Source organism: Actinophytocola sp., from assembly GCF_036002505.1.
Taxonomy (GTDB): Bacteria; Actinomycetota; Actinomycetes; order Mycobacteriales; family Pseudonocardiaceae; genus DASYTH01.
Window position 1 is genome coordinate 1 of sequence record NZ_DASYTH010000240.1, and the last position, 43,320, is coordinate 43,320.

The following is a 43,320-nucleotide window of genomic DNA, read 5'->3' on the forward strand; positions in this document are numbered from 1 at the left end:
GGTGCTGCTGTTCGACGAGCCGGTCAACGGCCTCGACCCCGAAGGCATCCTCTGGATCCGCAAGTTCATGCACCGGCTGGCCGACGAGGGCCGCACCGTGTTCGTCTCCAGCCACCTGCTCTCCGAGATGGCGCTCACCGCTCAGGAGCTGATCGTGATCGGCCGCGGGCGGCTGATCGCGCAGAGCAGCACCGAGGAGTTCGTGGCACAGGCCACCGAGAGCTCGGTGCTGGTGCGCAGCCCGCAGCTGGGCCAGCTCCGCTCGGCGCTCGGCCGGCACGGCGTGCACGTCCGCGACGACGGCGACAGCCTGGTCGTGTCCGGAATGGACATTGCCGAGATCGGCGAGCTGGCCGCGGCCACCGGCGCCGTGCTGCACGAGCTGAGCCCGCAGCGCGGCTCGCTCGAGGAAGCCTTCATCCAGCTCACGGGTGACTCCGTCGAGTACCACGCCGCCGGCGTCAGCTCCGGCAACGGCCACCAGCCCGACCTCGTCACCTCTGGGAAGTGAACGACATGACTCTGCTTGCCGTTGAACGAATCAAGCTGTTCACCACGCGCTCGCCGCTGTGGTGCACGCTGGTCGCCCTGGGCGTCACCATCGGGTTCGCCGCGCTGATCGCCGGCGTGGACAACGAGAACCCGGTGACCATCGCCAGCACCCAGTTCGGTTACAACTTCGGGCTGGTCGTGGTCATGGTGATGGCGGCGCTGGCGATCACCACCGAGTACCGGTTCAGCACCATCCGGGCCACCTTCCAGGCCATCCCGAACCGGAACTCCGTGCTGCTGGCCAAAACCAGCGTGGTGGCGCTGTTCGCCGGGATGATCGGGCTGGTCGCCTCGTTCGGCTCGGTGGCCATCTCCAAGCTGATCCGGCCGAACGCGGACCTGGCGATCAACACCGCGTTCGAGTGGCGCGAGGTGGCCGGCGTCGGGCTGGTCTACGCCATCGCGGCGGTGATCGCGGTCTCGGTCGGGTCGCTGGTCCGGCACTCCGCCGGCGCGATCTCGCTGCTGCTGATCTACACCCAGCTGGTGGAGAGCCTCGTCTCGCTGATCCCCAAGGTCGGCGACGACATCCAGAAGTGGATGCCGTTCTACGTGGCGAACCGGTTCCTCACCGGCAACCCGGACATCACCGGCCGGCCCATCGAGGAGGGGCCGGTGCCGTCGGCCTCGTCGCTGAGCCCCTGGTGGGCGCTGGCCTACTTCGCCGGTATCGCGCTGGTCTTCCTGATCACCGCGATGGTCGCGGCCAACAAGCGCGACGCGTAACTCACCACAGGAAAACCCGGGGGTCGGTGCGTACGGGGCGCCGGCTGGACGGGACCGAGGGGAAAACGGACCCGGGCCACCGATCGGGGGGTGGCCCGGGTCCGGCCCGTTTGTGAGCAAACCCTCCGCGGGATCGTGTTTTGTACAGCAGACCAGGGGGTAAAGACCACGTTAAGTTAGTGTGAGCTTTGCCACACCATGCGGACATGCGAGCTCACCAGGCTGTCAGATCGAGGTGACCGTCGGCGAACTCGCCTTGGAGGTTGACCCTTGACGGTGGCTGACACCAGCCCGCCCGCAGACATCGCCTCCCCGGAGGAAACGCATCCGAGCGTGAAGGAGTTGCGCGTCGAACCCACGATCGGCCTGGAGTGGTCGCAGGCCATCGAGCAGTGGGGCGGCGAACGCGCGACGAGCCCGGCGGACGCCCGTGCGGCCTGGGTGCACCGTGCGCCCGAGCAGCACGTGCTGGCGTTCTACCTGGCCGCCCGGGAGCAGGACCCGGACCTGCCCGCGCCCTGGTGGTTACGGGCCCTCGCGGCCAGCTCCATCCGCTCACGGGCCGAGGGCTTCTCCGTCGAGGACCGGGTGGCGAAACTGCTGGCCAGCCGGCCGGGCTGGGTGTTCGTGCCGTGGGCGGCCGTGGGCGACTCGGGCTTCTGGGAGTACATGCCCTCCGAGCGTGCGCTGAAGGTGCCCGGCGTGCCGACCACCCTGATGCTGACCGACCGGCACCCGGGCTGGATCGACATCGTGGCCGTGCACGCCGGCGACGCCGCGCCGCAGCCGATCACCGTGGCAGGCCTGGCCGACCTGCGGGCGAACCTGGCCAGGTTCGAGTCGCTGCGCCCGGGTTGATTTGCTCGGTCGCTGCGCGACCTGCGCCTGGCTGGGCACCGGGGTCTGTCTGGTCGCCTTAGCATCACGGGGTGACTGTGACCGAACACCAGACGTTCCCGCACGTGCCGAGCTTCGTGCACCGTGGCCGCCGGATGACCGCCGGGCAGGCGCGGGCGTGGGCCCGTGGCTGGGGTCGGCTCGGCCGCGAGCTGGGCGACCTGCCGCCCGGGCCGGCGGACCTGGACGCCTGGTTCGGCCGGCCCGCACCGGTGGTGCTGGAGATCGGCTCCGGGATGGGGGAGACCACCGCCCGGCTGGCCGCGGCCGCACCCGAGGTCAACTATCTGGCCGTGGAGGTGTACCAGCCGGGCCTGGCCCAGCTCCTGATGCGGGCCGAGGAGCTGGAGCTGGCGAACCTCCGACTTCTGCGCGGGGATGCCGTCGCGTTGCTGGACCAGCACATCGCGCCCGGGTCGCTGGCCGAGGTGCGGATCTTCTTCCCGGACCCGTGGCCGAAGACCCGGCACCACAAGCGGCGGCTGATCCAGCCCGGTTTCGTGGCGCTGGTGGCGAGCCGGCTGGCGGCCGGCGGGCTGCTCCGGCTGGCCACCGACTGGGAGCACTACGCCGAGCAGATGCTGGCCGTGTGTCAAGCCGAGCCGGCGCTGCGCAACCGGTACCCGGAATGGGCGCCGCGGCCCGAATGGCGTTCCGTCACCAAGTTCGAGGGGCGCGCTGAGCAGGCTGGGCGAACCAGCCGGGACCTGGTCTTCGAACGGCGTGACTCTGAGTAGACATACCCAGCGACACGCCACACGACCAGGTAGTTGAGGTCAACCGGCCCGGTACCGATATCTGTCACGTGACCGCACTGCGCGATGACGTCCTGCCGCTTTCCACCAGAACGGGCTCACCGGTTCCGGCGATCTTTGCCGAGGCGGAGAAGTTCATCCGGATGTTCCACCAGGCCCGACCGCGGGCCGGGCAGGTGGAGGCGAGGCTGGCCAAGGTGCGCGCGGAGGTGGCCGCCACCGGCACCTACCGGCACACCCCGGCGGAGCTCGCGTTCGGCGCCCGGATGGCGTTGCGGGAGAGCGGCTGGTGCCCGGCCGACGTGTCCTGGCGCGAGCTGCTGGTGCGCGACCTGCGGGACGTGCGGGACGCCGCGGCGGTGGCCGCCGAGTGCGCGCACCACCTGCGGGTGGCCACCGGGGACGGCCGGGTCAGCCCGATGGTGAGCGTGTTCGCGCCGGACACGCCGTGGCGGCCGGGTCCGCGCATCCGCAACGACCAGCTGGTGCGCTACGCCGGCTACCGCGAGCCGGAGGAGGCCGGAGGTTGGGGGCGGGCCCCTCGCCACGGCCGCCTACAGGGCGGCGGGGGCGGGGTGGAGTCGGTGCTCGGCGACCGGCGCTACGTCGACTTCACCATCGGGGTGTGCCGGCTGGGCTGGCGGCCGCCGAACGGCCGCGGCATGTTCGACGTGCTGCCGCTCGTGGTGGAGACCCCGGACGACGGGATCACGCTGCACCCGCTGCCCCGGGACGCGGTGCTGGAGGTCCCGCTCGCCCACCCGGAGCTGCCCTGGTTCGCCGGCCTCGGGCTGCGCTGGCACGCCGTACCGGTGATCAGCAACTGGCGGCTGTCCATCGGCGGCATCCACTATCCGGCCGCGCCGTTCAACGGGGTCTACATCTGCCGCGCCATCGGCGAGGACGTGCTGGCCGACGAGAACGCCTACGGGCTGGCCCGGATGATCGCCACCCAGCTCGGCCTGGACACCTCCTCCGAGCGCACGCTCTGGTTCGACCGCGCGGTGGTCGAGCTGAACCGGGCCGTGCTGCACTCGTTCGACGCCGCGGCCGTGCGGGTCGAGCACGCCGCCGAGGACTACGTGCCGGCCGCCGAGGACGCCAGCCGGCCGGTGTTCCGCAGCTGACCGGGTCGCTGGCAGGATCGGCGCATGCGGTCGCCGTTTCGCTTGCGTGCTCCGGTGGTTCTGCCCTGCGACCCGGCCTGCCCGGTGCTCCGCGACGCGGTGGTCGACGTCGACGTGCACGGCCGGATCTCCTACTGCGGTCCGGCTTCGGACGCCCCGGAGAGCCCCGGCCGGGTCGTCGACCGCACCGGGATCCTGTTGCCGGGCTTGGTGAACGCGCACGCGCACAGCCCGATGACGGTGCTCCGCGGGATGGGTGGCGACCTGCCGCTGCTGCGCTGGCTGCACGAGGTGATCTGGCCGGCGGAGGCGCGGCTGACCCCGGCGGACATCGAGGCCGGCATGCTGCTCGGCTCGGTGGAGATGCTCCGCGCCGGTGTGACCACCAGCACCGAGATGTACTTCCACGGCGAGCAGCTCGAGGCCGCGGTGCTGGCCTCCGGTGCCCGGTTGGTGGCCACCATGGCGGTCATCGACGCGCCCGGCTGGGACTGGCGCGCCATGATCGAGGGCATCAACGCCTGGATCGACACGGACGGGCTGCGGCACGGGCCGGACGACCGGATCGAGGTCGGTTACGGCCCGCACTCGGCGTACACGCTTCCGCCCGAAGCGCTGACCCTGGTCGGTGAGGCGGCCCGGGCCCGGGACGCGCTGGTGCACATCCACGTCGCCGAGGCCGCCGGCGAGGACGCCACGCAGCGCGAGCGGTACGGCTCGGTGCCGGCCATGCTCGAGGAGGTCGGCCTGCTGGGCGGCCGGGTGCTGGCCGCGCACGCGATCCACCTGTCCGATGCGGACATTCAGACGTTCGCCCGGGCCGGGGTGAGCGTGGCGCACTGCCCGGGCTCCAACGCGAAGCTGGCCTCGGGCACGGCTCGCCTGGTCGACCTGCGCACGGCCGGTGTCCGGGTGGGGCTGGGCACCGACGGTCCGGCCAGCAACGACGACCTCGACCTCTGGGAGGACATGCGGCTGGCCGCCCTGCTCGCCCGGCTGTCCACAATGGACTCAACTGCTCTCGGCGCCGCCGACGTTTTGCTGATGGCCACCCGCGGAAGCGCGGAATCGTTGGGGCGCAACGACATCGGCGCGCTCGAGCCCGGGCGCTGGGCCGACCTGGTGCACGTCGACGTGGACGACCCGGCGTTCGTCGGCGGAGTGGACGTACCGGACGAGCAGTTGCTGGCGAACCTGGTCTGGGCGGCCGGTTCCCGGACGGTGCGCGACGTCTGGGTGGCCGGCGAGCAGGTCGTCGCGGACGGCGAGCCGACGAAGGTGGAGCGGGCGAAGGTGCAGGCGGCGGCGAGCGCGGTCACCCGCCGCCTGCTTGCGTCCTAGTCACTCGCCGATCAGACCGGGGCCCCACCGGGTGGGCCGGAAGACCGCGAGCACCGCCGGCCGTGGCTGGTTGGTGCCACCGTCCGGCCAGTGCGAGGTCGGCGCCGCGATCGTGCCGCCCTCGCCCGGGTGCTGCACCGAGACCAGCACGAACCGGTCCTCGATCACCGGTCCGCAGGTCTCCGCGGCGAACGGCACGGTGAGGAACTGCTTGACGTGCCCGCGCTCGGTGCCTTCTAGCGGCACCGCGAACAGCCCGTCATTGGACCGCAGCGCGTTGCCGTCGGTGGCGATCCACAGGTTGCCCCAACGGTCGAAGGCCACATTGTCCGGGCAGGAGATGGGGCTGACCTTCGTCTTGTCGAACCCGCCGAAGTAGGTGTCGGCCGCGGCCGGGTCACCGCAGACCAGCAGCAGGCGCCAGGCGAACGTGGTGCCGGTGTGGTCGCCGCGGCTCTCCTCCAGCTCGAGGATGTGCCCGTGCCGGTTGACGTTGCGCGGGTTGGCCTCGTCGGCCGGCGGGTTCGTGCCGGCGCCGCGGTTGGTGTTGTTGGTCAGCGCCGCGTAGATGCGCCCGGTCTTCGGGTTGGGCTGGACGTCCTCAGGGCGGTCCATCTTGGTGGCGCCGACCGCGTCCGCGGCGAGCCGGGTGAACACGTACACGTCGGTCGCGCTGAACCCCGGCACGAACGAGGTGTTGTTGTGCGCCAACGGAATCCACTGCCCGGTGCCGTCGAACCCACCGTCCGACGGGAGCGCGCCGGTGCCGGTGATCTCGCTCGCGGGACTGTCCCCGGTGAACGTGGCGACGTAGAGCGTGCCCGAGTCGAGCAGCCGCTTGTTGTGCTCGCGCGCCCGCCGCCCGTCGCCGTGCCGCATGCGCTCGTCGGAGACGAACTTGTACATGTAGTCGAACCGCTCGTCATCGCCCAGATACGCGACCACCCGGCCGTCCCGCGCCACCTGGATGGTGGCGGCCTCGTGCTTGAACCGGCCGAGCGCCGTGTGCTTCACCGGCGCCTCGTCCGGGGTGTACGGGTCGAGCTCGACGACCCAGCCGAACCGGTTGGTCTCGTTCGGCTCGAGCGAGACGTCGAAGCGGCGGTCGAACCGCTCCCACTTGCGCTCGCTGCCCGCGCCGGTGATGCCGTAGCGGGTCAGCCGCGCCTTCAGCACCGGATCGGTGACCAACCCGGCGTTGCCGAAGTACTGGTTGAAGTTCTCCTCGCCGGACAGGATCGTGCCCCACGGCGTGACGCTGCCGGAACAGTTGTTCAGCGTGCCGAGGACGGTCCGCCCGGTCGGGTCGGCCGAGGTCTTCAGCAGGTCGGTGCCGGCGGCCGGGCCACGCACGGTGAACGGTGAGGTCACGGTGATCCGGCGGTTGTAGTGCCGGTCGACGACCGGGCGCAGGCCGCCGCGGCGTTCCTGCTCGACCACCACGACCGACATGCCATGCGCCGCCCAGGCGATCCGGACCTGGTCCTCGGTCGGGTTGGCCGGGTCGTAGCCGGCGAACAGCATCGGCTCGGTGGTGTACTCGTGGTTGCTGATCATCAGCATCCGCCCGCCGCGCAGCGGAACCATGCCGCAGTAGTCGTTGTTGAAGCCGAACTGCTTGGCCTGGGCCGCGGCGGTCTGGTTGGCGAAGTCGAACGCGGGTGCGCCGGGCAGCACCGGGTCACCCCAGCGGATCACCACGCTCTGCTCGTAGCCCTCCGGGATGACCACCCGGTCCTCGACGTTTGGTGCGACCGGGGTGAAGTTCACGCCGCGCGGGCCGCGCTGGTGACCGGGCCCGGCGCCGTCGGGCTCGGCGGCCGCGACCGTGCCGCCCAGCGCCGCGGCACCGGCCCCCGCGACGGCCAGCACCGCTCCGGTCCGGAGAATGCCCCGGCGGCTGATGATGCCGCTGACCACATCCCCGAAGTAGACGTTGTCCGACGTGTTCGGTGCGTCGTGGGCGCAGGCATTGCCGCAGCGGTACCGGCACGTCATGGGTGAACGGCCGTTCGGGTGGGCGGGGATCAGCGGTAACAACCGGCCGGGCTGGTCAGCGGTGGACACCGGGCGCCTCCTGGAGTCTGGGGGAACGCGCCGACGTTAAGAGAAGCCAAGCCAGGCGAAGACGACATCGGGGTGAACGGATGACGAATTCCGACTCGGCGGCGCCTAGAACCCGATCGGCTCGCGCACCAGGACCACCGTGCCGCGGCCGGGGAACGCTTCGCGCTCGATGATCAGGATCTTGCCGATGAAGGACGCGAACCCCTGCGGCCGGATCCGCTCGTACTCGCGCGGCAGGCTGTAGGTCCGGATCCGCCGCAGTGCCGTGTCCAGGTCCGGCACCACCTTCTGGCTCCCCACGACCCAGATCGCCTGGCCCGCCCCCGCGGCATACGAGGCGAGCTGGCTGCCGCTGGCCGACGCCGCGAGCATCAATCCGTCCTCGGTCACCGCGTGCACGCTCCCCACCACCACGTCCGGCGCCGCGCCGGCCCTGATCTGGGCCTGGAAGTCGTGGGCGAGGTCGGGCAGACCCTTGCGGACCGAGCGGAACTCGCCGGACCCGTTGACGTCCTCGGCGATTCCGGACAGCCGCAGCGTCTCGCCGTTCGCGGTGAAGATCTCCTTGTCCCGCGGCAACAGCTCACGCACCAGGTGCCGGGCGTCGGCAACCGTGTCCACGATGTGCGGGGTGAGGTTGCGGTCGGCGAGCGCGGCGGCGGCCCGGCGCAGCCGCTCCACACCTGCCGGCACGGCAAAGGTTTCGTCAGCGACCAGCTCCTGGGTGGTCATCGGTTCCCCTCCATGGTTCCCATTGGTAACTGACCCCATCATCTGTAACCATGGACGGGTGCGGAAGAAGGCACCTTTTCCTGCCTCGGTAACCCTCGAGGAACCAATGAGGCACAAGGCCTGCAAGGCCCGGCAGATTCTCGACCGGGTCGGCGACAAGTGGTCGATCGCCGTCATCCACCAGCTCGGCACCGGAACCAAGCGGTTCACCGAGCTCCGCAACGGCATCGACGGCATCAGCCAGCGCATGCTCACCGCCACCCTGCGCGCCCTCGAACGCGACGGCCTGGTGCGGCGAACCGTCCACCCGGTCGTCCCGCCCCGCGTCGACTACGAGCTCACCCCGATGGGCCGAACCCTGCTCGGCACCATCTGCCAGCTCCTGTCCTGGGCCTTCGAGCACAGCGACGAGATCGACCAGGCGCGCGCCGACTACGACGCCCGAGTGGCCGCCTCATGATCGCGCGGTTGGAATGCATCGTCCTGGACTGCCCCGACGTCCACGTGCTCGCCCGGTTCTACCAGGCACTGCTCGGCGGCGAGATCGACCGGCCAGACCGGCGCTGGTCGGTCGACGACGACTGGTCGACCCTGCACACCGACGCCGGCCTGGTGCTCGCCTTCCAGCGCGCCAAAGACCACCAGCCGCCACGCTGGCCGGACCCCGAACACCCGCAACAGTTCCACCTCGACCTGAAGGTGCCGGACCTCGACGCAGCGCAGCGCCAAGTACTCGACCTCGGCGCCACGCTGCTGGACGACACGCGCGGCTGGCGGATCTTCGCCGACCCCGCCGGCCACCCCTTCTGCCTGCTGCGTGGTTAGCCCGAAGTTGCTGTGGCTCTGCGTAGATCTTCGGTGGTTCACCTGTGAAAACGTGTCGATCAAGCCGGTTGCTGTAGCCAGGAGCGATGGTGCTGCTGGCTACAGGACGCGCCTGTTCGTCGGCCGTGGGCCGAGCGTGGCGAACGCGTCCTTCCTCACGCCCAGGGTGACCAAGGACGCTTTCCCCGCGCCGCCCGAGATCGCCTGCCCAGCTCAAACCTGATGCGCAAACAGTTGATCATTCGCAACTTCGGGTTAGCGTTCGGCGTCGCCGCGGATGAACTTCTCCACGGCTTCGTGGGCTGTGGGGTCGGAGTACTGCTCGGGTGGGGACTTCATGAAGTAGGAGGACGCCGACAGGAGGGGGCCGCCGATGCCGCGGTCGAGGGCGATCTTGGCGGCGCGGACGGCATCGATGATCACGCCGGCGGAGTTGGGGGAGTCCCAGACCTCGAGTTTGTATTCGAGGTTGAGGGGGACGTCGCCGAAGGTCCTGCCTTCGAGGCGGACGTAGGCCCATTTGCGGTCGTCGAGCCAGGGGACGTGGTCGGACGGTCCGATGTGGATGGACGCGCGCTCCATCTCGTGCGAGATCTGGGAGGTGACCGACTGGGTTTTGGAGATCTTCTTGGACTGGAGCCGTTTGCGCTCCAGCATGTTCATGAAGTCCATGTTGCCGCCGAAGTTGAGCTGGTAGGTGCGCAGCAGTTCGACACCGCGGTCCTCGAAGAGCTTGGCCAGCACCCGGTGCGTGATGGTGGCGCCGACCTGGGACTTGATGTCGTCGCCGACGATCGGCACGCCGGCCTCGGTGAACTTGGCCGCCCACACCGGATCGGAGGCGATGAACACCGGCAGCGCGTTGACGAACGCCACCCCGGCGTCGATGGCGCACTGCGCGTAGAACCGGTCCGCGTCCTCCGAGCCCACCGGGAGGTAGGACACCAGCACGTGCGCGCCGGACTCACGCAGGGCGGCGACCACGTCGACGGGTTCGTCGTCGGACTCGTCGATCATTTCGCGGTAGTACTCGCCGAGCCCGTCGAACGTGGGCCCGCGCTGCACGGTCACCCCGAGCGGCGGCACGTCACAGATCTTGATCGTGTTGTTCTCGCTGGCCACGATGGCCTCGGACAGATCCCGGCCGACCTTCTTGGCGTCCACGTCGAACGCCGCGACGAACTCGATGTCCCCCACGTGGTACTGGCCGAACCGCACGTGCATGAGGCCGGGGACGCGGGCGGCGGGATCGGCGTCACGGTAGTAGTGCACACCCTGCACGAGCGACGCCGCGCAGTTCCCGACCCCGACGACGGCTACCCGAACAGTCTCGCCCATCCGCTTTCTCCTTAACTCGATGCTCCGCGGCCCCGGGCCGCGGTTCTCAGTTGGGGGTGCCGCCTCGTTGCTGGCGCTGTTCCTCCGCGATCAGCTCGTTGAGCCATCGCACCTCCCGCTCGCTGGTCTCCAGCCCGAGCCGGTGCAGCTCCCGGGTGTAGCGGTCGATCTGCTCGCCGGCCCGCGCCATCGCCGCGCGCAGACCCTCCCGGCGTTCCTCGACCCGGCGCCGGCGGCCTTCCAGGATCCGCATCCTGATCTCGGCCGGTGTCCGGGAGAAGAACGCCATGTGGACGCCGAACCCCTCGTCGTCCCACGTCTGCGGGCCGGTGTCGGCCAGGAGCGCGGCGAACCGCTCCTTACCCTCCGCAGTCAGCTTGTAGACCCTTTTCGCCCGGCGGCCCCAACTGCGCGCCGAACGGTCGTCGGTGTCGGCCTCTGGAAGTTCCTCGACGATGAGGCCCGCGCGCAGCAGCCGGCGCAGCGTCGGATACAGCGAGCCGTAGGAGAACGCGCGCAGCGTGCCGAGCATCTCGTAGAGCCGTTTGCGCAGCTCATAGCCATGCATCGGGGCCTCGTGCAGGAGCCCGAGGATCGCGAACTCGAGCATCGGCACCCCCGTCCATGGGTATCTATGATCTACCGGCTCACTATATCGCTCCGATACATCCACGGCACCCACAGTGGCGTTGATCACTTCGACCGGCGTGTCCTGTCGGCCGAACGGTGTCTCGACGTGGTAACGGCGCCGCGTAGTCTGTCTCTCGTGCAAACCCAGCGGCAGGTAGTCGACTACGCGCTGCAGCGCCGTGCGCTGCTCGCGGACGTCTACGCGGGCCGCGTCGGCACCATGGAGGTGTGCGACGCCGGGCCGTACCTGCTGCGTGCCGCCAAATTCCACGGTCAGCCGAGCGACGTGACCTGCCCGGTGTGCCGCAAGGAACCGCTCACCCGGGTGTCCTGGGTGTACGGGGACGAGCTCAAGCACTCCGCCGGGTCCGCGCGGGCGCCGGAGGAGCTGGTCCGCATGGCGGCGCAGTACGAGGAGTTCACCGTCTACGTCGTCGAGGTATGCCGCACCTGCAGCTGGAACCACCTGGTGCAGTCATACGTCCTGGGGACGGGTGGACTGGACACCCGGAAGCCACGTAGGAGGACGGCCGCGGAGTGAGCCTGACGCACGTCATCGCCCAGCTCCGTACGCCGCACCCGTTGCCGTTGCACTGGAAGGCCTGTTTGTGAACGACCACCGCGATACGCGGCATCGCCGGGGCGAGCCCGCCTGGCCGACCGGGGACGACCCGGACGGCGCCAGGTGGCCGCGCTCCGAGGAGTCGCAGGAGCGCACCGGTTTCTGGAGCCCGCTCTGGGATGAGGACGACGAGGCGCCGGCCCCGCGGCCGGCCGCCCGGGCCAACGGCAGATCCGGCAACGGCGGCGGCGCCGCCCGGACCCAGCACGTCCCGCAGCCCACCCAGGCGATCCGCCGGCCGGGCGGGCCGAACGCGCCCACCGTGGCGCTGCCGGGCCGCGGCCCGGGATACCCGCGGGTGCCGCGGGACAACTCCAACGACCCGACCGAGCTGCTGCCGGCGACCCCGGGGGGGACCCGCCGGGAGCCGGACCTGCTCACCCACCGCGACCCGGACTACGACGAGGACGGCGACCTCCTCGAGGACGAGGACCGGCCGCTCACCGAGGAGGAGCGCCGGCGCCGCCGGAAGAAGATCTGGCGTCGGGTCCGGCGCACCATGTACGTGTTCCTGGTCCTGATGATCGTCGGGCCGGTGCTCGCCTTCCTCATCACTTACCAGTTCGTCGCCGTGCCGTCGCCGGAGGACGTCCGGACCGGCGCGGACCAGGTCGTGACCATGAAGTACGCCAACGGGGACGAGCTGACCAAGATCGTCCCCGAGGGGGCCAACCGGACGTTCGTGACCTGGGAGGAGCTCCGGGCGGCGCCCAAGGTGCTCAACGCGGTGTTCGCGGCCGAGGACAACACGTTCATGACCAACGCCGGGTTCGACATCAGCGGCGTCATGCGGGCCGGCTGGAACCAGCTCTCCGGCGGCTCCGGCGGCGGCTCCACGATCACCCAGCAGTACATCAAGGTGGCCACCGGCAACGACCAGAAGTCGCCCATCCGCAAGGCGGTCGAGGTGGTCAAGGCCTACAAGATGAACCGCACCTTCTCCAAGGAGCAGATCATCACGGCCTACCTGAACACGATCTACCTCGGGCGCAGCGCCTACGGCATCGCCGCGGCGTCCAAGGCCTATTTCGGCGCGGAGTTCAAGAACCTCAACCAGTCGCAGGCGGCGCTGCTGGCCGGCATGATCCAGGGGCCGGGCAAGTTCAAGGACCTCACCTACATGCAGCGGCGCTGGAACTACGTGATGGACCAGCTGGTCTCCAACGGCTGGCTGCCGGCCGCCGAGCGCAAGGCCGAGCAGTTCCCCGCGCCGGTGCCCTACGAGCAGACCAAGACCAAGGCGCTGACCGGCCCGCGCGGCCAGATCCAGCGAGCGGTGTTCAACGAGCTCCAGGAGAAGGCCGGGCTGTCCGACGACGACGTCCAGCGCGGCGGGTTCACCATCCAGACCACGATCGACCCGCAGGCCCAGTCGCTCGCCGAGGACGCGGTCAACCAGGTGATGAAGGGCCAGCCGCAGAACCTCCGCCCGGCACTGGTCGCGGTGGACCCCAAGACCGGCGAGATCAAGGCGTACTACGGCGGCGCGGACGGCGTCGGCACGAACTGGGCGGACGCTCCGCAGGAGCCGGGCTCGTCGTTCAAACCGTTCGACCTCGTGGCGCTGCTCAAGACCGGCAAGGGCCTGGGCGAGGAGTACGACGTCTCGGTGAACACGTTCCCCGGCCGGTCCAAGCCGGTGGCCAACGCCAGCAATCCGACCTGCAAGATGTGCACCGTCGCGGATGCCATGAAGCAGTCCCTGAACACCATCTTCTACAACATCGTGACGAACACGCTGCGCCCCGGCGGCCCGCAGAAGGTGGCCGACGCGGCGAAGGAGGCGGGCATCACCGAACCGCTCGCCCCGGCCGCGCAGGATTCCAACATCTCCATCGGTGGTGGCCAGACCCAGGTGAGCACCGTCGACATGGCCTCGGCCTACGCCACGTTCGCCGCCCGCGGCATGTACCGCTCGCCGCACCTGGTGGCCAAGGTGCTCAACCCGGACGGCTCGGTGTACTGGCAGGCGTCGGCCGACGAGAAGCAGGCCTTCGACAGCGACGCGAAGCAGAACGAGAAGATCGCCCGGAACGTCACCGAGGCGCTGCTTCCGGTACCCGGCTACTCGAAGATCCCGTGCGCGGACGGGCGGCTGTGCGCCGGCAAGACCGGAACCCACCAGCTCGGCGACACCGGGAACAACGCGAAGGCCTGGATGGTCGGCTACACCCCGCAGCTCTCCACCGCGGTGTCACTGAGCGGGGCGAACGGCGAGGCGATCAACGACGCCAAGGGCGGCGACATCTTCGGTGCCAAGGTGCCCGGCAAGATCTGGCAGACGTTCATGAACAACTACCACAAGACGTTCAAGCTGCCGAAGGAGAACTTCGGCCTGTACGAGGCGATCGGCAAGGAGGGATCGCAGTTCTCCACCTCGGCCAGCTCGCCGCCGTCCGGACCCGGCCAGCCGACGACCACCACGACGACCAGGGACCGCGGCCGGCCCACCGACCCGCCGACGCCGACCACCACGACCACCACGCAACGGTTCCCGCGACCGACGGTCCCCACCGTCACCGGTGGCTTCGGCCCAGGCGGCACCGGCGGCTAGTGGCGGGTCTGAAATCATCGCGGCACAGCACGCGCCGACCAGCCAACCGCACCTCAGGGGACCGTGACGGCACCCAGCCACGGTCCACCCGGCAACCGCACCGCCGGCTGGAACGCGCCCACCGCATCGAAATTCCGGGGAGGCGGGCTAGTGCCAGACGAGACGCCCGCGGCGCGCGAGGAGAACCCCGAGCGGGTCGAGGAAGCCGGCTCGCCGCCAACCAGCGGGATCGAGGACACCGACTCGCTGACGGCGGCGGATCGGGTGGTGCCGACGTGGACCGAGCCGCTGGCGGCCGGGGCGAGCGCGCCGTTCGGCGGGCCTCTCGGGCGGCACGCGGTGATCGGCCGGCACTGGTTCTGGACGCCGCTGCGGGTGTGCCTCCTGCTGGCGGTGGCGATGCTGGCGCTGGGCTGGTTCGGCAAGGCGGCCTGCGCCCAGCAGTACTACAACCAGGATGCCAAGGTCCTGGAGCTGGACTGGCGGTCAAACCGGGCGTTCAGCGCGATGTGCTACTCGGACATCATCCCGCTGTACTCGGCAGAGCGGCTGAACCAGGGCGGTTTCCCGTACCGCACCAAGTGGATCGACGACGAGGGCAAGCCCACCGCGCACGACCGGTACATGGAGTACCCGGTGCTGACCGGGATGTTCCAGTGGGTCAACGCCAAGCTGGCGCAGGGCTGGGTGCGGCTGGCCGACGGCTCGTCGTGGATGCCGACCGCGCTGCCGGTGGTGATGTACTTCGACATCTCCGCGTTCTGGCTGGCGCTGGCCTGGCTCGTCACGGTGTGGGCGGTGGCCAGGACGGCGCGCCGCCGGATGTGGGATGCGGCGCTGGTGGCGGTCTCCCCGCTGGTGGCGGTGCACGCGTTCACCAACTTCGACACCCTGGCCACGGCCTGCGCGGCGGCCGGCATCCTGGCCTGGGCGCGACGGCGGCCGGCACTCGCCGGGGTGCTGCTGGGCATCGGCGGGGCGGCCAAGCTGTACCCGCTGTTCCTGCTGTTTCCGTTGCTGCTGCTGTGTTTCCGGGCGGGTCGGTTGGCGGCCTGGCGGTCCGCGACGATCAGCGCGGCGCTCACGTGGGTGGCGGTGAACCTGCCGATCTGGTGGACCTACCGCGAAGGCTGGTGGGAGTTCTTCCGCCGCAACAGCTTGCGCGGGGTCGACCCGGACACGATCTACAACGCGATCAGCCAGTGGACCGGCTGGCAGGGGTTCGACGGACCACTGGACTTCCAGCAGACGCCGACCACGCTGAACGCGGTGACCGCGGCGCTGTTCATCGCCTGCTGCCTGGGAATCGGTTTCGTGGCGCTGCACGCGCCGATGCGGCCACGCCTGGCGCAGCTCAGTTTCCTTGTGGTGGCGGCGTTCCTGCTGACGAACAAGGTGTGGAGCCCGCAGTACTCGCTGTGGCTGGTGCCGCTGGCGGTGCTGGCCGTGCCGCGGTGGAAACCGCTGCTGGCCTGGATGACCATCGACGCGCTGCTGTGGGCGCCGCGGATGATGTTCTACCTGGGTGTCGATCCGGCCAACGCGAAGAAGGGCTTGCCGATCGACTGGTTCCTCGGCGCCGTGGTGGTCCGCGACCTGGCCGTGCTCGCGCTGTGCGCGCTGGTGATCTACGAGATCTACCGCCCGGCGCGGGACCGGGTCCGGGTGGCCGGCGACGACGACCCGGCCGGCGGGGTGCTCGACGGCGCTGAGGATGCCCGCCCCCGCCCCCCTGCGGGAGGCAAGGGGGCGCGGGCCCACCCCCCACCTGTCGTTTCACGTTGAACACGGAAAAACAGCGGCGCTCAGCGGTCGGCGAGCCGGCGGACGAGCTTCAGACCTGACCAGATCGTGTCCACCGCGACCACCTTCACGTCCACCAGCCCGTTCGCCAGCGCGTGCGCGCGCACGACATCCTCGGTCAGATCGGTGCGCACCCCGGAGGACTTCTTCGGCCAGGCGATCCACAGCGCCCCGTTGACCACGGTCCGCTCCACCGCTTTCGCCCAGCCGCGGCGCAGATCCGCCAGCGTTGGGCAGAACATGAGCACCACGTCGTAGGGCTCCCGCCCGGCCCGCGTCTGATGTGGACAGTCGAGAATGAACCCGGCCGGCGCGCCGGCGAGCAGCACCCGCGAGCTCTGCTTGATGCCCAGCTTGACGGTCAGCGGCTTGCCCGAATAGCCGGCCGTGGTCATGTGCCCGACCGCAGCGGGTCCGGTTCGGGCGCGGCGAGCTCATCGTCCACGGTGGACCGCGCATGGAGGAATGCGAAGAACAGCGCGGCCAGCAGCGCCGCCCGGCCCCACACGCCGACCATCACGGCCTGCGCGGCGAGCCCGTCGAAGATGCCGCCGTGCTTGCCCCAGCCGATCTCGTAGTACCAGCGGAAGATCCCGATGCCCATGGCCGCGTCGGCGATGAAGTAGGCCGCGATCCAGCCCCACCGGATCCGCAGCAGCACGAACATCGGCACCAGCCACAGCGTGTACTGCGGCGAGTGAACCTTGTGCAGCAACAGGAAGCCGCACAGCATCGCCGCGGACACGGCGACCCAGGGGTAGGTCCGCTCCCGCTGGTAGCGCGCCCAGCCGAGCATGCAGGCGATCATGAACGAGGCCAGGATCGAGGTCATCGACAGCAGGCTGATCCATTGCTGCACCGCGGGGTTGTCCGGGTTGGAGTCCGGCCGCAGCCCCCAGAACCAGATGGAGTTCGTGGTGATGTCCGCCTTGCGCTCCCATTGGAACAGGAAGGACGCCTTCCACCCCTGGAACCCGGCCACCGCGAACGGCACGTTGATCAGGACCGCGGTCAGCAGCGCCGAGCCGGCCACCTGCACCACCCCGACGACCCGGGGCCGGCCGCGGGGCAGCTCCTGCCCGCCGCGGCCGCCGGTGCCCACGTACAGCATCAGCGGCAGCACGAAGATCGCCGGGTAGAGCTTGAACGCGAAGCCCACGCCGAGCAGCACCGCGGCCATCGTGGCCCGCTCGAGCAGCGGCCGGTCCGCGCCGAGCCGGCCCCACCCGCGGTGCACCACGTACACCGCGGCGACCGCGCAGGCCACCACCGGCAGCTCCCAGTTGTGGAACGCGTAGAGCACCAGTGGCGGGCCGATCGCCCAGATCAGCGCGCGCCAGCGGGAGAGCTTGCCCAGCAGCCACGCGGTGAACAGGCCGAACGGCGCCAGCAGGATGGCCGAGGCGAGCAGGAACTGCGCGTCGTTGCCGGCGAACAGGGCGGCGAACCACATCAGCACGCCGGTGAGCACCGGGTACTCGACCACGCCGCCGACCAGGCTGCCGTCCGCGGCCATCCGCCCGTGGATGTAGGGGAAGACGTGCTTGTCGATGTCCCGGCCGAGCCACAGGTACTGGATGTCGGAGTAGCAGACGTCCTTCTTGTTGCGGACCTCGAAGTCCAGCCCGCTGACGCTGCGGCCCCGGTCGTCGAAGCCGGGCCCGGCGCACCGGTCCTTGTTGATGAACCCGAGCACCATGGTCACGCCGCAGAGCAGCACCAGCACGGCGAGGGCGGTGCGGCCCAGCCGCGCGGCCCGGCCGGCGGTGCGCTCGGGACGGGGCGCGGCGGCCGGTTCGGGCAAGGCGCTCTCCGTCCTGTCCGCCGTCCCTGACTGGCTGATCCTGGGCACCGCCGAGTCGGCCATCACCGCCCCAGCGCCGCTCTCAGGAACGCGATGTCCCCGGCCTGCCCCCCGGCCGGGGTCTCCACCACGACCGGTGCGCCCGCGGCCTCGACCACGGCCACCAGCTGCTCGGCGGCGATGGTGCCGGCCTCGATGTTGGCGTGCCGGTCGCGCCAGGAGCCGAACTCGTCCCGGGAGCTGTTCAGGTGCACCAGGTCGATCCGCCCGGTGATGGCCATGATCCGGTCCACGATGCCGTCCAGGTCCTCGCCCGCGGCGAACGCGTGGCAGGTGTCCAGGCAGAAGCCCGCGCCGAACTCGGCCACCTCGTCCCAGAGCCGCGCCAGCATGTCGAAGGCGCGGGCCATGGCGTTGTCCCCGCCCGCGGTGTTCTCGATCAGGATCGGTAACGGGAAGCCGCCCTCGGTGGCCTGCCGCTCGAAGAACTTGCGCCAGTTGACCAGGCCCTCGGCCGGATCCTCGCCCCTGGTCACGTGGCCGCCGTGGACGATCAGCCCGGCGGCCCCGATCTTCGCGGCCACCTCGGCGTGCTGGGTCACCGTCTTGCGGGACGGGATCCGGATCCGGTTGTTGGTGGAGGCGATGTTGACCGGGTAGGGGGAGTGCACGTAGACGGTCAGGCCGGCCTCCTGCAGCGCGTCGGCCTGCGGGTGCGGTTTGGGCGCCTTCCAGCTCTGCGGGTCGCCCAGGAAGAACTGCACCACGTCGGCCTTACGCTCGAGGGCGCCGCCGAGAACGTCCTCGGCGTGGATGTGGGCGCCGATGCTCATAGGAAACCAGCGTAGTCGGTGGTGGTTCGGTTCCGCTCCGCTCGTCGATTGCTAGTCCGAACGGGTCAATAAGCCTGGCCAGCGTCACCGTATCGAGCTACCGTCGTTTTTCACACGGGACCTACTGGTCAGTACCTACCCGGAGGGATGAGCATGCGACGGCGCGTGAGGGTGTCCGCGGGCGCGGTGGCACTCACCTTCGCCCTGTCCGCCACCCTGTGGCTCTCCGGAAGCGCCGCCGCCGCACCGGCACCCATCGTCATCGGCAGCTGCGCCACCTCCGTGCAGGGCGCGCCGGGCCAGCCGGTGTCGCTGAGCCCCAGCGCCGTGCTCTCCCCGGTGGTCTCCGCGGTCAAGGCGGTGGACCCATTGGGGCTGATTTGGCCCGGAGTGAAGAGCGCCCTCTCGGCATTGCCACCGATCCCGATCGGTGTGTTGCCCACCGGCACCGGCTTCATCTCAGGTGCTGCCATTGCCACCAGCGTCATCGCCAAGCTGCCCCTACTCGGTCTCCTGTTCGCTGACGCCATCCGCTCGAGCTTGACGTCGCTCTGTGGGGTGACCGTGACGGGGGTGAACGCGGTGGCGGCTCCCGTGCAGAGCGGTGCGGAGCAGCTCGCCGACGCCGCGAACCAGGCCGAGAGCCAGCTGGTGCCCGGTGCCGGCGGCGGTGGCACCCAGCCGGGGACCAGCAAGCCCGGCGGCGGCAGCGGTGGTTCGAGCCCCGGTGGCGGCTCCAGCTCCGGCGGCTCCTCTCCGCTGCTGCCCAACCAGCCCGTGCTCGGCGGCATGTCCGCCGACGACCTCAGCCAGTTCCTCTGGCCCGGCGGCCGCTCACCGATGACCGACTACAGCGGCATCCCGTACGCCCGGGCGGGCCTGTTCGCCCCGTCGCCCGGGGTCCGCTACGGCGGCGCGGTGTCCGGCTACACCCCGCAGTTCGGCATCCTCGGCAGCGCGGGCCAGGACGGCGTCCAGGTGGCCGGCAACGCCGAGGCGTTGCGCCCGCCGAGCGGCACGAAGATCGCGCTGCCGGTGCTGCTGGCGGTGTTCGCCCTGGCCGGAGTGACCGCGGCGCTGGTCCGCACCTGGGTGCTGCGCCGGGCGCCGGCGGCCTGAGCTAGACTCGCCGCGAACGACCCCTCCTGCCACGGAGAGTCCGTGGCCGCCGAGTCCACAGGAGGTGAGTGGTCTTCATGCGTCATTACGAGGTCATGGTCATCCTCGATCCCACTCTCGATGAGCGTACGGTCGCGCCGTCACTGGAGACCTTCCTGAACGTCATCCGGACCTCCGGGGGCAACGTGGAGAAGGTCGACGTGTGGGGCAAGCGCCGGCTCGCGTTCGAGATCAACAAGCACGCCGAGGGCATCTACGCGGTGCTCGACGTCAACGCCGACCCGGACGCGGTCAAGGAGCTCGACCGCCAGCTCTCGCTACAGGAGTCGGTGCTGCGGACTAAGGTCCTGCGGCGCGACCCTGCCGGAGCCTGAACCAAGGAGGCACCCCGATGGCTGGTGACACCACCGTGACCGTGATCGGCAACCTGACCGCCGATCCCGAGCTGCGCTTCACCCCGTCCGGAGCGGCGGTGGCGAGCTTCACCGTCGCCTCGACCCCCCGCACCTTCGACCGCGCCAGCGGCGAGTGGAAGGACGGCGAGGCGCTGTTCCTGCGCTGCAACATCTGGCGGCAGGCCGCGGAGAACGTGGCCGAGTCGCTCACCCGGGGCGCCCGCGTGATCGTGAACGGCCGGCTCAAGCAGCGCTCCTTCGAGACCCGCGAGGGCGAGAAGCGCACCGTCGTCGAGCTCGACGTGGATGAGATTGGCCCCTCGCTGCGGTACGCCACCGCCAAGGTCAACAAGGTCAGCCGCGGCAGCGGCAGCGGCGGGTACGGCGCCGGCGGTCCGTCCGCGCCGGCGGACGACCCGTGGGGTTCCGCGCCGCCGGCCGGCTCCGGCGGGTACGCCGACGAGCCCCCGTTCTGATCTTCCCACTGACATTTCACAGGAGTTGTCACCGTGGCCAAGCCACCCATTCGCAAGCCGAAGAAGAAGATCTGCGTGTTCTGCAAGGGCAAGGACGCGCAGCTGATCGACTACAAGGACACCACGCTGCTCCGGAAGTACATCTCCGACCGCGGCAAGATCCGGGCCCGCCGGGTGACCGGCAATTGCAGCCAGCACCAGCGCGACGTCGCCGTCGCGGTGAAGAACGCGCGTGAGATGGCGCTGCTGCCGTACACCTCGACCGCCCGCTGAGCCCGACAGGAGCGAGAACGTGAAGCTCATCCTCACCGCTGACGTGAGCGGTCTCGGCGGTCCCGGCGACGTCGTCGAGGTCAAGGACGGCTACGGCCGCAACTACCTGCTGCCTCGCGGCCTGGCGATCAAGGCGTCCAAGGGCGCGGAGAAGCAGGTGCAGACGATCCGGCGGGCGCAGGACGCCCGGCGGGTCCGCGACCTCGACCACGCCAAGGAGATCAAGGGCATGCTCGAGGGTCTCAAGGTGACGCTGAAGGCCAAGGCGGCGCCCGGCTCCGGCAAGCTGTTCGGCTCGGTCACCACCGCCGACGTGGTGCAGGCCGTGCGTTCGGCCGGCGGCCCGGCGCTGGACAAGCGGGTGGTGGAGCTGCCCGGCCATATCAAGGCGGTGGGCAGCCACGAGATCACCGTGCGGCTGCACCCCGACGTCACCGCCGCTTTCAAACTCACCGTCGCTCCCGCCGGATAGTTCCAGGGTTTGAGTTGCCCGGGCCGATGATTTCGGTCCGGGCTACTTTCGTTTGTCCCCACGCTCTGTGGACAACCTGGGCCATATCAGTTCGCGACACGCCGACGAAGTATTTCCCGCGACACGCCGGAGTGATTTTTCCACGAACTTGTCCACAGTCTGTACACATGTTCTGACCTGCTGATTTGGAGTTGGAGGCACGCTCTGTCCCCAGGTTGTCCACAGGTTCGGGGGCGCCTGTGACCAAATGCGGCCAGGCATCCCCAACCTGTCCCCATATTCGTCCACAACGCCATTTGCTCCGACCCCGGCCGAGGCTCTAGCTTTCCCCACGGCGAATGAGACGGCGCCGCGACGTATCGGGCGGACACGCCGAGGAACCCCAGGTCCTTGGCCGCACCCCCACGGTTTGAGTATTGTTGTGATCGAACGTCTGTTCGACAGCCGGCGAGGGGAGGTGCGGCATGGCTCTGACCGATGACCGGCCGATGGCGTCCGCCCCGCCCCCGGCCGCCCTCGACCGGCAACCCCCGCAGGACCAGGCCGCCGAGCAGAGCGTGCTCGGCGGCATGCTGCTGTCCAAGGACGCCATCGCCGACGTGGTCGAGGTGCTCCGCTCCGCCGACTTCTACCGGCCGGCGCACCAGATCATCTTCGACGCCGTGCTCGACCTGTACGGCCGCGGCGAGCCGGCCGACGCGGTCACCGTGGCCGCCGAGCTGGAGAAGCGCGGGGAGGGCCGGCGCACCGGCGGCGCACCGTACATCCACACCCTGATCGCCACCGTGCCCACCGCCGCCAACGCCGGCTACTACGCCGAGATCGTGGCGGAGAAGGCGATCCTGCGCCGGCTGGTCGAAGCCGGCACCCGCATCGTCCAGCTCGGCTACGCCGGCGCCGACGGGGCCGACATCAACGAGGTCGTCGACCGCGCCCAGTCGGCCATCTACGACGTCACCGAGCGGCGCCTGTCCGAGGACTACGTCGCCCTCGAAGAGCTCCTCCAGCCCACCATGGACGAGATCGACGCCATCGCCTCCCGCGGCGGCTCGGCCCTCGGCGTCCCCACCGGCTTCGTCGACCTCGACGAGGTCACCAACGGCCTGCACCCCGGCCAGATGATCATCATCGCGGCCCGTCCCGGGATCGGGAAGGCCCTCGCCCTCGACACCCCGCTGCCCACTCCGGACGGTTGGACGACCATGGGCGACGTCCAGGTGGGCGAGCATCTTCTTGGTGCGGACGGCCGTCCGACCCGTGTCGTCGCGGCCACCGAGGTCATGTCCGGCCGGCCCTGCTTCGAGGTCACCTTCTCCGACGGCACGACTGTCGTCGCGGATGGGGACCACCAATGGCTGACCGAGACACGCGCGTCGCGTCGCTCCGCTCGACAAGCGGCGTCCGGCTACAAACGCTACAAGAATCAGCGGACGTTCGCCTCGGTGCGGACGACCACCGAGATTGCCGCGACGCTGAGATGCGATACCGCAGACCGGCGACTCAATCACTCGATTACCAATGCGCGGGCACTGGTTCTCCCCGAGCAACCGCTGATGCTGCCGCCATACACGCTCGGTGTGTGGCTGGGCGACGGTGATGCGGCCAGCTCCCGGTTCACCACAGCGGACCCGGAGATCGTCTGGCACGTCGAAAGCGAAGGACTCGTCGTCGTACCACGCGGTGACCTGTGGTTCAGTGATCCGGTGCAGCACGGCACCGTAGGGGCCATCCTGCGCACCCTCGGTGTACTCGGCGACAAGCACATACCGGAGCCGTACCTGCGCGCATCGGAATCACAGCGTCGCGCGCTGCTGGCCGGCTTGCTCGATACGGATGGGACAGTGGCCTCGGCCGGGTCTGTCCAGTTCTCGGTCACCAATCAGAGACTTGCCGAGGACACCTATGAGCTCATCGTCAGCCTTGGGTACCGCTGTTCCATGACACACAAGGCCGTGCGGGGCAGATCCGAGCAGTCACCGGTGGCCTTCACGATCAACTTCAGCGCCTCGGATGACGTTTTCTGGCTCGAGCGCAAGCGGTTGCTGCACAAGGAGCGGCGCAGGACCACCGATCGGGTGCGCACCGGCTCGCGATTCATCGTCGACGTGCGACCGGTGCCGAGCCGTCCGGTTCGCTGCGTTCAGGTCGATGCGACCGATCACCTCTACCTGGCCACTCACGCCATGATCCCCACCCACAACTCGACGCTCGGCCTGGACCTCGCCCGGTCGTGCTCGGTGCGGCACGGGATGTCGAGCGTGATCTTCTCGCTGGAGATGAGCCGGACCGAGATCGTGATGCGCATGCTGTCCGCCGAGGCGAAGATCCGGCTGCAGGACATGCGCGGCGGCCGGATGAGCGACGACGACTGGACCCGCCTCGCCCGCCGCATGAGCGAGATCAGCGAGGCGCCGCTGTTCATCGACGACTCGCCGAACATGACCATGATGGAGATCCGCGCCAAGGCCCGGCGGCTCAAGCAGCGCAACGACCTCAAGCTCATCGTCGTCGACTACATGCAGCTGATGACCTCCGGCAAACGCGTCGAGTCCCGCCAGCAGGAGGTCTCCGAGTTCTCCCGCCAGCTCAAGCTCCTCGCCAAGGAGCTCGAAGTCCCCGTCGTCGCCATCAGCCAGCTCAACCGCGGCCCCGAGCAACGCACCGACAAACGCCCCATGCTCGCCGACCTCCGCGAAAGTGGATCTTTGGAGCAGGACGCCGACATGGTGGTGCTGATCCATCGCCCCGACGCCTGGGAGCGGGATGATCCGCGGGCGGGGGAGGCGGATCTGATTCTGGCCAAGCATCGGGCCGGGCCGACTGCGACGGTGACCGTGGCGCACCAGTTGCACTACAGCCGGTTTGCCGATCTGGCTCAGGGTTAACTTCATGACGTGTTGGCGTCTCACGTCGGTGTGTTGGCGCGCTGTGTCGCTGTGTTGGCGTCTCGCGTCGGTGTGTTGGCCGGTTACGAGGACAGCATGGTGATGCCCTGACACTCGCGAAACCAGAAACCGTCCGGCATTCCCGCCAGAGGCCAACACATCAACGCCAGCGGCCAACATGGCGCCGCCAGCGGCCAACATGCCGCGGGTGTTGGTCGTCGTTCAGTGCTGGTCGGTGTGGCGTGGGGTGTCCGCATCATCGGTCGCGAGTTCGGTGTAGGAGTCGACGAAGCGGGTCAGTAGGCGGGCGAAGGTGGCGGTCTGCCGGGGTGACCAGCCGGCCAGGGCTTCGGCGAAGAGGGTGCGGCGGAAGTGGTGCACGGCCTCGGCGTGCTGGGTGCCGGTGCGGGTCAGGGTGAGCAGGGTGCGGCGGGCGTCGAGCTGGTCGGCGGTCCGGGTGACCAGGCCGGCTTCGACGGCGCGGGCGACGAGGCGGCTGGCGCGGGGTTGGTCGACGCCCAGTGCGGTGGCGATGGTGGACACCGTGCAGGGGGTGCCGGTGTGCGACTCGAGGGCGTCGACGACGGCGGTGAGGGTGGGGTCGACGCGGGCTTCTGAGCGCTGTGTGCTGATCCGGGCGAGGGTGCGGCGGGTCTGCAGGCGGCGGATCTCGACCATGGCGCGTTCGATCGCGGCCACGTCCTTCGCTTCGGGGTCCATGCATGCTACATTACATGTAATTGTACTTTTACATGTAATGGAGATGGCGGTGTCCAACGAGTTTCGGCCGATCGGGTACTGGATCAAGGAGGTTGACCGGCTGGTCGAGGAGGGCTTCGCCGGTTTGCTGGCCGGGGAGGGGTTGACCCGCCGGCACTGGCAGGTCCTCAACACGCTTGCCGGCGGGACAACGAGTCAGGACGGGCTCGACCGGGCGCTCGCGCCGTTTCTGGACGGGGCGGGCAACGCGCCCGTCGTGGCGGATCTCGAGGGCCGGGGCTGGGTCCGGCGGGAGGGCGGGATCGCCCTTACCGCAACGGGTTCACGAGCACACGCGGCGCTGAGTGAGCGGGTCGGGACGCACCGGCGGCGGATGACCGAGGGAATCACCGCCGAGGAGTACGCGAGCGTGGTCGGGGTGCTGGAGCGGATGGCGGCCAATCTGGCCGTGCGCCAACTGGGAATAAGATCACCGCTAAGGGTGGTGCCCGGTCTTTGACTGACGCTACGCCATCGAGCCAATCTAGAAGACACTGTCCAGGGTGGACGCGTAAGGCTTCGATCCAGCCATTTCAAGGAGACCGGAGAGCACATGAGCACCGCCGTGCCTGGGTCGGACACCGTGGCCCCGGCTGGAACCGTCTGGGACGAGTTGGTCTCCGGGCTCGGCGTGGGGGTACTGCTGCACGACCGGCAGGGTGGCGTGCTGGCCGCGAACCGGCGGGCCGGCGAGCTGCTCGGCGTCGACCGCACCGAGCTGCTGAGCGGAGCATGGCCGGACGGTTGGGCCGTGTGCGACGACTTCGGCGCGCCGCTGCCGCGGGTCGCCGAGATCTCCACGCAGATCCTCGACGCCGGCACGCCGGCCACCGGACCGTTCGTGATCACCAGGCACGGCGTGCCGTACCGCCGGCTGTGGGCCGAGGTCTACCCGGCGCCACTGCGCGGCGAGTGGCTCATGGTCACCGTGCTCCGTCCCGTGCAGACGGATCTGTGGCGGTGCAAGGGATTGCTCGATCCGCTGACCGGGCTGCCGAACCGCGCCCTGCTGGCCGACCGGCTCGAGCAGGCCCTCACCCGGGCCCGCACGCACGGCACAGTGGCCAGCGTCGTGCTCGCGGACCTGCGCGGGCTGGCGGGCATCAACCGGGACTGGGGGTTCACCGCCGGCGACCGGCTGCTCACCCTGATCTCTCAACGGTTGCGTGCGGAGCTGCGGGCGGACCACACCGTCGCCCGGTACGCGGGCGGCACCTTCGCCGTGGTCGCCGACCACCCGCGGGGGACGGCCGAGCCGATCGCCGAACGGATCAAGGCGATCGCCGAGCGCCGGGCCGACCTCGGCGACGGCCTGCTGCACCCGTCGGTGCGCACCAGCTGGGCGAGCAGCGACGGCGACCACACCGGGCACGAGCTGATTCACCTCGCCGAATCCCGGCTTCGGCTCGGCCCCGCCAAACGGGCCCGGGAGCGGTGTGCTCCCGGGCCCGGCTGGTGACGCGGTCGGCTCAGACGACCGGGGACTCGATCTCGCCGAGCAGCCAGGCGAGCCGCGCCCGGGTGTCGCTGAACGAACCACCCGGCACGGAGTTGTCCACAACGGACACCACCGGTCCGGCCAGCTCGCCGGCATCCGGCACGTCCAGGAGCTGGGCGTCGGTCAGGTCCGGCACCTGCGGCACGCCCCGGGTAGTGGGCAGGTTCGGCACCTGGGGCGCTCCCGGCAGGCCGGGCAGACCGGCCGGCCCGGGCAGGCCCGGCGTGGGGTTCATGCCGGGGACCTCAGGCAGGCCCGGCAGCGCGCCGGCCGCCGGCAGCCCGCCGTCGAACAGCGTCCCCACCAGGGTGGTGATCTCGTCCAGCGTGCCGGACCCGGTCAGCTGGTCCAGTGCGGGAAGGTCGGTCAGCTCGTCCAGCCCGGGCACCGGGTGCACCGGCATGGCGGTCCGCGGCGCCGGCACCGGCAGCGCGTGCGTGGCACCGGCCAGGCCGGACGGGGCACCCGGCACACCCGGAATCCGGCCGAAGCCACCACTCACCAACGAGGGCGTGGCGCTCAGCATGCCGACGCCGGGCACCGCACTGGTCAGATCTCCGCCGCCACCGGACAAGCCGCCCGTGAGACCGTTCACGACCGGAAGGTCCGCATCCACCGGCACGCCACCGGCACCGCCAGGCAGGCCACCTGTCAGGCCGCCGACCGGCAGACCACCCGTGAGGCCGCCGACCGGCAAGCCACCGGCACCACCCGTCAAACCACCGACCGGCAGACCACCCGTCAAACCACCGACCGGCAGACCACCGGTGAGGCCGCCGACCGGCAGACCACCGGCACCACCGGGCAATCCACCCGTCAGGCCGCCAACCGGCAGACCACCCGCACCACCGGGCAGCCCGCCCGGCAGACCGCCGAGCAGCCGGAACAGGCCCATCAGCCCACCGAGGTTGCCCAGGCCGCCGAGGCCCGGCACCGGTGCGGCGGTGCGCGCGTTCCCGGACGGCGACAGCAGCTTCGGCATCTGGGTGATGCCCAGCCCGTCCACCGAGTCACCGCTCAGCGCCGTGTTGATCGTCGGGTCGGCGTCGCCGACGGTGAAGTCGCTGGCGTTGGTGCCCTCGGCGAGCGCCTCGGCCACCACCTCGACGGGCAGCTTGTAGACCGGCACGTCAGCGCCGAGCGGGAGGGTGGCATCGAGTCCGGACAGGAACCCGCCGCCGCCCCCGGTGGTCGAGGAGCCGCCCACCTCACCGGTCGAGCTGTTGTCGCCCAGCCCGGTGGCGTCGCTGCCGACGGCGGACACCGCGTCGGCGAACGCCTGGAGGATGACCGCCAGCGGCGCGTCCACCAGGTTGCCGGAGATCGTGCCCGCGGTGCCGTCGGTCGCGACGTCGCCGCCGGAGTCGACGTCGGTCACGTTGGCGCCGTTGGCGCCGTTGACCCCGCCGACCCCGGCGACCGCGGCGCCGAAGCCCTGAGCGACCGGCAAGGCCTGGCCCGTGATCACGTTGCCGGCCACGGTGCCCGCGGTGCCGTCGGTGGCGGTGTCGCCGCCGGCGGTGCTGTCCGTGACGCTGTTCGCGGTCGCGTTGCTCAGCCCGAGCGCGGCCGCCGAGTCACCGAACCCCTGCGCCGCCGAGCCGACCGGCGCGTTCACCACGTTGCCGGTGCCGAGGCCGCCGGCACCGTCGGTCAGGATCACGCCGCCGGCGGTGGACTCGGTGCTCATCCCGCCCTCGGCCGTGCCGACCCCGCCGCCGGTGACGTTGTTGGCGAACAGCTGGCCCGGCAGCGACACCGCAGCCTGCCCGACGTTGCCGGCCAGCGTGCCCGCCTTGCCGGTCGCCTTGTTGTCACCGCCCGCGGTCACCGTGTTGTCGGCGTCGATCAGCGACGTGGTGTTGCCGAGTACCCCGCCGCCATTGCCGGCCACCTGCACCGGCCCGGACGCCGCGCCCTGCACCAGGTTGGCCGCTCCCAGCCCGCCGTCGTCGTTGGTGCTGGTGGTGCCGCCCGAGGAGGACACCTTCGTCTCCGTGGCGGTCGAGGTGGCGGTGCCTGCCGCACCGGCCACGTTCCCGATTCCCTCGGTGGGCAAGGTGACCGGCACCACCGCCGTGTTGCCGCCAGCGGTGGAGCCCGGGCCGCTGGTGCCGGAGAACCCGCCGGACTTGGTGGTGGTGTCGTTGGTGGCGCCGGCCGTCGCGGACCCGGCCCCGGCCCCGGCGTTGGTGAACACGTCGGCCGGGCCGCTCGCGGTCGGACCGACGACCGTGCCGCCCACGGTGCTGTCGGCGCCGTGCGTGAAGTTGTCGCCGCCAGCGCTGGAATCGGTCGTGTTGGCGTCGATCGCGGTCGCCTCGCCGCCCACCGCGGCCGGGTTGGCGAACGCGTCGATGGGCAGCGCGACCGCCGGGTTCAGGATGCTTCCGGAGACCAGTGAGCGGGTGCCGTCGGTCTGCGTGGTGCCGCCGGCCGTGGTCGGGCTGCTGGTAGCGCATTCGGACTCGGTCACGGCAAGTCCCGCGCCCGAGTTGCAGTTCACCGTCGCCGGCCCGGCCGCCGCGCCCTGCGCCACGTTGCCGGAGAGCGTGCCGGTCTTGCCATTGGTCTGGATGTAGGTCGGCCGGTCCCAGGCTCCGGTCATGGTGTCGCCCGCGGTGGCGGTGGCCTGCTCGACCGAGTCGGCGTCGGCCGCGGCCGCCGCGCCCACCGAGTTGTCGTTGACCTCGACCGGGAAGGCCAGCGGGACCGCACCGGCGTTGCCGGCGACCGTGCCGGACTCACCGCACGTGGCGATCCAGCCGCCGGCCGTGCCGCTGGTCGTGGCGCCGGAGACGTCCCCCGCCTCCGCGGTGGGGGCGCCGACGGTGGACTGCGCCGTGCCTGCGCCGGCGATCGCGTTGCCGTTGACCTGCACCGGGGTCGCGCCCTGCGGAGCCACGACGTTGCCGGCCAGCGTGCCCGCGCAGCCGTCGGTCCTGATGTCACCGGTGGCCGCGGCCTCCTGGGTGGACGTGCTGGTCGCCGCCGCGTTGCCGACCACGCTGCCGGCGTTGCCGGTGATCTGCACCGGCAGCGCGTAGTCGAGGTCGACCACGTTGCCGCCCAGGGTGTCCCTGGCGCCACTGGTCAGCTGCGGGCGGGTCACCGTGGCGGACCGCGCCGAAGTGTTCTCCACCTTGGCGGTGCCGCCGGCGGCGATCGCGTTGCCGGAGATGTCCACCGGGGCGGCCAGGTCGCCGGCGATCCGGTTGCCGCGGAACGGGTCGTCGCCGAAGCCCGTCACCGGCGCGAACGCGTCGGTGGCCACGCCGGGGGTGTTGCCGGTGACGTCGGACAGGTTGACGGTGACGCCGTTGGTGACGCTCGGCGCGTCCATCTGTCCCAGCGGTGTGCCGATGGCGTTGTTGTCGATGTTGAACGGGACGCTCACCGAACCGTCCAGCGGCGACGCCGGCCGGTCGGGGTTCACGTCCTCGTCGGCAGATGCGATGCCGGTGCCCAGCATCAGCAGACCACCCGTGACAAGCGCGGTCTGGATTCCACGCTTCGCCCAGGTTTGCATTGAAGGTGCTCCTTCCGTTTTCCCTCTCGGGGGTTGGGTCGGGTGGCCGGACGCATGGGACGTCGGGGCAAACGGCCACCCGAGATCAGGGGATGTGGGAAACGCGATTTCCCTGGCGGTGGCGCGGAAAGGTCACGTGTGGACGTGACGGGACGCGGGAGCTACCCGGCCGCGCCGGTGCGGATCAGTCGGGGGTGACGCCCGGCTGCGTGCCCGGCTCGTCGGCCGGGAGCAGCTCGGCGGCGGGCAGCGCCCGCGCGTTGACCAGGCCGGCATGGCCGGCGGAGAAAGGCACAGCGGCGAACGCGGGAGAGTCCGCGCCACCGGCGCCCGGCCCGGACGAGCCGGTGCCCGGCGCGGACGCGGGCGCGGCCGGCAGCGGTGCCCACGGGGTGCGGGGCGCCGGCTCGGGCGACCCGCGGCGGGTCATGCCGTCACCCAGCGCCCGTTCGGTGGCGTTCCGGGAAGCCAGGGTGTCCACATTGGACTTGGGCGGGTTCTCGAGGGTCGGAGCGGCGGCTGGCAGCTCGCCGGCGGGCCGCGCCACGGATGAAGGCTCGTGGGTGCCACCGCCGGACGCGACCTGCGGGCCCGGGCGGTCGCTCCGGCCGGGCCCGCCGAGGTCGAGCGGAACCCCTTGCGCCAGGCCGAGATCAAGGCCGACCTGGTCGGCGGCCCGCCCGGCTCCGGTGCCCAGGTCGGCCAGCGGCACGGCCTGCTCGACCGCCCGCACCACCTCGGTCACCGGCGCGACGAGCTGGGTGGCGTCCACCAGTGCCACGGCCGGCGTGTCGGCCGAGGCGGACGCGGTGGAGATGGCCCAGGCGATCGCGGTGCCGGCGACCGAGCCGCCGATGATCGTCAGCGTCCGCCGGACGGCACGCCGCAGCACGGCGGCGGTGTCGGCGGTCGCTTCGTCCACAGTGGAAACACCTTCGGGGTCGGGGAGTCGTGCAGCGGTGACACTGGCACCTGTCCCGGCCGAAACGCACGCCAGACACGACCAGTCCGCCTGATCGTGTGAAATGCACAGAGTGTGTTCGAGAGCCACGATCCGTAGTCGCCCGAGGTGGAGCCGCTAGCGCTTGAGTACCCGGGTGGCGCCGGCCGCGGCCGTGGTGGCGAGGATCCAGCCGGCCGCGGTCAGCCCGGCGGCGATCCACTGCGACGGGCCGGCCAGCTGCCACTGGTTGTCCTGGCCCAGATCGACGATCGGCAGCACCAGGTCGGTGGCCAGCAGCGCGGGGTTCCACACCGGCTGCTGCCCGGTGTCCAGCGGCGCGAGCCGGTGCGCGGCGAACCAGAACGTGCCGAGTAACCAGAACACCGCGAGCCACAGAATGGCCAGCCACGGCCGGTAGCCGTAGCCGACCGTCCACTCCTGCAGCCGCCCCCAGACCCGGCCCAGCAGGTGCTGCTCGGCGTAGCGCCGGCGCTGGCGTTCGAACTGCACCACCCGTACCCGCTCGTCGTCACCGCCGGCCCGGTACATCGCGGCGAGCTGCTCGTACGGGCCCGGCGCGAAGTCCGGCTGCACCGCGCGCAGCCAGCGCAGCCGGGTTCGCACGCCCACCTCCGGTTCGGCGGCCACGGCCTGGTACGCGAAGTCCTCGACGTCCACCCCACCGGTCGCCGCCCAGAGCGCCGGACCGTCCAGCACGGACACCACCCGGGCCCGGGCCAGCACCACCCGCCCGCGCGGCGGCCGGCCCGGCGGGAAGCTCAGCACCAGCTCCTGCGCGGACAACCCGTACGCGGACAGCGCCACCGCCGTGACCGGATGCCCGCGCCGGGTCCGCCCACCCAGCCGCGCACCGCGGAAGCTGACCAGCTTGCCCACCTCGACCAGGCGTATCCGCACCCCGCCGACAGCCAGGAAACCCTTGCCGCACAAGAGATCCTTGCCGACAGTGGCGACCCGCGCGTCCAGCGACGGCTTCACCGAGCCGTTCTGCCGCAGCCGCGGCTTGATCAGCCGCGCACCCGAGCAGTCCACAGTGGATCCGATGTGCGCGTTCTGCAGCCGGACCGACCCACTCACCAGCACCCGGCGCAGGAACAGCGTCCCGCCCACCCGCAGCCGGTCGGCGAACAGCGCGTCGGTGCCCGGGGTGTACAACCGTGCGCCGGACAGGCTCGCGCTGCCGTGGACCACCGCGTCCACCAGCCGAACCTGGCCGTAGGCGCGCAGGCCGGCCCGCGCCTCGACATCGCCGCCGACCTCAACGCCGTCGGCGACCAGCGCGACCGGCACCCGCTCCACCGCACGCCCGGCGGCGAACAACGCCGGCAGCGGGGCTGCCGACTCGCGCCGGCCGATGGTCGCGCCGGCCAGCAGCAGATGCCCGCCGATCCGGGTGCTGCGCAGCCCGATCCCGCCGGCGGCCACGAACCCGGCGTCCAACTTCAGGTCACCGTCCACCTTCATCCGCTCGGCGTCGAGCACGAACGACTCGTCGACGGAACCGTGCGGCACCACCAGGATCTGCCCATCCTGGCGACCGGGATCGTGCAGGTGCGCGCCGGAGAACACCGCGTCACCGCCGATCCGCGCGCCGGTGAGGACCAGCCGCCCGGCCGCGTCGAACCGGCCGGCCCGCGCGTCGCAGAGCAGGTTCCCGGCCACCGTCAGCCCGGTCGCCTCGAGCGCGGCGCCGTCCGGATGGGACAGATGCGCCGCGGTCAGGTGGACGCTGCCGCCGACGTTCGCGCCGCGCAGCCGGACCTCACCCTCGGCGTGCAGGGCGACCGCGGTGACCGAGCCGGACACCCGCAGCCGGGCGGCGAGCAACGCGTTGCCACCGGGGCGGCGCAGCACCGCGCCGGAGAGCCGGACCGTGCCCTCCACCACCGAGTCGGTCAGATCGACCGTGCCCGCGCTGGTGAAACCGGCCTCCAGCCCCAGGTCGCTGCGCACCCGGAGGTTGCGCGCCCGCAGCCCGGGCAGATGGCAGCCACGCAGGCCGAGCCCGACCAGCCGGGCCTTCATCAACCGGGGTGCCTGCTCGAACGTGCACCAGCGCAGCGTGACCACGGTGTCCACCACGCGGCCCTCGAGGTCGAGCGTGCCGGTGATCACGGCGTGGTCCAGCCGCAGCGCCGGTCCGGGCGCGCCGGTGAGCAGCGCGGCCAGCAACTCGGCCCGGACCGTGCGGTCGGCCCGGCCGGCAAGATCCACCCGGGCGCCGCGACCGAGGGCGTCGCACACCAGCTTCTCGGTGTCGGTCAACGGCAGCACGCGCGCAATGACACCAGATCCACGCTCCCCGGATGTCGGGTTCGACCGATACGGTTGCGGGCAATGACCAAACCGACGAAGAACCGGACAGCCGACGTCACCGAGCTGGTTCCCCGGGGCCTGCGCGTCAGCGGCGCGCTCGCCTGGCGGTTCCTGGTGGTGATCGCCGGCCTCTACGTCATCGTATGGCTGGCCGGGTACTTCTCCCAGCTGATCATCCCGATCGCGATCGCGCTGCTGCTGGCCGCGCTGATGGCCCCCGGCGTGGACCGCCTGGTGGCCTGGCGGGTGCCGCGCTCGCTCTCGGTGGTGCTGGTGCTGATCGCCGGCCTCGCCGTGGTCGGCGGCCTGCTCACGTTCGTGATCCTCCAGTTCATCGACGGCCTGCCGCAGTTGAAGACGCAGGTGACGAGCAGCCTCGAGCAGATCCGCGACTGGCTGATCCACGGCCCGCTGCACATCCGGGACGAGCAGATCACGACGTTCCTGAACAACATCGTCGACTCCATCAAGGAGAACCAGGACGCGATCACCTCCGGCGCGATCACCACCGCGGCCACCATCGGCGAGGTGCTCACCGGGCTGCTGCTCACCCTGTTCACCCTGATCTTCTTCCTCTACGACGGTCGCGGGATCTGGGGCTTCGTGATGAAGGGCGTCCCGGCGCGGGTGCGCGACCGGGTGGACCTGGCCGGGCGGCGCGGCTTCGGCGCGCTGGTCAGCTTCGTCCGGGCGACCGCCGGGGTGGCGCTGGTGGACGCGGTCGGCATCGGCATCGGGCTGTGGATCGTCGGGGTGCCGCTGGTGATCCCGCTGGCCGCGCTGGTGTTCCTCGGCGCGTTCATCCCGATCGTGGGTGCGGTCATCGCCGGCACGGTCGCGGTGCTGGTCGCGCTGGTGGCCAAGAGCTTCGTGGCCGCACTGATCGTGCTGGCGGTGGTCGTCGCGGTGATGCAGCTCGAGGGTCACGTGCTGCAGCCGTTGCTGCTCGGCCGGGCGGTCCGGCTGCACCCGCTGGCCGTGGTGCTGGCCATCGCCGCCGGCCTGATCGCCTCGGGCATCGCCGGCGCGCTGCTCGCCGTGCCGCTGCTCGCGGTGCTCAGCGCCGGCGTCAGGTCGCTGGTGTCCGAGGAAGAAGCGGGCATCGAACCGGAAGAGGTCGAACCGTCTGTGGCGCCGGAGGCCGGGGAGATCGGCGAGAGCGCCGAGCGGACATGACCGGCGGGCCGGACCCGACCACCCCACTGTGGCGGGGCGCGGTGGTGTTGCGCGTGCTCACCCTGGTCTTCGCCGTCGGGGTGGTGATCCGGCATTTCGACACGTATGCCCGGCCGGGCCTGGCGGTGGCCGTCGCCGCGGTGATGGTCGTCTGGACCGCGGTCACGACGTGGGCCTATCTCGACGAGTCCGCGCGCTGGCCGTGGTTCACCGGGCTCGACCTCGCGGTCTGCTGTGTGCTCATGACCAGTTCCCGGCTGGTGCTCACGCATGACCAGCTGAGGTACCTGGCCACGCCGCTGCTGCCGACGATCTGGGTGACCGGCGCCGTGGCGGCCGGGGCGGTGCGCGGCGGGCCGGCCATCGGCACGATCTTCGGCATCGTGATCTCGGCGTTCAACTACGGGGTGCGCGGGTTCGTCGACACCGACCTGACCCGGGACGCCGTGCTGCTGGTCGGCGCCGGCTACGTGCTGGGCCAGGCCGCGAGCATGTCCCGGAAGGCGGCCGAGCGGCTGGCCCGGGCGCTGCGGGCGGAGGCGGCGACGGCCGAGCGGGAGCGGCTGGCCCGCTCGATTCACGACGGCGTGCTGCAGGTGCTGGCCCGGGTCCGGAAGCTCGGTGCGGAGCTCGGTGGGGAGGCGGCGAAGCTGGCCGTGCTCGCCGGTGAGCAGGAGGTTGCGCTGCGCGCGCTGGTCACCGCCGGGCCGCCGGAGTCGACCGAGGACGGCACCGCCGACCTCTCGTCGCGGCTGCAGGTGCTGGCCACCGACCGGGTCCAGGTTTCGGTCCCGGCCACGCCCGTGCCGCTGCCCGCGGCGAAGGTGGCCGAGCTGGTCTCGCTGGTGCGCGAGGCGCTGTACAACGTGGAGAGGCACGCCGGGCCGGGCGCCCGCGCCTGGGTGCTGGTGGAGGACGTCGGCGACACCGTCGTGGTGAGCGTGCGGGACGACGGCCCGGGCATCCCGGCCGGCCGGATCGAGGCGGCCGTGGCGGAGGGGCGGCTCGGCATCGCGCGGTCCATCCGCGGCCGGGTCAGCGAGCTCGGCGGCACCGTCACGCTGGAGACCGCACCGAACTCCGGGACGGAGTGGGAGGTCCGGGTGCCGCGATGAGCGTGAGCGAGGCCGCGGATGTCGAATGGACGCGCGAGCGAGCTTGCGAGCGAGCAAGACAGGGCGGCAGCGCAGGGGCGAGGAACGAGCCCCGAGCAGCGCACGGAGGAAGCCGACACCTTCTGCGGCCGAGCGGAAGCGAGCAAGACAATTGACGATCTCCGTGATGGTGGTGGACGACCACCCCATGTGGCGCGACGGCGTCGCCCGGGACCTGGCCGAGCGCGGCTTCGAGGTGCGGGCCACCGCCCCGGACGGCGAGTCCGCGGTGCGCATCGCCCGGGCCGTGCGGCCCGACGTGGTGCTGATGGACCTCAACCTGGGCAGCACCTCCGGGGTGACGGCCATCCGCGGGATCGTGGCCGCCCTGACCGGGACCCGGGTGCTGGTGCTCTCCGCCAGCGGCGAGCACGCCGACGTGCTGGAGGCGGTGAAGGCCGGCGCCTCCGGATACCTGGTGAAGTCGGCGTCCGCGGCGGAGCTGGTGGACGCGGTGACCCGGACCGCGGCCGGCGACGCGGTGTTCACCCCGGGCCTGGCCGGCCTGGTACTCGGCGAGTACCGGCGGATGGCGGCCGGGCCCGAGGACAGTGCGCCGAGGCTGTCCGAGCGGGAGACCGAGGTGCTGCGCCTGGTGGCCAAGGGCCTGACCGCACGCCAGATCGCCGACCGCCTGGTGCTCTCGCACCGCACCGTCGAGAACCACGTCCAGTCCACGCTGCGCAAGCTCCAGCTGCACAACCGGGTCGAGCTGGCCCGCTACGCCATCGAGCACGGCCTCGACACCGACGCCTAACCAAGCGGGAGCGATTGGGCGCAGTACGGTTGGGAGCGTGAGCGATACGCCGGTCGACCCCCGGACCCTGCGGGTCTCCGATGCCGAGCGCGAGCACGTCGTCGGCCTGCTGCAGAAGGCCATCGGGCAGGGCCTGATCACGCTGGACGAGTTCACGACGCGCACCGACACCGCGCTGGCCGCGAAGACCCGGGGCGAGCTGAACGCCGTGCTGGTGGACCTGCCGGGCATGGTGCACCAGGAGACGACCTCGCCCGCGCACCGGCAGCCGGTCGAGCTGCGCGCCACGATGTCGGTGTTGAAGCGCACCGGGCGGTGGTCGGTGCCGGCCTCACTCGTGGTTCGCAACCGGATGGGCTCAACGGACCTGGACTTCACCGAGGCGCGCATCGATCATGCCGAGGTGCAGGTCGAGCTGGACGTGGCCGGCGGGTCGGTGGAGCTGCTGCTGCCCGACGGCGCGTCGGTGGACGCCGACCAGGTCGAGGTGAACATGGGCAGCGTCAAGAACAAGATCGGCGGAGACCGGTCCGGGCGGCCGCATTTCGTGCTGTCCGGGTCGATGCGCGCCGGCTCGTTGAAGATCAGGCGCCCCACCTACATCCGGATCGGCGCCCTGGTGATCCGCTTCCCCTGGAAGATCAGCTGGGACCGGGAATGAAAGAGGAACTGTGAAGGCACTGGTCAAGATCGCCCAGGGTCCGGGTCTGGAGCTGACGACCGTGCCGGATCCCCGGCCGGGACCGGGTGACGTGGTGCTGCGCGTGCTCCGCACCGGCATCTGCGGCACCGACCTGCACATCGACGGCTGGGACGACTGGGCGGCCCGGGCCATCCGTGCCCCGCTGGTGATCGGCCATGAGTTCGTCGGCGAGGTGGTCGAGGTCGGCTCCGCGGTGACCAAGGTGTCGGTCGGCGACCTGGCCAGCGGCGAGGGGCACCTGATCTGCGGAACCTGCCGCAACTGCAAGGCCGGCCGGCGGCACCTGTGCGCGAACACCCGCGGGTTCGGGGTTCAGGTCAACGGCGCGTTCGCCGAGTACGCGGTGCTGCCCGAGCTGAACACCTGGGTGCACACCTACCCGGTGGACCTGGACGTCGCGGCGATCTTCGATCCGTTCGGCAACGCCGTGCACACCGCGCTCACCTTCCCGGTGTTCGGCGAGGACGTGCTGATCACCGGCGCCGGGCCGATCGGGCTGATGGCGGCCGCGGTGGCCAAGCACGCCGGCGCCCGGCACGTGGTGATCACCGACGTGTCCGAGCACCGGCTGGAGCTGGCCCGCAAGATCGGTGTGGACCTGGCGCTGGACGTGAGCGCCCGGGCGATCGCCGACGTCTACGCCGAGCTGGCCATGACCGAGGGCTTCGACGTGGGCATGGAGATGTCCGGCCAGCCGTCGGCGCTCCGCGACATGATCGCGAACCTGACGCACGGCGGCCGGATCGCCATGCTAGGCCTGCCCGCCGACGAGATCGCCATCGACTGGAGCACCGTGGTGCTGAAGATGCTCACCATCAAGGGCATCTACGGCCGGGAGATGTTCGAGACCTGGTACGCGATGTCGGTGCTGCTGCAGGGCGGCCTCGACCTCTCCCCGGTGATCACCCACCGGTTCCCGTACACCGACCATCGCACGGCCTTCGCGACCGCCCGAAGTGGACTGTGCGGAAAGGTCATTCTGGACTGGACGGCGGAGCCCGAATGATGTCGCCGCTGCCAAGGCGACCACAGAGCGCGCCCCGGGCCGAAGGCACGCGATCGCGGTGGCAGGGCCGCCACGATCGAGATCAATGGACGATTCGACTACAGGCGACCCTGCCGGAGCGATTGCGTCGGCGCGCAAAATTGCGACAAGGCCGCTGGACGGAGAGCTGATGTTCGGCGCCATACGGAAGGACCTCCAGGCGACGCTCGACGATATCCGCGCGGCCGGCCTGTACAAGGCCGAGCGGGTGATCGCGAGCCCACAGAACGCGTCCGTTCGGGTGGGCGATGGGCCCGAGGTCTTGAACTTCTGCGCCAACAACTACCTGGGGCTCGCCGATCACCCGAAGCTGGTCGCGGCGGCGCGGGACGCATTGGAGCGGTGGGGTTTCGGCATGGCGTCGGTGCGGTTCATCTGCGGCACGCAGGAGCCGCACAAGGAGCTGGAGCGCCGGCTGTCGGAGTTTCTGGGCACCGAGGACACGATCCTGTACAGCTCCTGCTTCGACGCCAACGGCGGGCTGTTCGAGACGCTGCTGGGTGAGCACGACGCGGTGATCTCCGACGAGCTCAACCACGCCTCGATCATCGACGGGATCCGGCTGTGCAAGGCGCGCCGGCTCCGGTACCGCAACCGCGACATGGCCGACCTGGAGCGGCAGCTCAAGGACGCCGCCGGCGCGCGCTACCGGCTGGTCGTCACCGACGGCGTGTTCTCCATGGACGGCTACTTCGCGCCGCTGGACGAGATCTGTGACCTGGCCGAGCGGCACGACGCGCTGGTCATGGTGGACGACTCGCACGCCGTCGGCTTCGTCGGGGAGAAGGGCCGGGGCACCCCGGAGAAGTTCGGCGTGACCGACCGGGTGGACGTGCTCACCGGCACCATGGGCAAGGCGCTCGGCGGGGCCAGCGGCGGCTACACCTCGGGCCGCGCGGAGATCATCGAGCTGCTCCGCCAGCGTTCGCGGCCGTACCTGTTCTCCAACTCGCTGGCGCCCGCGATCACCGCCGCGGCGCTGGCCGCGCTGGATCTGCTGGGCTCGTCCGGGGAGCTGCTCGACCGGCTGCGCGCGAACACGGCGCTGTTCCGCGGGCGGATGACCGAGGCGGGCTTCGACCTGCTGCCCGGCGAGCACCCGATCACCCCGGTGATGATCGGCGACGCGGCGAAGGCGTCCCGGATGGCGGATCTGCTGCTGGACCAAGGGATCTACGTGATCGGCTTCTCCTACCCGGTGGTGCCGCACGGCAAGGCCCGGATCCGGGTGCAGCTCTCCGCCGCGCACACCACCGACGACGTCAATCGCGCCGTGGACGCGTTCATCACGGCGCGCGATCAGCTCCCGTCGACGCCTGCCGGGTAGGACGGCTGGGCGCCCGCCCGGGTCACCGAGATCGACGCCACCCGCACGGCGAGCCGCGCCGCGGTTTCCAGCCCGGCACCGGTCGCCAGCCCCACCGCGAGCGCACCGGTGAACGCGTCGCCCGCACCGGTCGTGTCCACCACCTCCACCTTCGGCGCGGGCACTTCGTGGGTGCCGTCCTCGCTCACCACCACCGCACCTTTGGCGCCGAGCGTGACCACGGCCGACCGCGGGCCGAGGTCGAGCAGCCGGCGCGGATCCCCTGAGCCGTCCAGCAGCCAGGCCGCCTCGTGCTCGTTCACCACCAGAACATCCACAGTGGACAGAGTGGATAGCCGCGCGGCCGGCGACAAATTGAGGACCGTTCGCACACCGCGCCCGGCGGCCACCGCCAACGCGTGCTCCACCACCGGAATCGGCACTTCCAAGGATGCGACGAGCACCTTGACGCCGTCCCATGCTAGACCGTCCACATCGGACATCGTCAGCCCGGCGTTGGCCCCCTGCGACACCACGATCGCGTTCTCCCCATCCGGGGTCACCGTGATGAAGGCAAGCCCGGTACCGCGCTCGTCCCGGCGCACCAGCGACACGTCCACACCCGCCGAGCGCATCGAGTCGAGCAGCAGCGTGCCGTAGGAGTCCGGGCCGACCGCACCGGCGAACGCCACCCGGCCGCCCAACCGGCCGGCCGCGACCGCCGTGTTCGCCCCCTTTCCGCCGGGCAGCACGGCGGTGTCCGACCCGAGCACGGTCTCCCCGGCGCCGGGCCTTCGCTCCACCCGCACCACGAGATCAGCGTTGGCCGAACCCAGAACCACGATCTCCACAGCTGAATTGTGACCGGTAGCTGAGTAGTCGTACGCATCACGCCACCCCGCGACCGGCCGACACTGAGGCGCATGGCTACCTCAGACCCGCTGCCCCGGTTAGCCGACGCGCTCAGCGACGTCGGCCATCGGCTCCGCGAGATCAGCGACGAGCTCCGCGGCCTCCAACTGGGGACCACCGTGATCGCCCCGCAGCCGCCGCCCCTCCACCAGACGCCCGGCTACCAGATGCCGATGCCAGCACCCGGCCAGCAGCCGCCCATGCCGGTACCACCGCCCGCTGACCATGCACCGCCACCGCCCCACCCGACCTACCCGGCCCCATTCCACCCCCCACCGCCGCCGCGGCTTCCGGAGCCCACGTTGCTGACCCGGCTGGACACCGCCGCCCCGACCCTGTGGGAGCGGCTGAGCCGGGACGGGGCCGGCAGCCGCATCCTGGCCTGGGCCGGTGGCGTGGTCACGCTGGCCGGCGTCGTGCTGCTGCTGGTGCTCGCCATCCAACGCGGCTACCTCGGCCCGGTGCCCCGGGTGCTGCTCGGCGCCGGATTGGGCCTGGCCCTGGCCGGCATCGGAATGCGGCTGCACCCCAACCAGAACGCCCGCACCGGCGCCTACGCCCTGGCCGCGACCGGGATCGCGGTGCTCTACCTGGACGTCATCGCGGCGACCACCCTGCACGGGTTCCTGCCGCCCTACGCCGGCCTGCTCGCCGGCCTCGCGGTCGCCGGCGCCGGCATCGCGCTGGCCGGCCGCTGGGACTCCCAGCTGCTCGCGATGTTCGTGGTGGTCTCCTGCGCACTCTGCGCGCCGGTGCTGACCCGCGGCTTCGTCCCGCTGCTCCTCGGTTTCCTGCTGGTGCTGCAGATCGCCACCAGCCCGGTGCAGCTGGCCAGACGATGGGGCGGGCTGTGCCTGGCCGCCGGGCTGCCCCCGGTGCTCGCCACCGTGATCAGCGTCGCGCTGGCCGCCGGGCACCGGTTCGGCGTCGACTCGGCGACCACGGCCGTGCTGTGCCTGGTGACCAGCGCGGTACAGGTCACCCTGGCGACGGTGAGCCTGGCGCTACGCCATCGAGGTGATAAAGAAGTCACCGCCCGCCGGCCCACCGACAACCTCCCGTTCGCGCTGCTGCTGACCGCACCGGTGCCCACCATGCTGGCCGCGATCCTGGTGCCCCGCACGGCCGCCACCCTCCTGCCGGCCGCGATCGGCGTGCTGCTCGTCGCGGTCTGGGCACTGCACCAGACCGGTGTGCTCGCCGTCCCCGAGCGGTTCGCCATGGCGGCCGGTGGCGCCGGCCTGCTCGCCGCCCTCCAGGCGACGGCCACGGCGCTGGACGGCAACGCCCGGGGCATCGCGGTGCTCGCCGAGTCGGTGCTGCTGACCATGCTCGCCATCCGCCTGCGCTACGCCGCGGCCCTGCTCGCCTCCGCGCTGTTCAGCCTGATCGGGCTGGTGCTCACGGTCGGGTTCGCCGTGCCGCCGCGAATGCTCGCGGTCGCGCCGGTACATCCGCTGTCCCGTGGCACGGTCGCCACGGCCGGACTCACCGCGGTGCTGCTCGCGGTCGCGGCCATCGCCCTGTGCTGGGCCGCGACGACGTTGCGGCGACTGGGCGGCCAGCACGGCATCAGGCAGGCCTGGGTGTGGGCCGGGCTCGTCGGGCTGTACGGCGCCACCGGCGCGGTGCTGGCGATCGGGCTAATGATTTCGCCCGATCGGGCGGGGTTCCTGTTGGGCCATGTGCTCGTGACGGTCTCCTGGACGGTCGGCGCGCTGACGTTGCTGCTGCGCGGCGTCGACTCCGTTCCGCTGCGCGTGGCCGGCCTAGCCCTCGTGGCGTCGGCGCTGGTCAAGCTGGTGCTGTTCGACCTGTCCTCGCTCGACGGGATCGCCCGGGTGGCCGCGTTCCTGGTGGCCGGGCTGGTGCTGCTGGCGGCCGGAGTGCGGTATGCGCGCCTGGTGGCGAGCCGCGGCCGCCCGGCCGGCAACGGATGAGCGGCGTGTAACCGTATGCGACTGTGAACGAATAAGTAGCTGTGGGGACGGCGAATGCCACAATGTTCGTCAACTCTCCCGCGCGGTGCGCCCCCGCCACCGCACGCAGAGCCCACGCCAGGTTCGCCAAACCGGGCGTCGGGGTCCGGCCTCGGCCGGGCTTCGCGCTGCCGGCGCCGATCGCGTAGCCCCCCGAGCGGTCGGTGCCGGCGGCGCGACCGTATCTTCTGACCCTCCGCCCGGGCGACTCAGTCGATCACATCCCACGGCCAAATCGGGCGTTTCGGGAGTGGTTGTGCCGTAGGGTCACAGGAGCGTCCTACGCGATATTGGGGTGAAGGCGATGACGGCGGCCACGCGCCGAGAGCGGAGCAAGGCGGACACCGACCGGGAGATCCGGCAGCAGGCTCGGACCTTGCTGATCGATCAAGGGGCGGATGCCGTGACGTTGCGGGCGATCGCGCGCAAGGTGGGGATCACGGCGCCGGCGCTGTATCGCTACTACACCTCGCGTGAGGATCTGATCGAGCACATCCGGATGGACATCACCACGGATCTGGCGGATGAGCTGAACGGGGATCTGTCCGGGTTGGCCAAGGGCGATGTGCTCGGACAGGTGCTGGCGATCTGCCGGGGTTTCCGGCGGTGGGCGATCGCGCATCCGCAGGAGTTCAGCCTGGTGTTCGCGTCACCGGCGGAGCCGTCCACGATGGCGAACGGCGGCCTGCAGATCCTGGTGCCGGCCACCGATCCGTTCGGCCGGGTGTTCCTGGCGGTGGCCGGGCAGGTGCTCACCACCATGACCCTGGCCGCACCGCCGGACGACTCGGTGCCCCCGGACCTCCGGGCGGACCTGGAGACGTTCCGAACGAACCTGCTGGCCACCATGGCGGAGACCGGCTACGAGGTGCCGGAGAACGTCCTGGGGATCGGGACCGCCTACGCGATCCTGAAGTTCTGGGTGCGGCTGTACGGGCAGATCGCGCTCGAGGTGTTCGGCCGCTTCCCGTTCGCGGTGGCCAAGCCGGAGCCGTT

38 protein-coding genes and 1 pseudogene are annotated in these 43,320 nt (G+C 71.0%); 27 read left to right on the forward strand and 12 right to left on the reverse strand.

What is annotated here, in order from left to right; all coding sequences use genetic code 11:
* From VGR06_RS21635 to VGR06_RS21660, 6 genes and pseudogenes are all read left to right on the forward strand, one after another.
* A pseudogene (locus tag VGR06_RS21635) lies at positions 1-511 on the forward strand (ABC transporter ATP-binding protein); the annotation flags it as partial.
* Positions 512-516: 5 nt separating this feature from the next.
* Entirely contained in the window at positions 517-1,278 is a 762-nt protein-coding gene (locus VGR06_RS21640; protein WP_327560943.1) for an ABC transporter permease, read from the forward strand.
* Between the two features lie 276 nt (positions 1,279-1,554).
* On the forward strand, positions 1,555-2,136 hold the full coding sequence (locus tag VGR06_RS21645) for a hypothetical protein (RefSeq protein WP_327560975.1): 582 nt from the start codon (positions 1,555-1,557) through the stop codon (positions 2,134-2,136).
* 134 nt (positions 2,137-2,270) lie between these two features.
* The gene (gene trmB / locus VGR06_RS21650; protein ID WP_327560976.1) at positions 2,271-2,912 is read left to right on the forward strand and encodes a tRNA (guanosine(46)-N7)-methyltransferase TrmB; all 642 of its coding nucleotides are present in this window, start codon (positions 2,271-2,273) and stop codon (positions 2,910-2,912) included.
* 68 nt (positions 2,913-2,980) lie between these two features.
* Complete coding sequence (locus tag VGR06_RS21655; protein WP_327560944.1) at positions 2,981-4,057, forward strand: nitric oxide synthase oxygenase; 1,077 nt, start codon at positions 2,981-2,983, stop codon at positions 4,055-4,057.
* Between the two features lie 24 nt (positions 4,058-4,081).
* Positions 4,082-5,398 carry an amidohydrolase gene (locus tag VGR06_RS21660; protein WP_327560945.1) on the forward strand — a complete coding sequence of 439 codons (1,317 nt, stop codon included), beginning with the start codon at positions 4,082-4,084 and terminating at the stop codon, positions 5,396-5,398.
* On the opposite strand, the gene VGR06_RS21665 is transcribed toward VGR06_RS21660, so the two are convergent.
* Together VGR06_RS21665 and VGR06_RS21670 are read right to left on the reverse strand one after the other, a co-directional pair.
* Positions 5,399-7,396, reverse strand: a complete 1,998-nt coding sequence (locus VGR06_RS21665) for a PhoX family phosphatase (RefSeq protein ID WP_327560977.1) — start codon at positions 7,394-7,396, stop codon at positions 5,399-5,401.
* Positions 7,397-7,570: 174 nt separating this feature from the next.
* Complete coding sequence (locus tag VGR06_RS21670) at positions 7,571-8,197, reverse strand: LUD domain-containing protein (RefSeq protein ID WP_327560946.1); 627 nt, start codon at positions 8,195-8,197, stop codon at positions 7,571-7,573.
* A gap of 106 nt (positions 8,198-8,303) precedes the next feature.
* On the opposite strand from VGR06_RS21670, the gene VGR06_RS21675 reads away from it, so the two are divergent.
* Positions 8,304-8,657: a helix-turn-helix domain-containing protein gene (locus tag VGR06_RS21675; protein ID WP_327560947.1), complete on the forward strand. Its 354-nt coding sequence runs from the start codon at positions 8,304-8,306 to the stop codon at positions 8,655-8,657.
* Positions 8,654-9,022: a VOC family protein gene (locus VGR06_RS21680; RefSeq protein ID WP_327560948.1), complete on the forward strand. Its 369-nt coding sequence runs from the start codon at positions 8,654-8,656 to the stop codon at positions 9,020-9,022. Before VGR06_RS21675 ends, VGR06_RS21680 begins: the two co-directional genes overlap by 4 nt.
* A gap of 255 nt (positions 9,023-9,277) precedes the next feature.
* Here the strand turns inward: VGR06_RS21680 and VGR06_RS21685 are convergent, their stop codons facing one another.
* Positions 9,278-10,360 carry an inositol-3-phosphate synthase gene (locus VGR06_RS21685; RefSeq protein ID WP_327560949.1) on the reverse strand — a complete coding sequence of 361 codons (1,083 nt, stop codon included), beginning with the start codon at positions 10,358-10,360 and terminating at the stop codon, positions 9,278-9,280.
* Between the two features lie 46 nt (positions 10,361-10,406).
* On the reverse strand, positions 10,407-10,970 hold the full coding sequence (locus tag VGR06_RS21690) for a PadR family transcriptional regulator (protein ID WP_327560950.1): 564 nt from the start codon (positions 10,968-10,970) through the stop codon (positions 10,407-10,409).
* Between the two features lie 156 nt (positions 10,971-11,126).
* Here VGR06_RS21690 and VGR06_RS21695 point away from each other — a divergent pair, with 156 nt between their 5' ends.
* The 3 genes from VGR06_RS21695 (at position 11,127) to VGR06_RS21705 (ending at position 15,951) form a co-directional block, all read left to right on the forward strand.
* Positions 11,127-11,531 carry a DUF5318 domain-containing protein gene (locus tag VGR06_RS21695; RefSeq protein ID WP_327560951.1) on the forward strand — a complete coding sequence of 135 codons (405 nt, stop codon included), beginning with the start codon at positions 11,127-11,129 and terminating at the stop codon, positions 11,529-11,531.
* Between the two features lie 67 nt (positions 11,532-11,598).
* Positions 11,599-14,166: a transglycosylase domain-containing protein gene (locus VGR06_RS21700; protein ID WP_327560952.1), complete on the forward strand. Its 2,568-nt coding sequence runs from the start codon at positions 11,599-11,601 to the stop codon at positions 14,164-14,166.
* Positions 14,167-14,394: 228 nt separating this feature from the next.
* Positions 14,395-15,951, forward strand: coding sequence for a glycosyltransferase family 87 protein (locus tag VGR06_RS21705; protein WP_327560978.1), 1,557 nt, complete (start codon positions 14,395-14,397; stop codon positions 15,949-15,951).
* 20 nt (positions 15,952-15,971) lie between these two features.
* Here the strand turns inward: VGR06_RS21705 and VGR06_RS21710 are convergent, their stop codons facing one another.
* The 3 genes from VGR06_RS21710 to VGR06_RS21720 form a co-directional block, all read right to left on the reverse strand.
* A complete protein-coding gene (locus VGR06_RS21710; protein ID WP_327560953.1) occupies positions 15,972-16,364 on the reverse strand; it encodes a DUF3052 domain-containing protein in 393 nt (130 codons plus the stop codon).
* Positions 16,361-17,773 (reverse strand): hypothetical protein, encoded by a 1,413-nt coding sequence (locus VGR06_RS21715; RefSeq protein WP_327560954.1) that lies wholly within the window; start codon positions 17,771-17,773, stop codon positions 16,361-16,363. The genes VGR06_RS21710 and VGR06_RS21715 overlap by 4 nt, the downstream gene beginning before the upstream one ends.
* 62 nt (positions 17,774-17,835) lie before the next feature.
* Entirely contained in the window at positions 17,836-18,606 is a 771-nt protein-coding gene (locus tag VGR06_RS21720; protein WP_327560955.1) for a deoxyribonuclease IV, read from the reverse strand.
* A gap of 153 nt (positions 18,607-18,759) precedes the next feature.
* Here VGR06_RS21720 and VGR06_RS21725 point away from each other — a divergent pair, with 153 nt between their 5' ends.
* The 6 genes from VGR06_RS21725 (at position 18,760) to dnaB (ending at position 24,226) form a co-directional block, all read left to right on the forward strand.
* Entirely contained in the window at positions 18,760-19,725 is a 966-nt protein-coding gene (locus VGR06_RS21725; protein WP_327560956.1) for a hypothetical protein, read from the forward strand.
* Between the two features lie 77 nt (positions 19,726-19,802).
* Positions 19,803-20,099: a 30S ribosomal protein S6 gene (rpsF, locus tag VGR06_RS21730; RefSeq protein WP_327560957.1), complete on the forward strand. Its 297-nt coding sequence runs from the start codon at positions 19,803-19,805 to the stop codon at positions 20,097-20,099.
* A 17-nt stretch (positions 20,100-20,116) separates the two neighbouring features.
* Positions 20,117-20,596: a single-stranded DNA-binding protein gene (locus tag VGR06_RS21735; RefSeq protein WP_327560958.1), complete on the forward strand. Its 480-nt coding sequence runs from the start codon at positions 20,117-20,119 to the stop codon at positions 20,594-20,596.
* A 33-nt stretch (positions 20,597-20,629) separates the two neighbouring features.
* Positions 20,630-20,869 carry a 30S ribosomal protein S18 gene (gene rpsR / locus VGR06_RS21740; protein ID WP_325160327.1) on the forward strand — a complete coding sequence of 80 codons (240 nt, stop codon included), beginning with the start codon at positions 20,630-20,632 and terminating at the stop codon, positions 20,867-20,869.
* Positions 20,870-20,888: 19 nt separating this feature from the next.
* Positions 20,889-21,341: a 50S ribosomal protein L9 gene (gene rplI / locus VGR06_RS21745; protein ID WP_327560959.1), complete on the forward strand. Its 453-nt coding sequence runs from the start codon at positions 20,889-20,891 to the stop codon at positions 21,339-21,341.
* Between the two features lie 464 nt (positions 21,342-21,805).
* A complete protein-coding gene (gene dnaB / locus VGR06_RS21750) occupies positions 21,806-24,226 on the forward strand; it encodes a replicative DNA helicase (RefSeq protein WP_327560960.1) in 2,421 nt (806 codons plus the stop codon).
* A 222-nt stretch (positions 24,227-24,448) separates the two neighbouring features.
* On the opposite strand, the gene VGR06_RS21755 is transcribed toward dnaB, so the two are convergent.
* Positions 24,449-24,946, reverse strand: coding sequence for a MarR family winged helix-turn-helix transcriptional regulator (locus tag VGR06_RS21755; protein ID WP_327560961.1), 498 nt, complete (start codon positions 24,944-24,946; stop codon positions 24,449-24,451).
* Positions 24,947-24,995: 49 nt separating this feature from the next.
* Between VGR06_RS21755 and VGR06_RS21760 the strand changes: the two genes are divergently transcribed.
* Together VGR06_RS21760 and VGR06_RS21765 are read left to right on the forward strand one after the other, a co-directional pair.
* Positions 24,996-25,445, forward strand: a complete 450-nt coding sequence (locus VGR06_RS21760) for a MarR family transcriptional regulator (RefSeq protein ID WP_327560962.1) — start codon at positions 24,996-24,998, stop codon at positions 25,443-25,445.
* Positions 25,446-25,538: 93 nt separating this feature from the next.
* Complete coding sequence (locus VGR06_RS21765) at positions 25,539-26,444, forward strand: GGDEF domain-containing protein (protein ID WP_327560963.1); 906 nt, start codon at positions 25,539-25,541, stop codon at positions 26,442-26,444.
* Between the two features lie 10 nt (positions 26,445-26,454).
* On the opposite strand, the gene VGR06_RS21770 is transcribed toward VGR06_RS21765, so the two are convergent.
* From VGR06_RS21770 to VGR06_RS21780, 3 genes are all read right to left on the reverse strand, one after another.
* Entirely contained in the window at positions 26,455-30,012 is a 3,558-nt protein-coding gene (locus VGR06_RS21770; protein ID WP_327560964.1) for a hypothetical protein, read from the reverse strand.
* Positions 30,013-30,196: 184 nt separating this feature from the next.
* Entirely contained in the window at positions 30,197-30,934 is a 738-nt protein-coding gene (locus VGR06_RS21775; protein WP_327560965.1) for a hypothetical protein, read from the reverse strand.
* 156 nt (positions 30,935-31,090) lie between these two features.
* Positions 31,091-33,250, reverse strand: coding sequence for a hypothetical protein (locus tag VGR06_RS21780; protein WP_327560966.1), 2,160 nt, complete (start codon positions 33,248-33,250; stop codon positions 31,091-31,093).
* Positions 33,251-33,313: 63 nt separating this feature from the next.
* On the opposite strand from VGR06_RS21780, the gene VGR06_RS21785 reads away from it, so the two are divergent.
* The 6 genes from VGR06_RS21785 to VGR06_RS21810 all read left to right on the forward strand — a co-directional run bounded on the left by VGR06_RS21785 (position 33,314) and on the right by VGR06_RS21810 (position 39,454).
* The gene (locus VGR06_RS21785; protein WP_327560967.1) at positions 33,314-34,468 is read left to right on the forward strand and encodes an AI-2E family transporter; all 1,155 of its coding nucleotides are present in this window, start codon (positions 33,314-33,316) and stop codon (positions 34,466-34,468) included.
* Positions 34,465-35,583 carry a MacS family sensor histidine kinase gene (gene macS, locus VGR06_RS21790; RefSeq protein ID WP_327560968.1) on the forward strand — a complete coding sequence of 373 codons (1,119 nt, stop codon included), beginning with the start codon at positions 34,465-34,467 and terminating at the stop codon, positions 35,581-35,583. Before VGR06_RS21785 ends, macS begins: the two co-directional genes overlap by 4 nt.
* Positions 35,584-35,749: 166 nt before the next feature.
* On the forward strand, positions 35,750-36,379 hold the full coding sequence (locus tag VGR06_RS21795) for a response regulator transcription factor (RefSeq protein WP_327560979.1): 630 nt from the start codon (positions 35,750-35,752) through the stop codon (positions 36,377-36,379).
* Between the two features lie 37 nt (positions 36,380-36,416).
* Complete coding sequence (locus VGR06_RS21800) at positions 36,417-37,040, forward strand: DUF1707 domain-containing protein (RefSeq protein ID WP_327560969.1); 624 nt, start codon at positions 36,417-36,419, stop codon at positions 37,038-37,040.
* A gap of 10 nt (positions 37,041-37,050) precedes the next feature.
* A complete protein-coding gene (gene tdh, locus VGR06_RS21805; RefSeq protein WP_327560970.1) occupies positions 37,051-38,088 on the forward strand; it encodes an L-threonine 3-dehydrogenase in 1,038 nt (345 codons plus the stop codon).
* A 169-nt stretch (positions 38,089-38,257) separates the two neighbouring features.
* The gene (locus VGR06_RS21810; RefSeq protein ID WP_327560971.1) at positions 38,258-39,454 is read left to right on the forward strand and encodes a glycine C-acetyltransferase; all 1,197 of its coding nucleotides are present in this window, start codon (positions 38,258-38,260) and stop codon (positions 39,452-39,454) included.
* On the opposite strand, the gene VGR06_RS21815 is transcribed toward VGR06_RS21810, so the two are convergent.
* A complete protein-coding gene (locus VGR06_RS21815; protein ID WP_327560972.1) occupies positions 39,427-40,284 on the reverse strand; it encodes a ribokinase in 858 nt (285 codons plus the stop codon). The two genes, VGR06_RS21810 and VGR06_RS21815, sit on opposite strands and share 28 nt — an antisense overlap.
* Before the next feature lie 72 nt (positions 40,285-40,356).
* Here VGR06_RS21815 and VGR06_RS21820 point away from each other — a divergent pair, with 72 nt between their 5' ends.
* Positions 40,357-42,285 (forward strand): DUF2339 domain-containing protein, encoded by a 1,929-nt coding sequence (locus VGR06_RS21820; protein WP_327560973.1) that lies wholly within the window; start codon positions 40,357-40,359, stop codon positions 42,283-42,285.
* Between the two features lie 343 nt (positions 42,286-42,628).
* The coding region (locus VGR06_RS21825; protein WP_327560974.1) for a TetR/AcrR family transcriptional regulator at positions 42,629-43,320 on the forward strand (692 nt) is incomplete at its 3' end.

Excerpts from the sequence above, each read along its gene's own strand:
- VGR06_RS21640 (WP_327560943.1), top strand. The coding sequence starts at position 517 with ATGACTCTGCTTGCCGTTGAACGAATCAAGCTGTTCACCACGCGCTCG.
- trmB (WP_327560976.1), top strand. The coding sequence starts at position 2,271 with ATGACCGCCGGGCAGGCGCGGGCGTGGGCCCGTGGCTGGGGTCGGCTC.
- VGR06_RS21660 (WP_327560945.1), top strand. The coding sequence starts at position 4,082 with ATGCGGTCGCCGTTTCGCTTGCGTGCTCCGGTGGTTCTGCCCTGCGAC.
- VGR06_RS21665 (WP_327560977.1), bottom strand. The coding sequence starts at position 7,396 with ATGACGTGCCGGTACCGCTGCGGCAATGCCTGCGCCCACGACGCACCG.
- VGR06_RS21670 (WP_327560946.1), bottom strand. The coding sequence starts at position 8,197 with ATGACCACCCAGGAGCTGGTCGCTGACGAAACCTTTGCCGTGCCGGCA.
- VGR06_RS21675 (WP_327560947.1), top strand. The coding sequence starts at position 8,304 with ATGAGGCACAAGGCCTGCAAGGCCCGGCAGATTCTCGACCGGGTCGGC.
- VGR06_RS21680 (WP_327560948.1), top strand. The coding sequence starts at position 8,654 with ATGATCGCGCGGTTGGAATGCATCGTCCTGGACTGCCCCGACGTCCAC.
- VGR06_RS21685 (WP_327560949.1), bottom strand. The coding sequence starts at position 10,360 with ATGGGCGAGACTGTTCGGGTAGCCGTCGTCGGGGTCGGGAACTGCGCG.
- VGR06_RS21690 (WP_327560950.1), bottom strand. The coding sequence starts at position 10,970 with ATGCTCGAGTTCGCGATCCTCGGGCTCCTGCACGAGGCCCCGATGCAT.
- VGR06_RS21710 (WP_327560953.1), bottom strand. The coding sequence starts at position 16,364 with ATGACCACGGCCGGCTATTCGGGCAAGCCGCTGACCGTCAAGCTGGGC.
- VGR06_RS21720 (WP_327560955.1), bottom strand. The coding sequence starts at position 18,606 with ATGAGCATCGGCGCCCACATCCACGCCGAGGACGTTCTCGGCGGCGCC.
- VGR06_RS21725 (WP_327560956.1), top strand. The coding sequence starts at position 18,760 with ATGCGACGGCGCGTGAGGGTGTCCGCGGGCGCGGTGGCACTCACCTTC.
- rpsF (WP_327560957.1), top strand. The coding sequence starts at position 19,803 with ATGCGTCATTACGAGGTCATGGTCATCCTCGATCCCACTCTCGATGAG.
- VGR06_RS21735 (WP_327560958.1), top strand. The coding sequence starts at position 20,117 with ATGGCTGGTGACACCACCGTGACCGTGATCGGCAACCTGACCGCCGAT.
- dnaB (WP_327560960.1), top strand. The coding sequence starts at position 21,806 with ATGGCTCTGACCGATGACCGGCCGATGGCGTCCGCCCCGCCCCCGGCC.
- VGR06_RS21755 (WP_327560961.1), bottom strand. The coding sequence starts at position 24,946 with ATGGACCCCGAAGCGAAGGACGTGGCCGCGATCGAACGCGCCATGGTC.
- VGR06_RS21765 (WP_327560963.1), top strand. The coding sequence starts at position 25,539 with ATGAGCACCGCCGTGCCTGGGTCGGACACCGTGGCCCCGGCTGGAACC.
- VGR06_RS21770 (WP_327560964.1), bottom strand. The coding sequence starts at position 30,012 with ATGCAAACCTGGGCGAAGCGTGGAATCCAGACCGCGCTTGTCACGGGT.
- VGR06_RS21785 (WP_327560967.1), top strand. The coding sequence starts at position 33,314 with ATGACCAAACCGACGAAGAACCGGACAGCCGACGTCACCGAGCTGGTT.
- macS (WP_327560968.1), top strand. The coding sequence starts at position 34,465 with ATGACCGGCGGGCCGGACCCGACCACCCCACTGTGGCGGGGCGCGGTG.
- VGR06_RS21795 (WP_327560979.1), top strand. The coding sequence starts at position 35,750 with ATGGTGGTGGACGACCACCCCATGTGGCGCGACGGCGTCGCCCGGGAC.
- VGR06_RS21810 (WP_327560971.1), top strand. The coding sequence starts at position 38,258 with ATGTTCGGCGCCATACGGAAGGACCTCCAGGCGACGCTCGACGATATC.
- VGR06_RS21820 (WP_327560973.1), top strand. The coding sequence starts at position 40,357 with ATGGCTACCTCAGACCCGCTGCCCCGGTTAGCCGACGCGCTCAGCGAC.